A 57,671-nucleotide genomic window follows, 5' to 3' on the forward strand; every position below is an offset into this window, starting at 1 on the left:
CACCACTTTCTTCTATGCTTTTTGGCAAAGGAAAAAATCCAAAATAAGCATACTTCACAATCCATCCTATAATCACACTATAAAAAGAAACAATCAAAATAGCGCCTATTAAAGAAAAGCCGACTATAGACCAAGCTCTTTTGTGTTTTGGTGCTAAAGTATAATAAGCATTTACAGGATCTTTTTCACTAAGTTTTCCTATGCTAAGTTCTGCTAAAAATATCACAAAACCTACACCCAAAGTCAAAAATAAATACAAAAGTACAAAGGCTGAGCCTCCATTTTGCCCTACTAAAGTTGGAAATTTCCAAGCATTTCCAAGCCCAACGGCTGAACCTGCCACTGCTAATACAAAGCCTATTTTAGAAAATTTATCATTCATAAAAATAACCTTAAATTTTATAAACACATAAAAAACATTTAATGTAGCTAAAAAAAACTTTAATTTATTTTAAATTATGCTTATTAATTTAAATTTCAATAATTTTAAAGCTATATTAATATATAATTTCGCTTTTATAAATCACGAGTAGGGATACGCAAGCCGAAAGGATTTAAATTTTATATCGAGGGAATACTATGAAAAAAATCGTATTTTTAATGCTAGCTTTAAGTGGTTTTGCATTCGCGGCTGAAGGTTCTATGAATCAATGGTTAGCTTCTTTTTCTATCTTAGCAGCAGGTTTAGGACTTGGTGTTGCAGCTTTAGGTGGTGCTATTGGTATGGGTAATACTGCAGCAGCAACTATAGCAGGTACTGCTAGAAACCCTGGTCTTGGTGGTAAATTAATGACTACTATGTTTATTGCTTTAGCGATGATTGAAGCTCAGGTTATTTATGCACTTGTTATTGCTCTTATCGCTCTTTATGCTAATCCATTCCAAGCATTAGTAGCAGCTTAATTATAAAAGCCCTTTTAGGGCTTTATGCGGTTATGGTGGAACTGGTAGACACGCCATCTTGAGGGGGTGGTGCGCTCAGCGTGTGCGAGTTCAAATCTCGCTAACCGCACCATTTAAGGAATTTTAAAAAATGGTTTTTTATCTCTTAATTAGCGCAATAGCTTTTTTAATTCTTTTTTTTGCTATTAAAAAATATACACTAAAATTAGATGAGCAAGCCTTACTTGAACCCATTAAAAATGATATCTATCCTGAATTTTGTGATCTTATTAACGAAGAAATAAGAAATATCAAAAACAATCTTTTACAAAACACTTTTACACTTCAAAATGAAAATAATAAAGATGATTTTTTGGAAAATTTAAGCGATATGAGCAGAAAGCTTAACCATATTCAAACTATGAATTTAAGTAAAAAAAGCAATGCTTTGTGGGAAGAAGCTCTTTTTGACTTTTTAAAAGAGCTCGAAAAGCTTAATGAACAATACTTAAAGAATAGTGATGAGATTAATGATTCAATCAGAACTTCTTTGCAAGAAAAATTTTCTAATTTAACAAAAAACTAACACAAACAAATTATTTATTTCAAAAAACACTTTATAATTTTAAGCTATTTTTATAAAGGAAATTCATGTTTGTCAATAAGAAAAAAATCAATGAGCAAATTATTCAATTAGAACAATCTAATCAAGCTTTTCAAGATATACTTAATGCTGTTAGCAAAACTATGGCGATGATAGAATTTCAAACAGATGGGACCATCATTAGCGCTAATGAAAATTTTCTAAAAACTATGAATTACTCTCTAGATGAAATTAAAGGAAAACACCATAGTATGTTTTGCTTACCTGAAGTAGTAAAGTCTCAACGCTATGTTGATTTTTGGAGAGATTTAAAAGATGGTAAATCAAGAAATGGTCTTTTTAGACGCATCGCAAAAGGTGGAAAAGACATTTATCTTGAAGCTAATTATCTTCCTATTTTAGATCAAAATAACAGAGTATATAAGGTTATTAAATTCGCCAATGACATTACTCAAAGGCACTATGAAATGCTTGATTTAAAAAACACCATAGATGCAGCTAATCGTTCTATGGCTATTATTGAATTTAATCCTTATGGAGAGATTTTAAATGCTAATGAAAACTTCACTCAAACTATGGGTTATTCACTAAATGAAATCAAAGGAAAACACCATAGTATGTTTTGCGAAGAAAAGTTTAGAAACTCAAAAGAATATACAATTTTTTGGGAAGAATTAAGAAGTGGTAAATTCCAATCAGGAAAATTTATACGCTTTGGTAAAAACAATAAACTAATCCACCTAGAAGCAAGTTATAATCCTATCAAAAATGATGATGGAGAAATTTATAAAGTTATTAAATTTGCAACAGATATTACCGAGCAAGTTGTAAGAGATGAGGAAAAACTAAAGCTCATTAGCGAGCTAGCAGAACAGAATGATAATTTAACTCAAGAAGGCGATAGTGTTATAGAAAATACTGTTCAAAATATTCAAAATATTGCCGAGATGATGAATAATAGCAGTAATTTAGTTTCATCATTAAATGAACAATCAGAAGAAATCAAAAATATCATTCAAACTATTAGTGATATAGCAGATCAAACCAATCTTTTAGCGCTAAATGCTGCCATAGAAGCAGCGCGTGCTGGAGAACATGGACGTGGTTTTGCTGTGGTTGCTGATGAAGTTAGAAATCTAGCTGAAAGAACTGGACATTCAGTAAATGAAATTACTACCACCATTAATTCTATCAGAAATGTAACAGCTGAAGTTGTACAAAGCATTAAAGATGGTTTAAGTGGTGTAAATCAAAGTGTGGATTTAGCCAAAGAAGCTAGAGAATGTATGGAAAAAATTAGAAATAGCTCAGCTCAAGTAGCACAAGCTATGCAAAATAAATAAGAGTTTTTAGCTCAAAAGCTAAAAACTTTTCCTGCTATAAAGCTTTTTTCTACCTTACCTTGCAAGGTATCATTTGCATATAAACCCTCCCCTTTAAAAGAAAGATTTTCTTCAAATACAACTAAATCAGCATCAAAACCAAGTTCTATTTTACCTTTGTTTAATCCTAAAAATTGCGCTTGATTATAACTTGTAAAATCACATAATTCTTTCCAAGTTAAAATACCTTCTTTTACTAAATATGTAAAACATAAACTCATATACATAGCTATGGCATTAATTCCAAAGTCTGCTTCATCAAAAGCTAAATCTTTTTTAGTGCTAGGAGTATGCAAAGAGCTTAAGAAAGTAATTTTTTTATCTTGAAGTAATTTTTTAAGACCTGTTAATTCATTTTTTGCTCTTAGTGGAGGTAAAATTTTTGCTTGAGTATTGAAATTTTCACAAGCGTTTTCATCTTTGATTAAATGATGGATTGAAATTTCACTATATTGATCATGTAGCAATTCAAATGATCTTGTAATTGCTAAAGAGTTAAAACAAGCTTTGTTTTTATAAAACTCCACTAATTCTTTCATTTTTACTACTTCACTAGTCTCAGCTATATCGCTAATTCCTATAAGTCCTAATTCAAAACTTGTTTGTCCATCATTCATCACTCCATGATCATCAAAACTCTCATCAAAACACTTTAAAAACACCGGAGTTGATTTCATATTAGCATATTGCATACACTGTCTTAAATAATTTGCACCTAAAGTACTTGAAAGTTCCAAGCCTTTTGCACCCATATCAATTAAGGTGGCGATATTTTTTAATTTTTCTGTTTTATCTAATACATTAATAGTGGGTAAAACATTAATATCTAAAGATTTTAATTTATCAAAATAAAGTGCATAGCCTTGAGTGTTAGCTTCTAAACTATCTTTTAAAACAATAGTCCCTACCCCGCCTTTTAAGCATGCTTTTTCAAGATCATATAATTTATCTATACTAAATTCATTATCAAGCAAACTAACATTTAAATCAATAAACGAAGGAAGCAAAGTTTTGCCTTTTATATCAACAATATGCTCATCATCTTTTAAATCATTAGCAATTTGAGTGATTTTTCCATCTTCTATTTTAAGATCAAGTACTTGTTCACCATAAATTTTTGCATTTTTAATAATCATGATATTTCCTCCTTTGATGACATCAAATCTTTCAAAGATTCCCAAGCATTTTTACCCTCTAGCATTAAAACCACTTCATTGACAATCGGGGTATAAATTTGAAATTGCTTTGATAAGGCATGTATAGCATAAGCAGTTTGCACTCCTTCGGCTACCTCTCCAAGCTCCATTAAAATATCTTTTATATTTTTGCCACTAGCCAAACTCAAACCTACTCTATAATTTCTTGATAGATTGCTTGAAGCTGTTAAAAATAAATCTCCAGCTCCACTAAGTCCTAAAAATGTTTCTTCTTTAGCATTAAAAAACTGCCCAAAACGGTGCATTTCCACTAAACCTCTTGAGACTAAAGAAGCTCTTGCATTATTGCCTAAATTTAAGCCATCGCAAACTCCACTTGCAATTGCTAAAACATTCTTATAAGCACCACAAATTTCAGCACCTTTAACATCAGAACTTGTATAGGTTTTAATATAGTTTGGAAAAAAACTCGCAAATTGATTACAAAGTTCTTGATTTTTACCACTAATAACCAAAGCACAAGGTTTTTTCTCTAGCACTTCACTTGCAAAAGAAGGTCCACTTAAAAAACAAAGTCTATCACTACTTATGAACTCACCAAAAACCTCATCCATAAATTTTAAACTTTTGCAATCAATGCCCTTAGAAGCTACAAGAATTTTTTGATTTAAATCTTTAAAATTATTTACAAGCCACTCATGTATTCCTTGAGCATATAAAGCAAAAACCAAATATTCATACTCTAAAGCTTCTTTGGTGCTAACAAAATAAGAAAGATCTTTTTCATGAAAAGAAGTTATCACGCATTCATTTTTAACACTCAATGCATCATATAAAGCGCTTCCCCATTTTCCTGCACCAACAACTGCTATTTTCATATTTAACCAAGTTTTGCTTTTAAAATTTCATTCACTTTAGCAGGATTAAACGCGCCCTTGCCTGCTTTCATTGCTTGCCCAACAAAGAAACCAAAAAGTTTATCTTTACCACTTTTATATTCAGCTACTTTATCTTCATTGTTTGCTAAAATTTCATCAACAATCTTTTCAATAGCACCATCATCGCTTACTTGTTTTAAACCAAGTTTTTCAATAGCATCATCAATTTCAACTTCTGTATTTTCAAACACATAAGCTAAAATATCCTTACCTGCTTTAGCACTAATAACACCTTCTTCTATGCGTTTGATTAAAACAGCTAATTTTTCTTGTTTTATAGGTGAGTTTTCTATAGTTAATTCACCTTTTAAAAGTCCCATTAACTCAGTTGTAAGCCAAGTAACACAAAGTTTTGGATTTAATTTTTGATCAATTAAATACTCAAAATATCTACAAAGCTCTAATGAAGAAACAATCACTTCACTATCGCTTTCTTTAATACCTAACTCACTAACAAATCTAGCTTTTTTCTCATCAGGAAGTTCAGGTATATCTTGACTTAGCATTTCATCATCTAAAATTACAGGTAAAAGATCAGGATCAGGAAAATATCTATATTCAGCAGAATCTTCCTTGCCTCTCATACTTCTAGTAACTAAATTAACCGTATCAAATAATCTTGTTTCTTGCACAACTTCTTGATCGTATTTTCCATCTTCCCAAGCTTCACTTTGGCGTTTTACTTCATACTCAATCGCCTTTTGGATAAAACGGAATGAATTTAAATTTTTAATCTCCACTCTAGTATAAAGCTTATCATCACCCTTTGGACGAATACTAACATTGGCATCACATCTAAAACTACCTTCTTGCATATTTGCATCTGAAATATCTAAAAATCTTATAATAGAATGAAGCTTTTTCAAATAAGCCACTGCTTCATCAGAACTTCTAAGTTCAGGCTCGCTAACGATTTCAAGCAAAGGTGTACCTGCTCTATTTAAATCTACTTTTGAAAAATTACTTTCATGTATATTTTTCCCCGCATCTTCTTCTAAATGAGCTCTAGTAATACCTATGCGTTTATTTTCTCCATTTACATTAATAAACAACTCGCCATTTTCTACTATAGGAATGTCAAATTGCGAAATTTGATAAGCCTTTGGTAAATCGGGATAAAAATAATTTTTTCTATTAAAAATACTTTTTTTATTTATAGTTGCATTAACTGCTTTTCCAAATGCTATAGCTTTTTTCACTGCTTCTTGATTTAATACAGGCAAAGCACCTGGTAAAGCTAAACATGTTGGGCATACATTAGTATTTGATTTTTCTCCAAAAGAAGTCGCACATGAGCAAAAGATTTTTGTTTTGGCATTTAATTGCGCATGAACTTCAAGTCCTATAACAACTTCAAACATTAAAATTTTCCTTAGAATTTTTTGTTTATTCTAGCGTTTTTTATTTCAAAAAGAGTTTAAAAAAGAATAAAAGAGGAATATTAAAAAAGAAAAAAGCAAAAAATATTTTTTGCTTTTTAAAAATTAATGATGTTCATCAACTACAGTTGCACCTGCTAAATAAACATAAGTTAAAATCATAAAAATAAAAGATTGTAAAAATGCCATAAAAGTTAGAAGCATATAAGCAGGTAGTGGTGCAACCCAAGGCACAAGAGCTAAAATAACTGCTAAGAATAAATCATCTCCTTTGATATTACCAAATAAACGGAAAGATAAAGAAATAACTCTTGAAAAATGAGAAACCACTTCTATAGGAAACATTAAAGGTGCTAGAATTTTAACAGGTCCCATAAAATGTGCAAAATACTTAAAAAATCCTTGAGTTCTAATGCCTTCAAAATGATAATATACAAATACTATAATAGCTAAAGAAGCACTAAAATTTAAACTAGCACTTGGAGCTTCAAAACCTGGGATAATTCCTATGATATTACTAAAAAACACCATAAAACCTATAGTTGCAACCAAAGGTAAATATTTTCTAGCAGCTTCATCACTACCCATGGTATCTCTACCCATGCTTAAAATGCCTTCCATATAAGCCTCAGCTAAATTCTGACTACCTCTTGGGACAATTTGCATGGATCTTGTAGCAAGTTTTGCTAAAATCAAAGAAATCACAACCACTATACCCAAATGAAAAAAGTATGCAAAGGTGTGACTAGAATCTATAAAAGAACTAAATAAAAATAAATCTTTCATTAAAAATCCTTAGCAGAATAAATATTTCAAAGCTAATATTATAAAAAAAAATTGCTTATATTTTAATGAAAATTCATTTTATTAGCGCAAAAATATCCTCCTAAAATCGCACCTGTAAAACCACCGCCAGGAAATATAAAAGCATTAGCAAAATATAAATTTTCTATACTTTTACTTTTATAATGCAATCTATATTTAACCCCTTCTTGATCTTGAGAAAATCCATAAATTGCACCCTCATAAGCTTTAGTATATCTTTGTATAGTTTTTGGCGTAGCTAATTCTTGATGGATTAAGTGTGAGCTTAAATTTGGAAATATCTCATCTAGTCTTTGCACTATAGCTTTTAATACCTCTTCTTTTTTAGCTTTATAATCTTGTTTATTTAAATCCCATTCACTATAATTTGAACTAAAAGCTACAACACCTATGTATCTATCGCTAGCTAAACCACTATCAATTTTAGAATAATTCACAAAAGCCATAGGTCTTTTTTTGATATCTAGTTTTAAAATATTAGTATTTTCATATGAACTATTTAAAAAATCATCTTCAAATATAAAATTGCAATAATCCATATTTTCATAAATTTTAGAAATATCTTTATCATAAATAAAATAAGCACTTACCAAAGAACAAGCACGCTTTTTAGACTCTATTGCTTTGATTTCTTGGGTTAAATTTAAATCTTTAAGCAAGTCTTTATATACGATTAAAGGATCACAATTTGCAATGATATTTTGCGCATAGATGGTGTGTTTTTGATTATTTTGAATGTATTCTACTCCATAAGCTTTTTGATCTTTTGTGAGTATTTTAACAACTTCAGCCTTAGCTAAAACCTGTCCTTGATTTTCTTTTATAACCTCAGCCAAAGCATCACTTAAAGCTTGTGAACCACCTTTAATATATACCCCACCATCATAATAATGCTTTTGAGCAATGCCATGAAAACTAAAAATAAATTCCTTACTATCATGATGATAATAGCTCATATTTGCATTTAAAATCTTTTTTAACTTATCATTTTTAATATAAGCATTTAAAACATCATAAACTTTTTTATTAAACAATCTGTTTTTGATAAATATCCAAGAAGTGCTAAATGGAAATAACAATAATTCACTTAATTTTAAATCCCAAGGAAACCTTCGAATAGCATAAGCTTGTAATCTTATAGCTTTAAAATATTTATCAATGCCTTTGCATTCTTGTGGAAATTCTTTTTTCAAAACCTCTTTTACTTTTTCTATGCCATGAGGTAAAGTTAGATTATAATTTTTACTTTTAATACTCCATGCACTTGGTAAAGGTAAAATTTCAATTTTATTCTTTATACCAAGTTTTTCAAAAATCAAATGCTTCATGTCAGTTTTTGCTTCACCTAGATCCATTTCATGAAGCCCCGCATCAATCAAAGCACCTTTTCTTTTAAAACAAGTAGCACAACCACCGATTAAAGAATGCTGTTCTAAAACTAAAACTTTTTTACCATTTCTAGCTAAAAAAACACCCGCACTTAAGCCTCCAAGACCTGAACCTATAATGATTACATCAAATTTTACATCCATTCTAAAACCTCACGTAATTCTTTGGCTACAAAACATTTTAAACCAAGTTCTTCCATAGGTTTAACCGGCACTATGGCATTTTTAAATTTTTGCATTTTAGCTTCTTTTAAACGCACATCAAGAGAAAATACTTCTTTAATCTCACCATTTAAACTAAGCTCACCCACAAAAACACTATCTTTGCTTAAAGGGCGGTTTTTAAAACTTGAAATAATCGCTGCAACCACCGCTAAATCTGCCGCAGTTTCACTAATTTTCACCCCACCACTTACATTAATAAACACATCATAATGCCCCAAAGGAATTTCAAGCTTTCTCTCAAGTAAAGCTATGAGCATATCTAAACGATTTTTTTCATAGCCTGTTGCACTGCGTTTTGGGTATGCACTCTCACAAACTAGGGCTTGAATTTCTAGTACTAAAGCTCTGCTTCCTTCCATCACTACACTCAAAGCGCTACCACTTACTGCCTTGCCACGCGTAAAAAATCTATTAGCTATGTCTTTAGCACTAATTAAACCCTTAGAAGTCATTTCAAAAATACCAACTTCGGAAATATTTCCAAAACGATTTTTAAAACCTCTTAAAATCCTTATTTCTTTATTAGCATCACCTTCAAAATAAAGCACCACATCTACCATATGCTCTAAAATTCTAGGTCCAGCTATAGCTCCATCTTTAGTAATATGACCTATGATAAAAGTGCTAATATTATTAGCCTTAGAATAGCGCATTAACTCAAAAGTAATTTCTCTAACTTGAGTGATACTACCTGCCGCTGAAGTAATTTTATTAGAATATAAAGTTTGTATAGAATCAATAATTAAAATTTCATAATCTTTTTTAGAAAGCTCACTTAAAATATCTTCCAAGCAAAGTTCAGTAAGTAAAAATAAATTCTCGCAATTTGCATTCAAACGATCTGCACGCAGTTTGATTTGAGATTTACTCTCCTCTCCACTTACATAAAGTACTTTTTTACCACTTTTTGCCAAATTAGAAGCAATTTTTAATAAAAGTGTGGATTTTCCAACCCCAGGTGAACCCCCAATTAACACCAAAGAGCCCACAACAAGCCCGCCACCTAAAACCAAATCAAGCTCATTATCATCAGTGCTAATGCGAGTGAAATTTTCTGCTATAACATCATTTATACATACTGCAGAACTTGGAGTGTTTGAGAGCGAATTTAACTCTTTTAAAACCTTAATTTGCTCTTGCTTTAGCTCAATAAAACTATCCCAAGAACCACATTCAGGACATTTGCCTAGCCATTTACTTTGCTGATTTCCACAAGCTTGACATTCAAATAAAATATGTTTTTTAGCCATAAATTATGCAAAAATCTCTTCAGCTAAAGTTTTAACGTATTCATTAGGATTAAACTCATGAATTTGTCCTAGTTGCTCCCCTACTCCTACATATAAAATAGGAAGCTCAAGTTCTCTTGCTATACTAAACAAAGCCCCACCTTTAGCGGTTCCATCAAGTTTTGTAATAATCACTCCATCAAGTTTTACTAAATCATTAAAAGCTTTTGCTTGCAAAATTCCTGCCACACCTTGAGTGCCATCAAGTACAAGGATTTTTCTATGAGGAGCTCCCTGCATTGCTTTATCGCTTATGCGGACAATTTTTTCAAGCTCATTAGCAAGATTTTTTTGATTTTGCAAGCGTCCTGCTGTATCTAAAATAACCCTATCATAGTTTTTTGCTAAAGCTTTAGAAATAGCATCATAAGCAACTGCCGAAGGATCATGCCCTTGTGAAGTAGCTATGATATCTATATCTAATTTTTGCGCCCATAATTTTAACTGCTCTATAGCTCCTGCCCTAAAAGTATCACAAGCTCCAAGTATAACCTTTTCACCATTTTCTTTATACAAATGTGCCATTTTAGCAATGCTTGTGGTCTTACCCACTCCATTTACACCTAAAATCAAATCCACAAAAGGTTTGGCATTAGCAAGTTCTGGCTTATCATAAATAAAATAAGTTCCCATAACACGCTCTAAATCAGCCTTTTTAACCTCATCATTTGGAGGAAGATAGTAAATAATCTCTTCAACTATTTCATACGCCACATCAGCTTCTAAAAGCATTTCTTCAAGCAAATCTTTAGTAATGATTTTATTTGAAGCCTTAACTAAATGAATACTTTCTAAGGTTTTTTTCAAACCATTTTTTAAAAATCCAAACATCACATTATCGCTTTTTGTATATCTATATCTAACATTTCTTCAGGGATTACCCCTAAATACTCTTTAATCTTTTCACCTTTTGTATTAAATAACACCATTGTTGGTACAGAACTGACATTTAAAACTTTAGAAAAAACAAAATTATTCTCTCCTATAGCTACTGGAAATTTAATTTTTTCATCTTTTATAAAAGTTAATATTTCTTGCTCCTTATTCTCTTCCAAAAAAAGCGCTATTACTTCAAATCTATCTTGATATTTATTATTTAAATTATTTAAATGTGGAATTTGAGCCTTACAAGGTGCACACCAAGTCGTAAAAAAAACAAACAACTTAGCTTTAGCTGTATCATCAAAATTAAATGCTTGCTCATGATATTTCACATACATTTTTCTACCATCTAAAAATTTTAAAGTAAAATCAGTATTTTCACTTTGAGTTAAACTTGCATTGTCTATATTTTCAGTGCTAGAATTTTCTTTATCACTCGAACATGAAGTAAAAAATATCATAATAAAAATTACTAAAAAAATTTTAAATTTCAAGTCTTATCCTTATGATTTTTTAAGCTTAAAAGTATAACATAAAAAGTTAAAAACTTTAAGGAAAGCCTTGATAAAAAACAATTTTAGAATAAAACAAAAATCCAAAATGCATTTAAAATTAAAGTATCAATACAAAAGGGATTTTTTGGTCTTTCAAGAAATAAAGAAAATTCTAATTTTATGCAAAAATTGTAGAAATATCCTTATATATATCCCTTTAAAATATGAAATTAATCTTTATAAATTCAGGCATTTTCTAACAAAAAAATATCAAATTTTCGTCCCATTTATGCAAGATAAAAGTTTAAAGGTAGTAAAATTAAGATTAGCTCTTGAAAAAAAGAGCTTTGGGGTGTATGAGCCAAAAGATTCTTTTTTGCAAACTCGCATTGATGTTGCGATTATCCCTGTAATAGGCGTAGATGCAAAGTTAGGAAGAATCGGTCATGGTCAAGGTTTTTACGATAGGTTTTTTGAAAGCATTTCTTATAAAAAGCCTTTGGTTATTTTTACGCAAATGATCGATGCAAAATCTGATCAATTTTTTAGCCAAGATCATGATATAAAAGGAAATTTTTATATAAACCCTTATAAAAAATATTTTAGGAAAGTTAAAAACAATGATAGAAATATTAGTCGCATTAATAGCCGTTTTTATAGGCGGAGGGATTGGGTATATAGTCGCCAAAAAGATTAATGATGCAAATTTCAATATCTTTTTAGAGCAAGCAAAAGCAAAAGCAAAAGCCATTGAATATGAAGCTGAACTAACACTTAAAGATGCTAAAAATTCAGTTGCTGAAGCTGAATTTGCGGCAAAGAAAAAATTTGATGAAAAAATTCAAAAACTTCAAAAAGAACATTCTATTAAGCTAGAAGAGCTTAATAAAAAAGAACAAAATCTTCATTATCAAGAAAAACTTCATGAGGAAAATAAAAACAAGTTAGCAAAAGAACAGCAAGCTATAAAAGCTTTACATGAGGAAAATGAAAATTTAAAACAAAATTATGAAACAAAGCTTAGTGAAGTATTAAAAATTCTTGAACATTCAGCTGGTCTTACACAAGAAGAAGCAAAAAATATAGTTTTACAAAAAGTAGAAGAAAACTCAAGAGCTGAAATTGCTCATATTGTTAGAAAATACGAAGAAGAAGCTAGAAATGAAGCCAAAAGAAAAGCTAATTTTATCTTAGCGCAAGCTACTTCAAGATTTGCAGGGGAATTTGCTGCTGAAAGATTAATTAATGTGGTAAATATCAAAAATGATGAGCTAAAAGGTCGTATTATAGGTAAAGAAGGAAGAAATGTTAAAACCTTAGAAATGGTTTTGGGTGTTGATATTATCATCGATGATACACCTGGAGCAATTATAGTAAGTTGTTTTAATCTATATAGACGCGCCATTGCTACAAAGGTGATTGAACTTTTAGTTGAAGATGGCAGAATTCAACCTGCAAAAATAGAAGAAATTCATGAAAAAGTTTGCAAAGAATTTGAAGATAATATCTTAGAAGAAGGTCAAACTATAGTAATGGATTTAGGACTTAATAATATACATCCTGAAATTGTCAAATTAATAGGAAAATTAAGATATAGAGCAAGTTATGGCCAAAATGCTCTAGCACATTCTTTAGAAGTGGCACATTTAGCTGGAATCATAGCAGCTGAGTGTGGCGGGGATGAAAAATTAGCAAGAAGAGCTGGGATTTTACACGATATAGGCAAGGCTTTAACACATGAATTTGAAGGCTCTCATGTGGATTTAGGAGCTGAACTTTGCAAAAGATACAAAGAACATCCTATTGTGATTAATGCAATTTATGCTCATCATGGGCATGAAGAAGCTATTAGCATAGAATCAGCTGCAGTTTGTACAGCAGATACACTAAGTGCTGCACGCCCTGGAGCAAGACGTGAAGTTTTAGAAGCTTTTTTAAAAAGAGTGAGCGAACTTGAAGATATAGCAAAGAGCAAAGAAGGGGTTAAAAAAGCTTATGCTATTAATGCTGGTAGGGAAATTAGAGTTATTGTTAATGCAAAATTAGTCAATGATGATGAATCTGTGCTTTTAGCTAAAGAAATAGCTGAAGAGATTCAAGAAAAAGTTCAATACCCTGGCGAAATAAAAGTCAATGTCATCAGAGAGCTTAGAGCGATTGATTTTGCAAGATAAGGTTTTTCATGCAAGAAATGATAAATAATCTAAGTACTTATGGCTATTTGATTTTATTTTTTTATTCTTTTGGTGGAGGTATGGTTGCTATACTTGCTGCAGGAGTGCTTTGTGCAAGTTCTACTAAACTTGATTTGCATTTATGTATATTTTTAGCCTTTTTAGCTAATACCATAGGCTCAACCTTGTTGTTTATCTTGGGAAAATACTATAAAAAAGACATAATGCCTTATTTTAAAAATCATAGAAGAAAAATCGCTCTTGCTATGATGAAAATCAAAAAATACGGTGATTTGCTTTTAGTGGTGCAAAAATTTATCTATGGAGTAAAAACCATCATTCCTATAGCAGCAGGTCTTTGTAAATTTAGCTTTGTAAGATTTTTTATCATCAACACCTTAGCTAGTTTGATTTGGGCTGTTATTTTAGGTTATGCTGGTTTTATTTTTGGAAATACCCTAAAAGAAGCTTTTGAAGCATTTGCCAACTATCCTTACATAGCTCCTGTTTTTATAATCACTTTAATTTTTATTATATGGTTATATTTATCACGCTTTTCTAAGAAAAAATGAGTTTAAAATTCTCTATAAAAGAAACTTATAGAGAATTTTTTATTTTATTATTGTGTTTTTTAGCAATTTTTAGTTTAAATCTCATCTATGAGTATAAAAAATATCAAAATTTTAAACTTACTAAGCATTTATTACTTAAAGATAACATCGTTTTATCTTCTTATGAAAAAACTAATAAAAAAGGTAAAAAATATCAAGTTTTAAAACTCAAAAATTCTGATTTTATTTTTTACACCACTAGCTTTAAAGATCTCAATTTAAGTAAAAATGACATGATAAATCTTAGAATTATCACTAAAAATATTAACTTTAAAGATTATCTTAGTAAAAGTTTTTATGTGCCAAGTTATGATTTTAACAAAACCAAAACACAAAAAGAAAATACCTTAATAAAGTATTTTCTAAATCAACATCATAATGAAAAAATCAAAGAATTTTATGGGGCTTTATTTTTTGCCAAAAATGTATCAAGTGAGCTTAGAAATGATGTAAATTTTTACAATATCGCACATTTAATTGCTATTAGTGGATATCATTTGGGCTTGTTATTTAGTTTTTGCTTTTTGATTTTTGCTCCTTTATATGCTTTTTTTCATAAACGATACTTCCCTTATAGAAGTTTAAAACTTGATATTAGTATTTTTGCTTTCTTGCTTTTAATTTTTTATATATTTTTAATAGATTTTAGCCCTTCTTATACAAGAGCTTTACTGATGAGTCTTTTTGCTTTTTATTTATTTAGTAAAAATATTAAAATACTAAGTTTTAAATTTTTATTTTTAAGTATAGCATTTTGTATTAGCATTTTTCCAAAACTTCTTTTTAGTGTTGGGTTTTTATTTTCTATTTTGGGAGTTTTTTATATTTATTTATATCTTCATCATTTTAAAGATCAATTTTCAAATTTTACTCATGTTTTTTTGCTAAATATTTGGACCTTTTTAGCAATGATTATCCCTGTCTTATACTTTTTTCCTCTACTTAGCTTTCAGCAATTTTTAGCCATACCTTTAAGCTTAGCCTTTGTGGTATTTTATCCTTTGGTTTTAATCTTGCATATTTTTTCTTATGGAAATTTATTAGATTTATATTTAATGCATTTTTTTGAGTTTAAAATGCACGCGATTAATCTATCAATACCTTTTGTGTTTTATTGTATTTATTTAATTTTATCTTTAATCGCTATATTTAATAAATACTTAGCTCTTTTTGTAGTTTCTCTTGGGTTTACTCCCTTTATTTTCTTGATTTAAAAGCAAATAAGCCTTTAATCCCAAAAGATAAATAATCCAAGAAATGTAAATCCACAAAAAGAAAAATAATATTACAGAAAAAGAACCATATACATTTAAATAGGTTTTATTATATACAGCATAATACACAAAAATCATCTTGGAAATATACCAAATTACAGAAGCACCAAAAGAACTAATAAGTAAGGTTTTTAAATCACCTTTTTTGCTTACTGAACTTGAATAAGAGACAAAAAATAAAGCCCATATAATCACATAGGGTAAAATCTCAAAAAAATTTAAAGCAATATTAAAATCATCTAAGGTTTTTTGTATAAAACCTGAAATATAAAAACTCACACCAAGTCCAAGCGGAGTTAAAGTTGCTAAAGTCCAATAAGAACTTATACTGTGCCAAAGACTTTTAGAATCTTCCTCTAAAAGCTTATTAATCACATAATCATAACCTGAAAAAAAAGCCAAAGAAGTCAAAGCCATAGCCAAAAGCCCTATAAGACCTAAATTTACGCTGTTTTTTAAAAAGGTATTGATATATTGTATGATTAATTCTTGTTGAGTTGGGATTAAAAAAGTAAAAATTAAATTTTTAATTCTTTCTTGATACATTTCAAAACTTGGAATTTGGGTAAAAACCCAAAAACATAAAAACAAAAGTGGTATTAAAGATAAGATAGTATAAAAACTCAAAGCCGCAGCATAATTTAAAATTTCTTTATCTCTTAAAGCTAAAAGAATTTTAAATAAGTTTTTAAAACTCATCAAAGTCCCATTTTGAAAGGATTGAGTATATTATTCGGATCAAATGCTTTTTTGATATTTCTCATTAAGTCCATTTCAGCTTCACTAAAAGCAAGCTTCATAAAAGGAGCTTTTGAAATGCCTATGCCATGCTCTCCACTTAAAGTCCCACCTAAAGAGACCGTAAGCTTAAACACCTCTTCCACAGCTTCATAACCTTTTTTAACTAATTCAGGATTGTTTTTGTCACTTACCATTACATTAGTATGTACATTCCCATCGCCAGTATGACCAAAACAAGGGATTTTAAAACCATATTTTTTAGAAATTTCAGCTATGCCTTTTAAAAGATCAGGCAGTTTTGAACGCGGTACTGTAATATCTTCATTAAGTTTTAAATTTCCATACATTGCTATGCTTTGAGAACAATTTCTTCTAGCAAACCAAATATTAGCTGCTTCTTGATCATCTTTTGCTATTTTAAACTCTCTTACGCCAGATTCATAAAAACTTTCTTGCAAGATTTTTAAATCTGCTTCCAAAGCCTCTTCTACATTACCATCTACATCAGCGATTAAAATCGCACCTGCATCCATAGGCAAGCCTTTTTGAAATTTTTGCTCTAATGCTTGTATGCTTAGTTGATCTAAAAATTCCATAGATACAGGAGTTGCACCTTTAGCTAAAGTTTTATAAACTGCATTCATCGCTTCATCAATGCTATTAAAAATCCCCATAGCTGTCTTTTTAAACTTTGGCAAAGCTACTAGTTTTAAAGTAATCTCGCTAAGCACAGCCAAAGATCCCTCACTTGCTATTAAAATTCCAGCTAGATTATAACCCGCTACATCTTTTATGGTTTTTTTGCCTGCCCTAATGATTTCTCCATTAGGTAAAACAGCTCTTAAAGCCATTACATAATCTTTAGTTATACCATACTTAGCAGCCCTCATACCCCCTGCATTTTCGCTTACATTGCCCCCTAAAGAAGAATACTCCATACTAGCAGGATCAGGTGGATAAAATAAGCCATATTCTTTTACTTTTTCTTGCAAAGCCATATTTATCACACCAGGTTGTACCACTGCAACTAAATTTTCAAGATCAATTTCTAAAATCTTATTCATATGCTTTTCAAAGCTTAGCACCACTCCGCCATTAACAGCCAAGCTTCCACCGGTAAATCCGCTGCCTGAGCCCCTAGGAATGACGATGATTTTATTTTTATTGCAGTATTTTAGAATTTGACTAATATCATTTTCATCTCTTGGGAAAAGCACTCCATCGGGTAAGTAATGCTTTTTAGTGGCATCATAACTATACGCTCTTTTATGGATAGGATCAAAATGCGCATTTTCAACCCCTAAAAGATCTTGAAAGAATTTTTGATGAATTTCTTGCATTATTTTTCTCTAGTTAAGCTAATTAGTTTTTCATAATATACATAATAATTTCCAATAGCCTCATCATTTAAACTAAAAATATCACTTTTATAACCTGTAATTCTTGAATAAAATGGAATTTGCAAACTTTGAGCTTGTGGTATGGCAAATTCTTCTATCTTGCCAAAATCTTGACAATCAACTATTTCAGCTTTATTTTCTAAAGCTACTACTAAAAGCCCTGCAGCATTTTTTGAACAAAAAGATCTAAAATCTGATCTTCTTGGAGTTTGGCGGTATTCTTGTATCATATGTGCACCAAATAAATCAGGATGTAAAAAATAAATTCCATTTAATTTTTGAGCTATAAAATCATACACACTTTTATCAGGAGCTATAATCAAAGCTCTATCGTATAAATAATTTAAAACTATTTTATCGCCTACTTGTGGTAATACATTTGGCAAAGGCATAGCATCTTGAGCTAGCATATCAAAAACTTTAAATTGTAATTTAACCAAGCCATTTTCACGCCCTATCACACTAGCTCTTGCAATGATAGATTTTTGTGTATCAATTTCATGCACAACTATACCACTTGAGTGCAATAAAATTCTAGGATCATCTTTTATATAACCATAAATATCATCTACTTTTTCAAGTTTTGTTTGTATTAAATCAAAATTTTTAGCTTGCAAAAATGCTAAAAAACAGCAAAGCATTAAGATAATTCTTGACAATTTATACTCCTTAAAAAGTGTAAAAAATAAATTATATTGTTTTTTCCTTACAAAATTGTAAGAAAAATTAAGTAGAATACAAATTTATGTTTAAAATTTAGAAGGCTTTAGATTATCATGAAAAAAATTTTCATATCTTTACTTATATCTATAAAACTTTTTGCTATTTCAAGTATTGAAGAACTTTCTTGGGAAAATGGCAAAACTTTACTTGATTTTTTACAAGATCATTCTATACCACTTAATTTATATTATAATCTTGATACCGAAGATAAAGAACTAAGCGCAGAAATTGCAAGTGGCATTAAATACCAAATGCTAAAAGATGAGCAAGGTGAGCTCGAGCAAGTTTTAATCCCAATTAGTGATGATTTACAAATTCATATTTACAAAAATATAGAAAATAAATTCGTATTGAGTTTTACCCCTATTTCTTACACTAAAGAAAAAAGAACCATTCGCGTAGCTATTAACAACTCAGCTTATCAAGATGTTTATGATGAAAGTGGCAGTGTAACCTTAGCAAGAGCTATGGTGAGAGCTTTTAAAAATAGTGTTAATTTTAAAAATGTCAGAAAAGGCGATAGCGTAGTATTAATTTATGAGCAAAAAAGAAGACTAGGAAGACTTTTTGGCGATATTAATATCCAAGCAGCTTTAGCTAACATTAGAGGTAAAGAATATTCTGTGTTTTTATATAAAGATTCTTATTATAATGCTCAAGGAAAAGAGCTTGAAAATTTCTTTTTAACCAAACCTGTTAAATACACAAGAATTTCAGATCGCTTTACTAGGGCAAGATATCATCCTATCTTAAAACGCTATAGGGCGCATTTAGGTATTGACTATGCTGCTCCAACGGGTACTCCAGTTAAGAGCGCAGGAGATGGAACGATTAGTTTTGTTGGGACAAAAGGTGGCTATGGTAAGGTTGTACAAGTAAAACATGTATCAGGCTATATGACTTTATATGCTCACCTTAGCCGTTTTGCAAAAATCAAACGTGGTCAAAAAGTCAAACAAGGTCAAGTGATTGCCTATGTAGGCTCTACTGGTATGAGTACTGGGCCACATTTGCATTTTGGACTTTATCTAAATAACAAAGCAATTAATCCTGAAACCATAGTGAAAATTCCAAAATCAAGCCTAAGCGGTAAAAATAAAGAAGAATTTTTAAAAATGGCAAAAGAGTATGAAAATCGCTTGCAAAGCATTGATGAAAACTATAAAAATCCACCAAAAGAACAAAATATAGAAAATTCTATGGAGCTTTGAGATGATGAATGATTTTTTAGAAGCACAAGAACTTTTAAAAAATATTTCCAAAGATCAAAGCACCTATGAAACCAATGAAGCCCTAAAGACTATCAAAAGATATAACGAAGAGCTTTATTTGCAAACCCTTAAATCTTTTGATACTTACACACTTGCAAATGTAGCTACTATAACACCTGAACATATCTTAGAAGATATTTTAGAACACTTAAGCATTATAAAGATTGCAAAAGCAGTAGAAGAGCTTGAAAGTGATGATGCAACAGACTTAATTAAGCGTTTTGAAGAGCTAAATCCGCAAAAAACTTTAGCTATTTTAAACCGCTTAAGCTCTGAAGATAAAGAAGAAATTTTACGCCTTAAAAATTATGATGAAAATACTGCTGGTGCTTATATGCAAACAGAAATTTTCACAGCTTCTATTGATGAGAGTATAGAAAAAGCTATTAAAAGATATAGAATTTTAAAACATTCAGGACAAGTAGATCAAATTTTTCAAGTTTATATCATAGATAATCAAGGAAAGCTTTGCAATGCTATCAACCTAAGCGATCTTTTGCTTTGGGATTTTAAACTAAGTTTTGCAGATATTATTAAAAACAATAATGAAAGATATAAAAGCTATAGCGTAAAAGATCATGAGGATATACAAAAGGCTATTGATATAGTAGAAGATTATGATTTGAGTGTTTTAGCGGTTGTAAATGATGATGGAGTGCTTTTAGGTAGAATTACTTATGATGATATCCATGATTTAATCCAAGAAAACGCAACAGAACAAATTTATAACTTAGCTGGAGTCGATGCAGATGTTGAGGAAGAAAGTGCTTTTAAAGCGGCTAAAGCTAGAGCTTTTTGGCTTATGATTAATCTTACTACTTCATTAATCTCAGCTAATATCATCAGTCTTTTTTCAGGTGAAATAGAACAACTTGTAGCCCTAGCAGTACTTATGCCTATTGTGGCTTCCATGGGAGGCAATACAGGCTCACAAGCTTTAGCAGTAACAGTTAGAAAACTTTCACTCAATGAAGTAGAATTTAAAGATGCTAAAAAAGTTATATTAAGAGAGAGTGGAATTTCTTTACTCAATGGATTTATATTTGCTAGTATTATGAGCATTATAGCTTTCATATGGTTTAAAACAGCTCTTTTGGGACTTGTTATAGCCTTATCAATGCTAATTAATCTAGCCTTAGCCGGTTTTGTAGGTTCTTTTGTACCTCTAACTTTGAAAAAATTTAAAATCGATCCTGCGGTAGGATCAAGTGTAGTGATTACTGCGATTACTGATGGTTTGGGATTTTTTAGCTTCTTACTTTTAGCAAAAATGATTTTATTATAAAAAAGGGAAATTATGTCAAGCATTACATATAAAGGTCAAATTATAGAACTTGCAGGAATTGAACTAGAAGTTGGAGATAATGCTCCAAGGGTAGTTCTAAGAACCAAAAATCTTGCCCCAGTAGAAATAGCACCACCTGGGAAAACTCAAATTTTATTAACTCTGCCTAGCTTGGATACGCCAGTATGCTCAAAACAAGCCAAAGAAACCAATAAAAGACTAGCTTCTATGAAAAATATTGAAGTTATTATTGTTAGTATGGATTTACCTTTTGCTATGGATCGTTTTTGTGCTACCGAAGGAATTGATAATATTATAACCGCAAGTGATTTTGCCTTTAAAGATTTTGGCATAAACTATGGGGTATTAATAAATGATAGTATATTTGCAGGATTGCTAGCAAGAGCAGCTTTTGTAATTAAAGATGGAAAAATAGTATACAAACAGCTCGTAAAAGAGCTGATGGGAAAAATCGATTTTAAAGATTTAGAACTTTTTATGCATAGAAATTATGGTTACCCTTTGAATTAACCTTCAAAGTTTGTAACCACAAAATCTTCTTTTGGAGCTTCGATAAAGCACGATTTTTCTTTCAAAAAAAGCAAATCCACATGCCCTACAGGGCCATTTCTATTTTTACCTATAATGAGCTCAGCCTTTTCTTGCACAGGATTTGGCATAAATTTTCTCTCATAAGTCTTGCCTTCATTTTTGGCTTTATTTTCTCTTTCTTTTTCTTCTTGTTCTCTATAAACTTCATCTCTATATACAAATAAAATCGTATCTGCATCTTGTTCTATAGCACCACTTTCTCTTAAATCACTAAGCATAGGACGCTTGTTTGCTCTACTTTCTAATGAACGATTTAATTGCGAAAGTGCCACTACTGGCATATTTAATTCTCTTGCTAAAAGCTTTAAACCTCTTGAAATTTCACTCACTTGCAAATGCCTATCATTAAAAGCTGAATTACTCATCATAAGACCGATATAATCTACCACGCAAAGCTCGATACTCTCATCTTGAGCTTTAATTTTGCGTAAAATCGAACGAATATCAGCTATACTAGCATAACCGCTATCATAAATATAAAGATTTTTTTGTGCATATTCATTACAAGCATCACCCACCCTACTCCACTCATCATCATTTAAATCTGCGATTAGAATTTTTTGCAAAGGAATGGAAGTTTTTGCACTGATTAATCTTTGCATGATTTGTGTAGCAGGCATTTCTAGTGAAAACATTACAACGCCTTTATTTTGTCTTAGTGTTTTTTCTATAAAATTTAAACAAATTGTAGTTTTTCCCATACCTGGGCGTGCAGCGATAATTACAAGATCGCCGGGTTTAAAGCCTTTTGTCATTTTATTAAGCTCGCTAAAACCTGTATCAAGTCCCAAAATATCTTTATTTTCAGCTTCTTTTTGCTTTTTAAACTCATCCATAAGTTCAGACATAACCATAGTCATATCTTTAATACTATTACTATTTACACGGTTGGTAAGATTAAAAATCTCTTTGCCTATTTCATCTGAAATTTGAGAAATGCTTTTATCTTCATTAACCCTTGTAGGTATAGTATAAGCAAAATTTAAAAGTTGGCGTCTGATGGATTTTTCTCTTAATTCATATGCGTATTTGCTCACATCTGCTATGGAAGTAGTGGCTAAAACTTCAGCTAAAATTTGCTCATCTATTTTTTTATGTTTTCTTATAAAACTTGCACTTATAGGCTCGCCTGCATTCACACAAGCTAAAATCGCTTTGTAAATATCTTGATGAGCTTTGAGTGAAAAATCATTAATCTCAATATCTGAAGAAATACTAAAAAAAGAATCCTCGCTATATATACAAGAACTTAAAATCGCCCTTTCAAGATCTAAATCAAAATGCTCATTATTTTGACTCATACATACTCCAAATTATAAATTTGCAAATAAATCAGTTGATAAATATCGCTCTGCTGTATCATTTAACATAGTTAAGACTTTTTTATTTGGATTTTCTAAAGCGATTTTTCTAGCCATATATACATTTGCTCCGCTTGAAATTCCTGCCATTATGCCGTTTTTACCAAGCTCTAAGGCTGTATTTATAGCATCTTCATTGCTTACACAAACTATCTCATCTATAATTTTTTGATTTAAAATTTTCGGGATAAAATTTGCACCTATACCTTGAATTTTATGGCTTGCAGCGGTATTTTGGCTCAAAAGTGGCGAAGCTGCAGGCTCTAAAGCTATGATTTTGACATTAGGATTGTGTTCTTTTAAAATTTCTCCTACCCCACTAATAGTCCCACCTGTGCCAAAACCTGCTAAAAAAATATCAAGATCAGGTAAAGCTTTTAAAATTTCTAAGGCAGTATTTTTTCTATGTGCGTTTTTGTTGTTGATATTTTCAAATTGACTTACCATAAACGAATTTGGAATTTCACTCAAAAGCTCATTAGCTCTATTAAGCGCTCCTTGCATACCCTTGCTTGCTTGAGTAAGCTCTAGCTCTGCACCAAAAAAACTCATCATTTTTCTACGCTCAATACTCATAGACTCAGGCATAGCTATGATAAGTTTAAGCTTTAAGCTTGCGCAAATCATTGCTAAAGCTATACCGGTATTTCCACTTGTAGCTTCTATAATGGTTGTTTCTTGATTGATTTTACCTTCATTTAAAGCTTGTTTTATCATCTCCACAGCCGCTCTATCTTTTATAGAATGACTTGGATTAAAATACTCACATTTAGCATAAAGATTTGGAGCAAATTCTTTTAAAGAAATAATCGGGGTATTACCTATACAATCTAAAATATTATTATAAACTGACATTGTTTTCCTTGTAATTTTTTAAAAACAATATCAAAAGAAAATTAATACTTAACTATGAAGAAAAACGCAAAAGTTTTTAACTTTTGCGCAAAGAATTATTTTTTAGCTTTTTTAGCAGTTTTAGCAGCAGCAACTGCGTCTTTAAGGTTTTTGCCTACTTTAAATTTAGCAACTTTAGTAGCAGGTACTTTGATAGTAGCACCAGTGCTTGGTACTCTAGCTTCTCTAGCAGCTCTTTCAGCTACAGAAAATGTACCAAAACCAATAAAGCTAATGCTATCACCTTTAGCTAATACATCAGTAATAGTAGCAATTACTGCATCAGTAGCTGCAGTTGCATCTTTTTTAGTTAGCCCAGCAGTTTGAGCAACTTGAGAAATAAAATCTGCTTTAGTCATAAAAAGCTCCTTGATTAAAAATGATTGTTAAGTTTAACACATTTATCAAGCTTTTGCAAGAGGTTTAAACCCAAATTACAAAGAAAAATATGCTAAAAAAATGTTTTTGCTAAATTTATTACTACTTCAGGCTTTAAATCTTTCATACATTTATGATGTTTTAAAGGGCAGACCTTTTGCATACAAGGCATACAAGCTAGATCAAGATGAGCTATTTTAGCATTTTCTTGCCAAGGCGAGGTTTGACTAAATTTAGTCGAGCCAAAAACAGCCACCGTTTTTACCCCATAAGCTGCGCCTATATGCATAGGACCACTATCGTTTGTGATGAGCAAGTCAAGCATAGAAATATTTTTACATAAAGTATAAATACTAGTTTTACCACAAAGATTTTTTGCTTTTATGCCTTCTTTTAAAAGAAAACGCTCAATTTCATCACAAATTTCTCTCTCACTTTCTACCCCAAAGATTAAAATTTGATGCGTGGAGCTAAATTCTTTTGCTACCCTTGCAAAATAGATTGCTTCCCATCTTTTGGCACTTCCAAAATGTGCACCTGGATTTATACCTAAAATTTTTTGAGTTGGTTTTGCTTTTATAAGGAGTTTTAAAGCATTTGAAGTGGCTTTAAAATTTAAAGCTTTTTCTGTGAAATTTAAGTATTTTAAGACTTGATGTTCTTCTTTTAGAATATTTTTATCAAAATAAAATCTTTTTTTTGCTTTAATTAGATTTAAAATGATCTTACTTGAAAATGCCGAGCGAAACGAAAAAGCTAGATCAAATTTACCAAGGTTTTTTCTAGCTTGTAAAATTTGCTTATATCTTTGTTTTGTATTTTCTACTAAAATTTGAGCATTTTCAAAGCGTTTAAAAAGCTCTGTGCTCACAAAAGAACCATAAAAAGTAAATTTAGCTTGGGGGTGTTTTTCTTTTATAGCATAAATAGCCGCACTAGCCATCACTGCATCGCCAAGCCAAGTAGGAAGGTTGATAAAAATATTCATGATTTTCCTTAAAAATAAAAGCTATAATTATACCAAAAAATAAAGAGCTAAAATGGGTCAAATTTCCATCATACTACCAACCTATAATGTAGAAAAATATACAGCTAGAGCATTAGAAAGTTGTATAAATCAAAGTTTTAAAGATATAGAAATCATTGTTATAGATGATTGTGGAGATGATAAAAGTATAGATATAGCTAAAGAATATGCTAGTAAAGATGATAGAATAAAAATCATACATAATAAAGAGAATTTAGGAACTTTTGCTAGTAGAAATATAGGTGTATTAAATTCAAGCTCACCCTATATAATGTTTTTAGATCCTGATGATTATTTAGAACTTAATGCTTGTGAGCTTGGGCTTGAAAAAATTAAAAATGTAGATATGGTAGTGTTTGATGCGTATGTGCATAGGGTGAAATTTAAGAAATTTTATAGATTTAAACAAGATGAGCTTTTTAATAAAGATGATTTTTTGGAATTTTTACTTAAGCAAAAACATTTTTGCTGGAGTGTTTGGGCAAAAGTATATAGGAAAAATTTGATTTTAAAAAGTTTTGAATATGTTGATTTTAAAGAAAGGCTTTGTTATGGAGAGGATGTGCTTTTTAATTATATAAATTTTATGATTAGTGAAAGTTTTTTTATATCGCAAGAATGTATATACCGCTATGAATTTAATGAAAATGGTAGGTATGAAAACAAAAATAAAGAAATTTTATGGCAAAATTACGAGCATAAAAAGCAAAGTTTAAAATGCATTAAAAAATTAGCTAATATTTTTTCACATAAACATTTTAATGAAAAAATATTAGAAGTTTTAGAGAAAGAAATTTTAGGGTTAGAGGGTAGAGTTTGAAAAAAGTAAAAGTTTTTATCATCAATCTAGAACGCTCAGAAGATAGAAAAAATTTTATGCAAGAACAAATTCAAAAACTCTTCACATATAATCCGAATTTAAAAAATCAACTAGAATTTGAATTTTTTAAAGCCATCGATGGTTCTAAAAATGAGCATTTGCAGTTTAAAAGTCACTTCCCATGGTGGTGTCAATTTGTACTTGGGCGTGAACTTAGCGATAGTGAAAAATCATGCTTTGTATCTCATTATAGTTTATGGAAAAAATGTCAAGAACTTAATAGTCCTATCATCATTTTAGAAGATGATGTCATCTTTAGTGATGAGTTTTTAAACAACTCAAATATCATTGAAAAATTACTAAATAGTAACTATGAATACATAAGATTTTATTACCTTTTTGATAAAAGAATACACCATTTAAATAACAATTTTTACATAAGTTACGAGAATACTGGTGGCACGCAAGGATATTTTATACACCCAAATGCTGCAAAAAAGTTTATTAAAAAAGCGAAATATTGGTTTAAGCCCGTAGATGATTATATGGATATGTATTATTATAATAAAATGCAAAACATCATCTATAAGCCATTCTTACTTGACTTAAATCATGTAGAAACTACCATAACACAAAGAAAAAAGAAACTTAACATACTTTCTAAAATTATAAGAGAAATTATAAGATTTTATTTTTATATTTTAAAAATTACATATAATAAAAAAATATTTCAAGGATAAAAAATTGAAAATAGCTGTAGTTGGTATAGGTTATGTAGGTTTATCTAATGCTGTTTTATTGTCCCAAAATCACGAAGTTTTTATGTTAGACATAGACCATAAAAAAGTTGAAAAAATCAACAATAAAGAAAATGTTATACAAGATGATCTTATAGAAGAATACTTAAAATATAAGCCTTTAAACATCCAAGCTCATACCAATCAAGAAATAGTTTACAAAAATACAGACTATATTATAATAGCTACACCAACAAATTATAATGAAGATTTAAACCACTTTGATACTTCAAGCATAGAAGAAGTTATAAGTAGTGCATTAAAAATAAATCCTTCTGCAACAATCATCATAAAAAGCACTATTCCTATAGGATATACGGAAAAGATCAAAAAACAATTTAATTATGAAAATATTATATTTTGCCCAGAATTTTTAAGAGAAGGTAAGGCTCTATATGATAATTTACATCCTAGTAGGATTATAGTAGGAGAGAAATCATCAAAGGGGTTGAAAATTGCCAAATTATTTCAAGAGAATGCTTTAAAAAAAGATATCTCAGTGTACTTAACAAATTCAACAGAAGCTGAGAGTATAAAACTTTTTTCAAATACATATTTAGCTATGCGTATAGGATTTTTTAACGAAATTGATACATATGCTAGAAAACATGGTTTAGACACAAAAGATATTATTATGGGCGTTAGTGCCGATCCTAGAATAGGAAATTACTATAATAATCCTAGTTTTGGATATGGTGGTTACTGCTTACCAAAAGATACCAAGCAATTATTACAAAATTTTAAAGATACTCCCAACAATCTAATTAAAGCTATTGTAAAAACCAATGAAACTAGAAAAATATTTATAAAAGATACTATACTATCACTCAAGCAAAAAAGAATTGGAATTTATAGACTTATTATGAAAAAAGATTCAGATAATTTTAGAAATTCAGTTATGCTTGATATTATAAAATATCTCAAAAATCACAATGCTGATATGATTATATACGAACCATTATTAAATGATGAAACAGATGAATTTTCTATAGAAAATAATTTCGAACATTTTATAGAATCTTGTGATATTATCATAGCAAATAGGATAGACGATAAAATCCGCAACTATAAATATAAAATTTTTACAGCAGACGTGTTTGAATGCGATTTTTAATTTATTTTAAAATAGCGAAATAATAATATTAAATATTCTTCAGTTAATATCATAGGATCTATAAAATGATTTATTTTATTCTCTTTTAAATAAACTCTTAAATTAATCCATTTAATTGTCTTTGCCATATTGCTTCTAGATATTTTAATGTATGGCAAATGATAGTTATTTAATTCAACATGATATATATTTTTTTCTTGTATTTTTAACATCTCTATAGATCTATTTTTATTGTTCAATATATACCTAAATTCTTCAAAAAAAATATTACTATTTTGAATCAACCAATGATCATTGGGATTGTATAAAAATGAATTAAATTCTCTTTTTTTTGAAACATATATTTGACTATTTATAATACAAAAATCAATCCTAGGATAGCTAACAACATCTTTGTTACTCTTTGGAATATAAAAACTTTTATACAACTTCTTAGCATCATAAATATGATCAACATCGATTTTAACCATCCATTCATCTTTAGGAATATGGCTTAATATATAATTATAATAGCTATAAAGTTTATTATATTCACTTTTTGGATTTTCTGTATCAATCTTATAAGGATATTTAATAGGAATAAAAGAAGGATATTTTTTGCAAAACTCTAAGATAACCTCCTCGCTTCCATCCTCACAATCATTATAGCCAATAACACCTCTTTGTATAGCAGGTAAAATACTTTCCAAAGAAGACTTTATTGTTATTATTTCATTGGAAACTCTTATAAAAGCCCAAGGATTTAATGGCGATTTTACATTTTTTGAGCGAATATCAAGTTCAAAAAAACCACTGTGCTTTACCCCCCCCCTCTCTCTTCTTATCTCTTGTATTGATTTTGTTATTTATTTTAATATTATCAACGATTTGTAATTTTTTATTTTTTTCTAGATAATAAAGATTACTTTTATTATTAATTTTATCTCTAACAACTTTAGGGATGAAAATATCAGCATAACCATATATAATATTATTAATTTTTTTACGAATTTTTTTACGAATTTTTTTTATAGGAAAAAATTTTGAACAAAACTTAAAGAAAGCATTGCGCATTAAAAAACATATTTTAATCTGCAATATTTTTATATCGTTCATAGCACTCCTTAACCTGACTAACATCTATATTATCTTTAACTTTAAAAACAGCTAAAGTATCAATACTATCAATACAATCTAAAAAATCTAATATTACCCCATATTTTTCTTTTCTATTAAAAAAATCATGAACTATATAAATACTTTTTGGACAATTTAGAATAGAATTTAATACACAAGCAACTCTAAATCTTCCATCAATAAAAATCAAATCAATCAAAGATGGGTTTATAACCGAAAAAACATACTGTGAATATAAAATAAACTTATCTTTGCAATTTAATGATTTTGGATATCCCCATTCCTTTGTCTCTCCAATATCCACATGGAAAAATTTTAATCTAGAATTTTGCAATGAAGCCGAAATTACCTCATTTTTAGATAGAAAATTTATAAAATTTAAATCTGACTCAACAGAATATATACAAGCCGAAGTAGAATACGCTACTACAAAAGTACTACCACCGCATCCAAATTCTAAATAATATTTTGACCTGATTGCATAAGATAAAAATAAATTAATTTCATTTTTAGTTGCACACATAGGGAAAAAATATCTATATTTTTGATTTTCTATATTTAGTCTAGTATTTTTTACAATATTTTCTTTTAAATTAAAAAAACCAATAAACATTCTAAATATTTTCTTGGATTTTATATATGGTTTTATGTAAGGAATTTGTTTTTTTAAATTTAAAGGATCTTTATTGAAATTTTTTATTTTTATAGCTTCTTTACTATAAGTTGGTAAAAATTTATATTTCAACAATGCTCGAAAATACTTATTATTTGTAGAATCTAAAAATTTAACCAACTCTAAAGTTTGCTTCATCCAGCTACTTGCTTTATGGTACATTTTAGCTTGTATAGGATCGCATGAGAATTCTTTATAAATATCATTCAAATAAGAAGGAATATTTGCTTTTGTTATAGTTTTATCATGATTAACACTACTATTAGCTCTAATTCTATAAAAAAGTAGTTTTTTTGGTAGTATATAAATTTTACTGCTTTGCATAAACAAAAGAATACCAAAATGATGATCTTGATGAATAACATGTGACAAGAACTGCAAGTTAATTGTACATAAAAACTCAAATTTAATCAGACCTTGCCATACAAAAGCAAAATCTTTAATCTTTTTTATTTTTAAACATTTTTTCGCCCATTCTCCAGAAGTAATACATTGTTCTTGCGTATAATCGTGATTTTCTAATCTTGTAAAATTTTCTATAAAACCTTCAACTTCATTCACATTATAATTATTAAACCATACAATATCAATATCTGAATCTATACAAGGTCTAATTGCCTCTTCAATGCAATTTAAAGTCAAATAATCATCAGAATCTAAAAACATAACATAATCAATCTTACCAATAGCATGATTTGGATGTGTATGTATTTTATTTATTCTATACTCTTTTAACAAATCCTCATTTTCTTTAAATTTTTCTGCATTTTTTAAATAATCAATACCTATATTTCTTGCAACACTTTGTCCATCATTTTGCTTATCAATGAGTGTAATTCTCAAATCATTTTTAAAATAATTTAAAGCTATTTCTAAACTATCATCTGTACTTCCATCATTTATTAAAATAATTTCTAAATTAGAGTAAGATTGATCGACAACACTATCCAAACATTCTTTTAGATATGAGGATACATTATAAATTGGTATAATTATTCCAACTCTCTTACTCATAAGCTTATTTCCTTAGTTGTATTTTGTTATAATTATAAAATTATACTATAAATAATTAATCATTGAGGATTAGCATGAGTCAAATTTCTATCATACTGCCAACTTATAATGTAGAAAAATATATTGCTAGAGCATTAGAAAGTTGTATTAACCAAACTTTTAAAGATATAGAAATCATTGTAGTAGATGATTGTGGAAGCGATAAAAGTATAGATATAGCCAAAGAATATGCTAGCAAAGATAATAGGATAAAAATCATACACAATGAAGAAAATTTAAAACTTTTAAGAGCAAGATATGAAGGTGTTAAAGTGGCAACTTCACCTTATATAATGTTTTTAGATCCTGATGATTATTTAGAGCTTAATGCTTGTGAAGAATGTGTTAAAATTTTAGATAAACAAAAAGTTGATTTGATATGTTTTAATTATTATGAATGCGATGACTATAAAAAAGAATGGAATTTTTTTGAAAGTGCATTTTATAATAATGAAAATTTTTGCTATTTTTTATTTTCAAAGTATCCTAAATTTAGTTGGAGTATTTTCAATAAAATACTAAAAAAAGAGTTATATCTCAAAGCTTTTAATACAATTAATCTTCAACCAAATGAAAAAAATACTATGGCTGAAGATTTTTTATTGGTTTTACATAGTCTAAAATTTATAAATGCAATTGGCGCCACAAAACAATATTTATATAATTATAATATTTCAAATGAAAATTCATCAACTAGAGAAAAAAAAGATCTTAATAAAATTAAATCCTATATTCAAGACTTATCTTTTGTTTCAGAAAAAATTTCAAATCTTACTCAAAATCAAACAAATAAACTTCATTCGCTGATTTTTAAAATCGCTATATATGATCTAAACATCCATAAAATAGATTTAACATATAAATACACAAATAAAAATTTTTTTGAAAAATTTTTTTTGAAAATACAAAGAAAAAAAATTAAAATTAAAAAAAATATCCAAATAAAAAATACTAAAAATATCTTAAAGGAAGCAAATGTATCACATTGTTTTTAGTGCAGATGAAAACTATATTAAATACACAGCTGTTTTGATTACAAGTATTATTAAAAATACAGATAAAAATAAATTTTATCAGGAAAACGAAATATGTTATTTTCATATTTTAAGTAATGCTATTAGTAATCATACTAAAAACAAACTTCAAAAATTAGAACAAGAACTTAATTTAACCTTCCCATGCAAAATACAAATTCACATTCAAAATGATGAAGATTTTAAACATTATCCCATCAGTGGAGCTGCTCATAGCTCAAAACTTCCTTATTATAGATTAAAATTAAATTCTATATTAGATGATGAAATAAATACTTGTTTATATTTAGATTCGGATATGTTATGTTTGTGTGATATAAGAGAAATTTTTACTATTGATTTAGAAGGAAAAATAGCCGGTGTTATAGGCGACCCTGGTTCCAAACGTGCAAAAATAAAATTTAAAGAAAATAATCAAAAACACACTTTGCATTTTGATGAAAATTATTTTAATTCAGGTTTTTTACTTATCAATCTAAAAGAGTGGAAAAAACATAATATAGAACAAAAATGCGAGGATTTAGCTAGCAAATGCTACTACATAAAAGCCGCAGATCAAGATTTACTTAACGCCACCATAAAACCACAATATCAGCTAAAACTTGATTTTTCGTATAATTTCAATATCATTACTCTTTTTTATGCTATATGTAAAGATGAGCAAGCAAATAGACTTAATTACACAAGAGATGAATTTACCAAAAGTGCAAAAACGCCTAAAATTTTACATTATGGAGAAAAACCTTGGAAATTTTTAAAATCATACACAGATTTGCAAGGTAAAAATATAAATGATTATTGGTGGCAAATAGCAGAAAAAACACCTATTTTTAATGAAGAATTGCTCGAACAAAAAGCAAACATTAAAGATCATTTGCTTTATAGTGCTTTGGGATTTGAGCTTTTAAAAGCTATAAAAAGTTTTAATTTTGCAAAAATATCATCTTTGATTCATAATACTAAAAAAGATGAATATTTATTAGAAAAACAGCAAAAAATTAATGATGATATTTTTGGACTTTGTTGCATGCTTGGAGAAAGTATTTTATATGCAAGAAAAAATCAAAAAAACACCTTCAGTGTTTTTTTAAAAGCTATCAAAATGCTCAAAAATTTTAAAAAATACGCAAACAAATCAAGAGTTTAATAACTCTTGCCATTTTTGCATAACTTTTTCTTTAGAGAAGTTATGAGAAATATTTTCTTTTGCGCTTTGTCCCATTTGTTTTCTCAAATTCTCATCATCCATAAGCAAACAAAGCTTATTTGCAAATTCTTGCAAATTACCATCCTCGATTAAATATCCACTTTTACCATTTTCTATAATATCGCTAGGACCTGTATCAACATTAAAGGCGATACTTGGAATAGCATAATTTGCACTCTCAACTAAAACCATACCAAAACCTTCCCAATAACTACACATTATATAAATACTAGATTGTAAATATTCTTTTTCTATATCTTTTGTAAAAGATTTTAATATGATTGAATTTTCAAGCTTATATTCTTTTATTTTATTTTCTATAGTATTTTTAAACTCACCTTCTCCAACTATAGTTAAAGTCCATTCTTTGTATTTTATATCTTCTTGCACAAACTTCCAGATTTCAATAAGTCTTAAAAAACCTTTTTCATCATTTGCTGTCATACGACCTATACTTAAAATATTTTTTTGACTTAAAGTAGAATTTATATCAGACAAATAAGGCAAAAAATTTGGTATAACCCAAACATTTTTATGATATTTTCTCCACTGATCAATTTGCTTAGCTGATAGCACCACTAAAGCATCAAAATAATTATTTTTAACTCGATATTTTTTAAAATGATTATGAATAAAATTAATATATTTTGTATTTTTATTTTTAAAGAAAGGAAAATGAGGGCAATTATTAAAAATCATCACATCAACATCTTTATATCTTTGTTTTAGTAAAAAACACTCATAATGCTTGTAATATAACTTATAAAATAATCTTTCTTTTTTTACATCAGCTCTTGATTTACTATGCAAGTAATCTATTTTAATATTGTCATTTAATTCATAAGCTACATCAACTCCTTGTTTATAAAAACTAAAAATTTTTACATCATATCCAAGCTCAAAAAGTGCATTTGCTAAATTTACGACAACCCTTTCAGCACCGCCCCCTATAGTAATATCCCCAATAAGTAATAAAATTTTCATTTCCAAGTCACTTTTTTATTTTTTATAGTTTCAAGATAAATTTGATGATTAATTTCAAGCATATTTTTGCTATTTTCTTCATGGTAAATATGATAAGCTAGAGCATTAAATTTAAGCCTTTTAAATGCTCCGCCATTAAATAAAAATCTAGCTACAAACTCGCTATCTTCCCTACCCCAGCCTATAAATTTTTCATTAAATCCCTCAATGGCTTCAAAATCACTTTTATAAAAACTCATATTGCAAGTTTTACTACCTTTGACAAGTTGTGATTTTTTAAAAAATTTCTTAGTTAATTTTGAAAATTTATATACACATTTAGCTAAAAAAATATTTCTTTGATTTTTAAAACCCTTTTTGTTAAATGCCAAACTAAAATCATTTTTGCTTAAAAGTTCTTTGCTTTCTTTTTCATTTAAAATAGTTCTTGAGCCTTGCAAAATAGTCTTTAAACTAGCAAATTTTAAGTGATCATTAATGAAGTTTTTCTCTAAAATCATATCCCCGTCAATTAAGATAATATATTCGCTATTAGAAGCATTAATTGCCTTATTGCGACTTGCCGCAGCACGAAACCCCTCATCTTCTTGCCAAATATGCTCTAACTTACAAGGAAAATCCTTTTGATAAGCTTGTATAAGCTTGGCTGTATCTTCCCTGCTTCCATCATCAGCTATTAAAACCTCATCGGGTAAAGGCTCTAAATTTTTAACGCTATCAAGCACTAAAGTAAGCCTTTCTTTTTGATTATAGGTTGTGATGATTAAAGCACAAGTTTTTGGCTTTTGCTTTTTTAACTCATATAATTTCATATATTTAAAAAAAGCTCCAAGTCCATTGCAAGTACTTATGATAAAACCTTTATAACCATAAAAAATCCCTTTTTTCAAAACATAATTTCTAAAAAAAGTCCAAATTCCTCTTAGCAATGCCTTGCAAATACTACTGTCCTTATGTAAATTTTGCAAAGCCCAAAGCTTAGAGTATTTTTGAAGCTTATCTAACAAACTATCGATATCCTCAAAAGCAAAATGCCTCAAACCATTTTGCAACTTAATCTTTTTGCTATCTTCATGTAAAATCAAACTCTCATGTACCAAATTTTCATTAAAACTAGTATGGGTTTTATTAAACACTCGCATTACATGATCAGGCCACCACCCACAAGCTTTAATCCACTCTCCATTGTATAAATTTTCTCTTGGCAAAGCTATGATGTCTTCTTTATTAGGCTCAATTTGCCCTAATTCTTGTAAAAATTCTTTCTTAGCAAGCTCATCTGCATCAATATTAAAAATCCAATCATTACTAGCATAACTTATGGCTAAATTTTTCAAAGGCCCAAAACCTATAAATTCATGCTGATAAATCTTGATATTTTTATAACTTTTACTAAACTCATAAGCGATTTTTAAAGTATCATCATTGCTATCATTTTCTATTAAAACTATCTCGCCAAATTCTTGCAAAGACTCCAAACAAGCCTTTAAAGTTTTTTGAGCATTTTTAACAATCATTATCACACTAATTTGCTTTAAATCCATTTTATATCCTATAAATATAATTCATGATTGTATCTTTTAAATCTCTTATGAAAGAAAAAATACTCATCAGGTTTAAATTTAATCATCTCTTCACAACACTTTGCTTGATACTTAGTAAGCTCTTCTACACTTGCCTTACTTGCGTCTAAAGCCTTAAAAGTTTTTACAAAAAATTTCTCATCTTTTTGATACACAAAACAAGGTAAAATCATAGCATTTGTTTTTTTCGCAAGTACACTTGCACCTGCTATAAAATTTACTTCTTGGTTAAAATATTGTATTTTTATACTTTCACCATCTACCGCATCTTGATCGGTTAAAATTCCAAGCGATCTACCTTCTTTTAAGGCTTTTAGCATTTTTTTAAGACCACCCTTTTTTTCTATGAGCTCTATGTTAAATTGCGTGCGATTTTTACTTAAAATTTTATCCATTATCACACTATCAAGCGCTCTTCCAACTATGGAAATTCCTTGAAATTTAGCTCCGAAAGATAAAGCCAAAAGTTCCCAGTTACCATAATGAGCCGTAGTTACGATCAAGGGTCTTTTACTTTGCATTATATTTAAAATTTGCTCCTCATCATCAAAGCAAATTTTATTGATGATTTCTTCTTTACTTGCATTTTGATTTTTGATAAAATCAATCCCAAATTTAGCAAAATTTTTATAGATATTAAGACTAGTTTCATTACGCCATTTTTGATCTTTTTCAGGAAAGCAAATTTTTAAGTTTGTGTCAATGATTTTGCGGTGTTTGTGATTAAGCCTATAAGTGATTAAAGCAACCAAATTTGCAAAAGAGTTCAAAAGCTTTGAAGGTAAAATCTTCACAAGAACTTTTAACATGTAAAAAAGGCTTAGATATACATAATTTATCATTTTTCTAAAAGCTCACAAGCAAGTTTAAAAATATCTTTTTCATCGATATTTTGTATGCAAAAATCACTCTTATCTATATGTTTTGAATGCAGTATTTTTTTACCTGCATTGATTGTTTTGTTGATATTTGTTTCATAAGCATTTCTTTGACTAGGAGTAGCACCAAAAATCGTTATAGAAGGCTTGTTTAGTGCAAAGGCTAAATGAGTGGGCCCGCTATCATTTCCGATAATCAAATCGCTTGCCTTAGTTAAAGTACAAAGCTCACTTAAACTTAATTTTGGTGCAAGTTCTATTTTCAAATGCTTTAAATTTAAAACTATATCTTTAGCAAAATTAAACTCATTAACATTACCCCAACCAAGCATGATTTTTGCACTAGTAAAATACTCCAAAAGCATTCTACAAAGTAGTATCAAACGCTCTTTTGGATAAATTTTATTAGGCATAGATGAGCCTACATGTATGAGTATATTTGGCGCACTTTCACTTAAAGAAAGCCTTTGTTCTAAGCTTTCTTTTAACTCATCATCTACGCTAAAACAACTTTGTTTTAACTCTATATCGCTATGATCAAAATGCTCATTTAACACATAAGCTACCAAAGAAAGATTACGTACGATAATATTTTCTTCATAATTACACGCAAATTTATGTGTATAAAAATTGCTCGCAAAGCTCTCTTTGATACTTTCTTGATCAAAACCAAAAGTATTAGCACATAAAAATTTACTTACCAAAGCAGATTTAATCAAACCTTGCAAGTCAATCACAACATCATATTTGTTTTGTCTTGCTTCAAAAAGCATAGCAAAAACTTCTTTGAATTTTCTATCTTTTAAAGGCAGGGCATATACTTCATTGATCATTGGATGATCTTGCAATAATCCTGCAAATCTCGCATCTACAAACCAATCAATACTCGCCTTAGGATAATGCTTTTTAATAAATTGCAAAACAATTACAGCATGGATGATATCTCCAAGTGCGGATAACTTAACCAAACCTATTTTCATATGCTACTTTATTTTTAAATTTTCTGTTATGATTTTAACAAAGATTTTTTTAAAAAAAGGTTTATCATGCAAGAATATATTTGCATTTTTGATTGTGAGAGCATTCCTGATGTAGAATTGATAAAACATCTTTATGATTTTAATGGCGATGATTTAAGCATTAGCAAGCAAGCTTTAGAAAGACAAAAAGAAGAAATCGGAAGTGAATTTTTACCCCTGCCTTTTCATAAAGTTGTAAGCATTTGTGCAGTGATTGCAGATAAATTTGGAAATTTCATCAAAGTCAATAAAATCAAAGGCGACAACGAAAAACAAATGCTAGAAGAATTTTTTAACTTCATAGACAAACACCAACCCCGCCTTGTAAGTTTTAATGGCAAAAGCTATGATATGCCTTTGCTTGTTATAAGAGCATTAAAATACAATATCAACGCAAGTGCTTATTTAGATGCAAGTGATAAATGGAATAATTATAAAAGTAAATTTGTAGAAAATAAACATTGTGATTTATTAGAATCTTTAGGAAGTTTTGGCCAAAAAGGCTTAAGACTTGACACACTTTGTGCTATGGTAGGACTTCCTGGAAAGTATGATGTACATGGAAATGAAGTATTAGAACTTTTTTATCAAAACAAATTAGAAAAAATTCACGAGTATTGCGAGAGTGATGTATTAAACACCTATATGTTATTTTTAAAATACGAACTCATCAAAGCTAATTTAACCCAAGAAGATTATCTTAATATTTTAGAAAATTTCAAAGAAGAGCTTTTGCAAAAACATAGTGATAAAAGCTATCAAAAGCCATTTTTAGAAGCCATAGAAAAAGAAAAGAGCAAGTTTTAAATTAATTAAGAAAAGTATATTAAAATAACTATTATTAAATATCACAAAAAGGATAAAAATGAAAATTTTAATCACCGGTGGCGCAGGATACATAGGCTCTCATACTTTAAAACAATTTTTAGAAACAAATCATGAAATTTGTGTATTAGATAATCTTTCAAAAGGCAGTAAAAAAAGCTTAGATGAACTTTCTAAAATCAGACCTTTTAAGTTTTTTGAGCAAGATTTAAGCGATTATGCTGGGATTAAAAAACTTTTCAAAGAAGAAAAATTTGATGCGATTGTGCATTTTGCAGCTAGTATTGAAGTTCCTGAAAGTATGGAAAATCCTTTAAAATACTATATGAACAATACCGCAAATACAAGTAATTTAATCCAAACTTGTTTAGAAACAGGTGTGAAAAAATTCATTTTTTCTTCAACCGCAGCGACTTATGGAGAGCCACAAACTCCTATCGTAGATGAGCAAAGTCCATTAGCACCGATTAATCCTTATGGACAAAGCAAGCTTATGAGTGAAAAAGTCCTACAAGATGCTAATATGGCTAATCCTGAATTTAAATACTGCATTTTAAGATACTTCAATGTAGCAGGTGCTTGCATGAGTTATCCTATAGGTCAACGCTATCCAAAAGCTACTTTGCTTATCAAGGTTGCTGCTGAAGTAGCCACAGGAAAAAGAGAAAAGCTTTATATTTTTGGCGATGATTATAATACTAAAGATGGCACTTGTATTAGAGATTTTATCCATGTTGATGATATTTCAAGTGCACATTTAGCTGCTTTAGACTACTTAGAAAACAATGAAAGTAATATTTTCAATGTAGGCTATGGACATGGCTTTAGCGTAAAAGAAGTTATTGAAACTATGAAAAAAGTAAGTGGAGTAGATTTCACAGTAGAACTTGCACCAAAAAGAGCTGGAGATCCTTCTGTGCTTATTTCAAATGCGGATAAAATCAAAACTCTAACTAATTGGAAACCAAAATATGATGATTTAGAATTAATCTGCAAAAGTGCTTATGAGTGGGAAAAACAGTGTTAAAAAAACTTTTTTTCATACTCAATGCTCATGATAAGAAATTTTTATTTGCTTTGCTAATTTTTTCTATTTTCATAGGATTTATAGAAAGCTTTGCTATTTCTTTAATCATGCCTTTTGTATCGGTAGCGAGTAATTTTGAGCTTTTAGAAAAAAGCTCTTATTTTCAACCTATATATAAGTATTTAAATTTACCAAGTTATAAGATTATTGCTTATTTTGGCTGTATATTAATCGCCTTTTATATTTTTAGAGCCTTTTTAAATGCCTTTTATTTTCATTTGCTTGCGCGTTTTTCTAAAGGGCGTTATCACAGCCTTGCTTGTCGTATTTTTGATAAATACTTACATCTTGAATATGAAAATTTTACTAATAAAAATCAATCAGAACTTTTAAAAACTATCACTCAAGAAGTATTTCATTTAAGTACTTTAATTAGTGCATTTTTACTTATGCTAAGCGAAAGCTTTGTGGTGTTTTTACTTTATACTTTATTGCTAATTATCAACTATAAAATCACCCTAGCTTTAAGTGTTTTTTTACTTTTAAATGCTTTTATTTTGATCAAAATTCTTTCACCCTTGGTAAAAAAAGCTTCCATAGCTAGAGAAGAGGCGATGAAAAATTATTTTGAAATTTTAAATGCAAATTTAAACAACCTTAAAATCATCAAACTCAAAACCAAAGAACAAAGCACACAAAAACTTTATGAAATCCAAAGTGGGCTTTTTGCCAAAGCAAATATTAGCAATGAAAGCATATCAAGCATTCCTAGAATTTACCTTGAAGGTATAGGTTTTTGTATGCTTTGTTTTATTGTAGTATATTTAGTTTTAAGATATGAAAGTGATATTTCATCTATCTTAGCAACCATTACTATTTTTGTGGTGGCTCTTTATAGGCTTATGCCAAGTGCTAATCGTATCATCACAAGTTATAATGAAATCACATATTATAAAAACTCTTTAGATATTATTTATAACATGCTCAATGAAAAAGAAGAAAAACTAGGCGATGAAAACATTGAATTTAAAGAAAAAATTGTTTTGAAAAATCTTTTCTTTGCTTATAAGGGTAAGAAAAATTTATTTAAAAATTTAAATTTTGAGCTTAAGAAAAACGAAAAAATCGCTTTTATAGGTAAAAGTGGAAGTGGTAAAAGTACTTTAGTCGATCTTATTATAGGGCTTTTAAAACCAAGCGATGGAGCTATATTTGTAGATGGAATTAAGCTTGATGAGAACAATATAAAAAGTTTTAGAAGTAAAATTGGCTACATACCTCAACAAATTTATCTTTTTAATGATTCTATTGCTAAAAATATTAGCTTTGGAGAAGAAGTAGATGAAGCACTTTTGCATAAGGTAATCAAACAAGCTAATCTTGAAAGCTTTGTAAATTCACTTGAAGATGGAGTGTATACTAAGGTGGGTGATTCAGGTTCGTTTTTAAGTGGGGGTCAAAGACAAAGAATAGCCATAGCAAGAGCACTTTACCAACAGCCTGAAATTTTAGTTTTAGATGAAGCAACTAGCGCTCTTGATCAAGAAAGTGAAGCAAAAATCATGGAAGAAATCTATAAAATTTCAAAAGATAAAACCCTCATCATCATAGCCCATAGACTTTCAACCATACAAGGTTGCGATAGAGTATTTGAAGTAAATCATGGGCATTTAAAGGAACAAGTATGAAAATCACTTTCATCATAGCTACTTTAAATTCAGGCGGTGCTGAAAGAGTATTAGTCACTTTAGCTAATGAGCTTTGCAAAAATCATGAAATAAATATTATTAAATTTCACAAAGAAGACTCTTTTTACAAGCTTGATCCAAAAATCAAACTTTTTACCCTAGAGCAGTTTGACTTTTCCACTCTTTATAATAAAATAGCCTCACGTATTAAAAAATTCAAAGCCTTAAAACAAGCACTTAAAGACCACAAAAGCGATGTTTTTATCTCATTTTTAGATACCACTAATATTGCTTGCATTTGGGCAAACAAAGGTTCTAATACACCTTTAATCATTAGTGAGCATAGCTCTTATACTTATTTAAAATCTAAAATTTGGAAATTTCTACGCCGTATAAGTTTTCCTCACGCAAATGCTCTAACTGTGCTAAGCAATGATGATAAAAATTACTATGAAAATTTTGTTAAAAAAGTTATCAATATGCCAAATCCTTGTCATTTTAGCCCCGTTAAAGAAAATTTAGAAAAAGAAAATAATGTCATTTTCGTAGGCAGACTTGATCATAATAAAAATGCTTCTATGTTTTTAAAAGCTATAGCAAGATTAGATTCAAATTTACAAAATCAATACAATTTTTTCATAGCAGGCGATGGAGAATTAAGACAAGATTTAGAACAAGAAGCTAAGAATTTAAATATTAAAGTTAATTTTTTAGGTAAAGTTGAAAATATGCAAGAACTTTATGAAAAAGCAAAAATAATCTGCCTTTGCTCTTTCATAGAAGGCTTACCAACAGTTTTACTTGAAAGTTTATATTATCAAGTAGCGCGCATTAGCACTAAATATACAAGTGGCCATAAAGATTTAATTAATGATGGAAAAGATGGATTTTTAGTAGATTTAGATGATGAAAAGGCTTTAAGCGAAAAACTCGCCCTTTTAATGCAAGATGAAAATTTAAGAAAAACACTAGCGCTTAATGCACAGCAGCGATGTAAAGATTATGAAGTGGCCAATGTAGCACAAAAATGGCTTGATTTGATCAAAGAAGTAAGGGTTTAATATGAAAAAACTAGCAATTTTTATTTATTCTTTAGGAAGTGGTGGTGCTGAAAGGGTTGTATCTACTCTATTGCCTGTGTTAAATTTAAAATATGAAGTACATTTGATTTTAATGAATGATAAAATATCATATGATATTCCTGAGGTCAATATCCACTACCTTGAAAAATCAAATCCAAGCGAAAGTAACTTAGCTAAATTTTTAAAACTACCCTTGCTAGCTATGAAATACAAAAAGCTTTGTGAAGATTTAAAAATCAATTTGCAATTTGTATTACTAAATAGACCTAATTATATTGCGTTAATGGCAAAATCTCTAGGACTTAAATCAACCCTTATTATCAATGAATGCACTACTCCAAGTGTGATTTACAAGCATAATAATCTAAATTCTTTTATCAATAAATTTCTTATTAAAAAACTTTACAATAAAGCAGATTTAATCTTAGCAAATTCTATAGGAAACAAAGAAGATTTAATACAAAATTTCAATATAGAAGCAAAAAAATGTGATATTTTATACAATGCCATAGACTTAGAAAACATTATAGAAAAATCTAAAGAAAAAATAAACTTTAAAGATCCTTTTATACTAAGCGTTGGCAGGCTTGATCATGGTAAAAATCATGCTATGCTTATAAGAGCTTATGCAAAAGTTAAAACTGATTTAAAATTAGTCATTTTAGGCGAGGGTATTTTAAAAGATGAGCTTTTAGCTTTAATAGAAACTTTAAATTTAAAAGACAAAGTCTTTTTACTAGGTTTTGATAAAAATCCTTATAAATACATGAGTAAATGTGACTTTTTTGCTTTTGCTTCAAGTTTTGAAGGCTTTTCCAATGTTTTAATCGAATGCCTAGCTTGCAATACTGCCGTGCTTTGCACTGATCATAAAAGCGGTGCAAGGGAATTATTTTTAGATGATGAGTTTGGACTTTTAGTAAAAGTAGATGATGAAAAAGCCATGCAAGAAGGCTTAGAAAAAATGTGCAATGATGAAGCATTAAAAGCTTCATATAGACAAAAGGCTTTTATGCGTGCAAAAGAATTTGATAAAATTAGCATAGCAAAGCAATTATTTGAATTTTTCAACAAGGCATAAAATGAAACTACGACAAAATTTCACTGATAATAATTCTATAAAATATACCTGTATTTTAATCCTTATAGCTTTTGCTTTTAGTGTTTTGTGTAGGTTATACTGGGTGGCTTGGGCAAGCGAGTTTTATGAGTTTTTCTTTAACGATCAACTCATGATTACTACTAATGATGGCTATGCTTTTGCAGAAGGTGCAAGAGATATGATAGCAGGTTTTCATCAACCTAATGACTTATCTTATTTTGGAAGCTCACTTTCTACTTTGACTTACTGGCTTTATAATATTTTACCTTTTAGCTTTGAAAGTATTATCTTATATATGAGTACTTTTTTTGCTTCTTTAATTGTTGTGCCTATTATATTAATCGCAAGAGAGTATAAACTCACTACTTATGGCTTTATAGCAGCCTTACTTGGAAGCATTGCAAATAGTTATTACAACCGCACTATGAGTGGATATTATGATACAGATATGCTAGTGTTAGTTTTACCAATGCTTATTTTGCTTACCTTTATACGCTTAACTATTAATAAAGACATTTTCACCCTACTTTTAAGTCCGGTTTTTATTATGATTTATTTGTGGTGGTATCCATCAAGTTATTCTTTAAATTTTGCCATGATAGGACTTTTTGGACTTTATACTTTAGTATTTCATAGAAAAGAAAAGATTTTTTATCTAGCTATTGCTTTGATGATCATAGCTTTAAGTATGCTAGCATGGCAATATAAACTTGCTTTGATTGTATTATTATTTGCTATTTTTGCTTTTAAAGAAGAAAAAATTAATTTTTATATGATTTGGGCTTTGATTTTTATTAGCATTTTGATATTACATTTAAGTGGTGGTTTAGATCCTGTTTTATATCAACTTAAATTTTATGTTTTTAAAGCTTCTGATGTGCAAAATTTAAAAGATGCTGCCTTTATGTATTTTAATGTCAATGAAACCATTATGGAAGTAAATACTATCGATCCTGAAGTATTTACGCAAAGGATTAGCTCTAGTGTTTTAGTATTTATCCTTTCTTTTATAGGTTTTATCTTACTTTGTAAAGATCATAAAAGCATGCTTTTAGCTCTACCTATGCTTGCACTAGGTTTTATGGCTTTAAGAGCTGGACTTAGATTTACCATTTATGCAGTTCCTGTGATGGCTTTGGGTTTTGGGTATTTTTTATATGCATTTTTTAATTTTTTAGAAAAAAAACAAATCAAACTGAGTCTAAGAAATAAAAATATCTTACTCATACTCATTGCATTTTTTAGTATAAGCCCTGCTTTGATGCATATTTATTATTATAAATCCTCTACTGTTTTTACTTCTTATGAAGCTAGCATTTTAAATGATTTAAAAAATAAAGCTCAAAGAGAAGATTATGTCGTTGCTTGGTGGGATTATGGTTACCCAATACGCTATTATAGCGATGTAAAAACCCTAATCGATGGTGGAAAACACCTAGGAAAAGATAATTTTTTCTCATCTTTTGTCTTAAGTAAAGAACAAATTCCAGCAGCTAACATGGCAAGACTTAGCGTAGAATACACTGAAAAATCTTTCAAAGAAAACTATCCTGATGTTTTAAAAGCTATGGTTAAAGATTATAACCAAACAAGTGCTAAAGATTTTTTAGAAAGTTTAAATGATAAAAATTTTAAATTTGATACCAATAAAACTAGAGATGTATATATTTATATGCCTTATAGAATGTTGCGTATCATGCCTGTGGTGGCACAATTTGCAAATACAAATCCTGACAATGGAGAGCAAGAAAAAAGTTTATTTTTCTCTCAAGCTAATGCCATAGCTCAAGATAAAACTACAGGTTCTGTTATGCTTGATAATGGAGTAGAAATTATTAATGATTTTAGGGCCTTAAAAGTAGAAGGTGCAAGCATACCTTTAAAAGCTTTTGTGGATATAGAATCCATCACTAATGGCAAATTTTATTACAATGAAATTGATTCAAAAGCTCAAATTTATTTGCTCTTTTTAAGAGAATATAAAAGTTTTGTAATTTTAGATGAAAGTCTTTATAATAGTGCTTATATACAAATGTTTTTATTAAATCAATATGATCAAGATTTATTTGAGCAAGTCACTAATGATGCAAGAGCAAAAATTTATAGGCTAAAAAGATGAAAATAGGAATTTTAACCCACAGTGCAATGAGTGTGTATTATTTTCGTCTTGCACTCATTAGGGCTTTAGAAAAAAATAATCATGAAGTTATAATCATCACTCCAAAAGATGATTTTGCTATTAAATTACAAGAGCTAGGCTATAAGGTTTGCTTTTATGATTTAGCCAGATCAAGCGTTAATCCTTTAGTCGTTTTTAAAAATCTACTTAGTTTAAAAAATACACTCAAAAGTTTAAATTTAGAGCTTTTACAAACAAGCGCCCACAAAAGCAATACAACAGGTATCATAGCAGCTAAAATGGCGGGCATTAAATATACTTTTGGTTTGGTTGAGGGCTTAGGAAGTTTTTATATAGATGATGATTTTAAAAGCAAATTAGTAAGAATGAGCATTAATTTACTTTATAAAATTTCTTTTAAACTTGCTAATGGTTTTATTTTTGTCAATGAAAGCAATGCTTTATTTATGAAAAATTTAGGCTTAAAAGAAGAAAAAATCAAAATCATCAAATCCGTAGGACTAAATTTAAAACAATTTTTACCTTTAAAAATTAGCACAGAAGAAAAACAAGCCTTTTTAAAAGAGCATAATATGCCCAATAAACCTATCGTTTTAATGATCTCAAGAGCGCTTTGGCATAAAGGTATTAAAGAATTTTATGAGGCAAGTCAAATTTTAAAAGATAAGGCAAATTTTGTTTTGGTAGGTGGAAGGGATGATAATAAATCTTGCGCACCATTAGAATTTTTAAACTCAAGTGATGTTTTTTATCTTGGTGCAAGAAGTGATATTGCACATTTATTAAATTTATGCGATATTTTTGTTTTACCAAGTTATAAAGAAGGCTATCCAAGAACGGTTTTAGAAGCACAAGCTTGTAAAACAGCATGTGTGGTAAGTGATGCTGAAGGTTGCATTGAAGCAGTGGATAATGCCATAGATGGTTTAATTTGTAAATGCAAAGATAGTAAAGATTTAGCTGAAAAAATCGCAGTTTTATTAGAAGATGAAAAACTAAAAAATACTTTAGCGCAAAATGCTTTTCTTAGAGCGCAAAATTATGATGAAAATATCATAGCTTTGAAATATCTTGACTTTTATAGGGGTTTTACAAATGTATAAAAATGGTTTAAAGCGTGTTTTTGACTTTTTTTTGGCTTTGATTTTGTTGATTGTTTTTTCACCCTTTATAGTGCTTATTGGCATTGTTTTAAAAATCGTTCAAGGAAGTGTGCTTTTTAAACAAGCAAGACCAGGATTAAATGAAAAAATTTTTTATATTTATAAATTTAAAACTATGAGTGATGAAACCAATGAAAATGGAGAATTACTTCCTGATGAATTACGCCTAAAGCCTTTTGGTAAGCTAGTTAGAAGCTTGAGCTTGGATGAATTACCACAACTTTTTAATGTATTAAAAGGCGACATGAGCTTCATAGGCCCAAGACCTTTACTTGTAGAATACTTGCCCTTATACAATCAAGAGCAAAAAAAACGCCACGATGTAAGACCAGGCATTACAGGTTGGGCTCAGATTAATGGACGCAATGCTATTTCTTGGGAGCAAAAATTTAAATATGATGTAGAATATGTGCAAAATTGCTCTTTTTTATTTGATCTTAAAATCTTTTTTATGACCATTGTTAAAGTTTTAAAAAGAAGTGGGGTTAATAAAGAAGGAGTAGCTACAACGGATAAATTCAATGGGCACAACTAAAAGTATTTATATATATGGCTCTAGTGGGCATGGTTTAGTCTGTGCTGATGTAGCTAGAAATTTAGGGTATGAAAAAATTATCTTTTTGGATGATAATAAAGGCTTAAAATATCACTCCAACTTAGAAAAACACGATATGTTTATTGCTATTGGTGCAAACTCTATTAGAGAAAAACTTTTCAAAAAAGCAAAAGAAGATGGATTTAGATTAGTAAATTTGATACACAAAAGTGCTATTATTAGCTCAAGTGCTTTTTTAGATGATGAGGGTATTTTGATCATGCCAAATGTCGTAGTTAATGCTAAAGCTAGCATTGCAAAAGGTGTGATTTTAAATACTGCTTGTGTGATTGAGCATGAGTGTTTTGTAGATGAGTTTAGCCATATTAGCGTTGGAGCTAAGCTAACAGGAAATGTAAAAATAGGAAAGCGTTGTTTTTTGGGAGTTAATTCAAGCGTTATTCCTTGTATGAGTTTAAATGATGATATAACTTTAGGTGCAGGAGCAGTTGTGGTTAAAAACTTAACTTCTAAAGGTATTTATACTGGAGTTCCTGCTAAGAAAATAAAGGAGGTAAAATGAGATTTTTTCTATCAGCACCACATATGAGTGGAAAAGAATTAGAATACATACATAAAGCTTTTGAAAGTAATTATATAGCACCTTTGGGCGAGTTTGTTAATGCCTTAGAACAAAGTATTAAAGATTATACAAAAAGCTCTAATGCACTTGCTCTAAATGCAGCCACTGCAGCCATTCATCTAGCTTTAAGAGTTTTGGGTATCAAAGAAGGTGATGTAGTTTTAGCTTCAAGTTTTACTTTTATTGCTTCAGTAGCGCCTATTTCTTACATGAATGCTACGCCTGTGTTTATTGATTGTGATGAAACTTATAATTTAGATGTAAATTTATTAAAAAAAGCTATCAAAGAAAGTCCTAAAAAACCAAAAGCTCTCATTTTAACACACCTTTATGGTAATGCTTCTAAAATGGATGAGATTGTCCAAATTTGTAAAGAAAATGAAATTTTTTTAATCGAAGATGCTGCTGAAGCTTTGGGAAGTTTTTACAAAAATAAAGCTTTAGGTACTTTTGGGGATTTTGGAGTATATTCTTTTAATGGTAATAAAATCATCACAACAGGTGGTGGCGGTATGCTTGTAAGTGAAAATCATGCTAATCTTGAAAAAGCAAGATTTTATAGTACCCAAGCTAGAGAAAATTGCCTTCATTATGAGCATAAAGAATATGGCTATAATTATAGAATGAGCAATATCTTAGGTGCAATCGGTACTGCTCAAATGGAAGTTTTAGAAGAAAGAGTGAGTAAAAAGCGTGAAATTTATAGCTGGTATAAAGAATTTTTAAGTGAAACTTTTACTTTTTTAGATGAACTTGAAAATACCAAGTCAAATCGCTGGCTAAGTACTGCCTTACTTGATTTTGATTTAAATAAACTTAATACTTATGAAAAACATTGTATATGTGAAAATAAAAATGTTCAAATTCAAGATAAAATTTTAAAAATCATACAAGTTTTAAAAGATAACAAAATCGAAAGTCGTCCGCTTTGGAAGCCTATGCATTTACAAGAACTTTACAAAGGCTGCGATGCTTACTTAAATGGCAATAGTGAGTTTTTCTTTAGCAATGGAATTTGCCTTCCAAGCGCAACTACTATGAGTAAAGCTGATGTAAAGGAAGTTTCTACTTTAATCTTAAACACCTTAAAGGACTAAGATGGATTATAAAAGCAAACGCTTAGGTTTTTTCCTAGGCGCTGATATTTTACTTTTTGTTATAAGTATTTATTTGTCTTTTTCTTTACGCTTTAGTGCAGACATCCCAAGTGAATTTTATGAAGGTATGTTTAAAAGTGCTGTGATTTTGATTTTACTTAAAATCATTTTTCTAGCTTTTTTTAGAATTTATCAAGTTGCTTGGAGATTTTTCTCACTTAATGAAGCACGTAAATTATTCATTGCTTTAGCTTTAGCTGAACTTGTATTTTTAGCAATTTATTATTTTTATGATGATTTTTTTAACCCTTTTCCAAGAAGCGTTATAGGAATAGACTTTGTTTTATCTTGCATGTTAATTGGAAGTTTGCGTATAAGCAAAAGAATGATAGTTGATTTTAGAAAACCAAAATATAATGAAGAACATCCTTGTATAGTAGTTGGTGCCACTTCAAAGGCTTTACATTTATTAAAAGGAGCCAAAGAAGGAAGCTTAGGACTTTTCCCCGTAGCTGTGGTAGATGAGCGTAAAAATTTAATAGGTACTTATTGTGATAAATTTATAGTTGAAGAAAAAGAAGCTATTAGAAAATATACTGCCGAAGGTATTCATACTGCTATCATTGCTTTAAAACTTGAGCAAGAAGAACTCAAAAAGCTTTTTGATGAGCTTATTGCTTATGGGATTAATGATATAAAACTTTTTTCTTTTACACAAAATGAAGCAAGAGATATAAGCATTGAAGATTTATTAGCGCGTAAGCCAAAAGATTTAGATAATGCTTGCGTGATTGATTTTATCAAAGATAAGGTAGTTTTAGTTAGTGGGGCTGGTGGGACTATAGGAAGCGAGCTTTGCAAACAATGCATTAAATTTGGCGCAAAACACTTAATCATGCTTGATCATAGCGAGTATAATTTATATAAAATCAATGAAGAATTAAGCTTGCATAAAGAAAAAATTGAACCTATTATGATGAGTATATTAGACAAAGAAGCGTTAGAAAAACTTTTACAAGAAAAAAACATAGATTTGATTTTGCATGCAGCAGCTTATAAACACGTACCTTTGTGTGAGCAAAATCCACATTCAGCTATTTTAAATAATATCATAGGTACTAAAAATTTAATCGATCTTGCAAAAACTTACAAGGTTGCTAAATTTGTTATGATAAGCACTGATAAAGCTGTAAGACCAACTAATATCATGGGTTGTACAAAAAGAATTTGTGAACTTTATGCGCTAAGTTCAAGTTGTGAAAATTTTGAAGTAGCTTCTGTGCGTTTTGGTAATGTTTTAGGCTCAAGTGGAAGTGTTATACCTAAATTTAAAGCTCAAATTGCAGCTAATGAACCACTTACTCTTACTCATCCTGATATAGTGCGTTATTTTATGCTTGTGGATGAAGCTGTGCAACTTGTTTTACAAGCTGCGGCTATTGCCAAAGGTGGAGAATTATTTGTACTTGATATGGGCGAGCCTGTTAAAATTATGGATTTAGCTAAAAAAATGCTTTTACTTTCTAATAAAAAGTTAGAAATTAAAATCACTGGACTTAGAAAAGGTGAAAAACTTTACGAAGAGCTTTTAATCCATGAAGATGATTTGAAAACTCAATATGAAAGTATATTTGTTACCACTAGTGAAATTAAAGATTTAAAAATTTTAAATCAAGAAATAGAAAGATTACTCCAAAGCACAGATCCTGCAAAAGTTTTAAAGGAAATTGTGCCTGAGTTTAATCATAACAAAAATGGAGAGTGATTAAATTCTAATTTTATTTTTAAATGGTATAATATAAACTTTTAATTGATTAATAAAAATAAAAACGATACAATTACACTTTTATGTAATTACATCAAGATAAAGGAAAAAAAGTGAAGTTATTAGTAGTTGATGATAGTTCTACCATGAGAAGAATAATCAAAAACACTCTTGTAAGATTAGGTCATAAAGATGTTTTAGAAGCTGAACATGGAGTTGAAGCTTGGGATTTGCTTTCACAAAATGATGATATTAAAATTTTAATTACTGACTGGAATATGCCCGAAATGAACGGCTTAGAATTAGTAAAAAAAGTAAGAGCGGAAGAAAAATATGCTGATATGCCTATTATCATGGTAACTACAGAAGGTGGTAAGGCAGAAGTTATCACAGCTTTAAAAGCAGGTGTAAATAACTATATTGTAAAACCTTTTACACCTCAAGTATTAAAAGAAAAACTTGAAGATGTTTTAGGAACAAACGAAGGCTGATTATAAGTTTTTATGCAAACACATTATTACGAACTTTTTTTTCAAACAGACAAGGAATATTTAGATTTATTCCTTGATCTTGTTTTTTCTCTAGATATAGATGCCATAGAAGAAAAGAATGATGGCGTTTATATACGATCAGAAGAAGATATGAAACTCATTCAAATAGCCTTGCAAAGCTTTCATCAAAAATTATGTGAAAAATTTAATACTAAGATTTATTTTCATTCTACTTTAGAAAAAAAAGAAAATAAAAACTGGATAGAAGAGTATAAAAAAGGCATAAAAGCTTTAACCATTGACAATATCCACATTCACACCACTTGGCAAGAAGCTATACAAGATAAAATCAATATCATTATAGACCCTGCCCTAGCTTTTGGCTCAGGACATCATGAAAGCACTTACACTTGTATAGAATTTTTACAAAAATACACAGATGATTCTAAATTTTGCTTAGATGTAGGCTGCGGAAGTGGGATTTTAAGTATCATCATGGCAAAGCTTGGAGCTAAAGTGCAAGCTTGTGATACAGATGAGCTAGCCATAGTTGCAAGCAAAGAAAATGCAAAATTAAATCAAGTTAGCTTTGATGATATTTGGGTAGGTTCTATTAATAAAAGCTTACATAAATATGATATAGTTGTGGCAAATATCATTGCTGATATTTTAATCATACTAGAAAAAGATCTTAAAGAAAAAACCAAAGAAGGTGGAATTTTAATCTTATCTGGTATATTAAATAAATATGAAGAAAGAATTAAAGATAAATTCAAAGATTTGACTTTGTTAGAATGTAAACACAAAGGAGAGTGGTTGAGTTTAGCTTACAAAAAGGAAACAAAATAATGAATAAAAAACCAAACGAACCAAAAGATAATCCAAACAATAATAGCTTTTTCAATAAAAACCCTATTTTTATTTTCGCTATTTTTGCCATTGTGATGATTCTTTTATTTAAAGGATTTTCAGATGATGGTAGCATGGGTATTATGGGCGGAGAAAATACCAAAAAAGTTACTTATTCTGAATTAAAAACTTTAATTGAAAACAATCAAATTGCCCAAGTTAACATAGGTCAAACTACCATAAAAGCAGTGTCTAAAGCAGGAAATATGGTATATATTACCAAAAAAGTTCCAAATGATGCTACTTTTGTGCCTTTGCTTGATTCAAAAGGCGTTTCTTATGGAGCTTTTAACGAGAGTAATTGGTTTATAGATATCTTACTTTCTTGGGTTTTACCGGTATTTATTTTCTTTGGTATATGGATGTTTTTAGCTTCTCGTATGCAAAAAAATATGGGCGGATCTATACTTGGTATAGGAAGCTCTAAAAAGCTTGTAAATTCAGAAAAACCAAAAGTTAAATTCAATGATGTTGCAGGTGTTGAGGAAGCAAAAGAAGAAGTTAAAGAAATAGTTGATTTTCTAAAATATCCTGAAAGATATATCAATCTTGGAGCAAAAATTCCAAAAGGACTTTTGCTTGTAGGTCCTCCAGGTACAGGTAAAACTTTACTTGCAAAAGCAGTAGCAGGCGAAGCCGATGTACCATTTTTTAGCGTATCAGGTTCATCTTTTATAGAAATGTTTGTGGGTGTTGGTGCTAGTAGGGTTAGAGATTTATTTGAAAATGCTAAAAAAGAAGCTCCAGCTATTGTATTTATAGATGAAATTGATGCTATAGGCAAATCACGTGCAGCAAGTGGTATGATGGGTGGAAATGATGAAAGAGAGCAAACTTTAAATCAACTTCTAGCAGAAATGGATGGCTTTGGTACTGAAAGCTCGCCAGTAATCGTACTAGCAGCGACAAACCGTCCTGAAGTCTTAGATGCAGCATTACTTAGACCGGGACGTTTTGATAGACAAGTTTTGGTAGACAAGCCTGATTTTAAAGGCAGATGTGATATTTTAAAAGTTCATATGAAAGATGTTAAAATTTCACCTGAAGTAAAAGTAGAAGATATCGCAAGATTAACAGCAGGTCTTGCGGGTGCTGATTTAGCAAATATCATTAACGAAGCAGCTTTACTTGCAGGTAGGGATTCTAAAAAACATGTAGAACAAAAAGACTTAGTTGAAGCAGTAGAAAGAGCTATAGCAGGACTTGAGAAAAAATCACGTAGAATTAATGATAAAGAGAAAAAAATCGTAACTTATCATGAATGTGGCCATGCTTTAATCGCTGAAACCACAAAAGGTGCTAAAAAAGTAAGTAAAGTTTCTGTTATACCGCGTGGTTTAGCAGCTTTAGGATATACGCTCAATACTCCTGAAGAAAATAAATTTTTAATGCAAAAACATGAGCTTTTGGCTGAAGTTGATGTGCTTTTAGGTGGGCGTGCAGCTGAAGAAATTTTCATTAAAGAAATTTCAACTGGTGCAAGCAATGACCTTGAGCGTGCAACTGATATCATAAAAGCTATGATTTCTATGTATGGTATGAGTGAAATTGCAGGTTTAATGGTGCTTGAAAAACAAAGAAATACTTTCTTAAGTGGCGGACAAACTATCAAAGATTATTCTGATAAAATGGCTCAAGATTTAGATGAGTATGTGAAGAAAACCTTAGATGAACGCTATGCGGGTGTAAAAGAAATTTTAAAAACTTATAGTGGTGCTATAGAAGTAATGGTACAAGCACTTTATGAAGAAGAAACTATTGATGGTGCTAAAGTAAGAGAGATTATTAAAAACTATGAAGAAGAAAACAATCTTCTAACGCGCTTAGAAGAAAAAGAGCAAGAAGTTACTAAGGATAACTAATGAAAACAAATTTTATTGCAAAGGCTGGCTGGAATTTACTTATAATTCTAGCTATAGTTTTTGCAATAGCTCAATTTATATGGGGATTTTCTTGGCTTTTATGGTGTATTTTTATACTTTTTGCTTGCCTTTTTAGAGCTAGTAAAATCGATTATATAGCAGATCCAAATACTATCATAGCTCCCATAGAAGGAAAAATAAAATGCATTAAAACAAGCTCGTATAAAGAGCTTGGCGAATGCATAGAAGTGCAAATTATAAACAATATCATCCATCAAGGCAGCATCATAGCTCCACTTAATATGGATATAGAAGAAACTAGACCAAGACACGGGCTTTTTTTATGTCCATTTATGAAAAATACAAATTTAATGGGCGAAAGAATGCTATTTTTAGTACACTCTAAAGGCAAACAATGGGCATTACGCATCATTTTTGGCGCCTTAAATAGAAAAGTTCATATTGATGATTTTGGTCATCATTTAAACCATGGACAAAATATAGGTTTTATGTTTGATGGCAGTGTGAGTTTATTGCTTCCAAAAGATACTAGAATTTGCGTAAATGAAAACGATAAAGTACGCATTGGTGCATTGATAGGGTATTTAAATCCATGAATTTTAAACTAATTTATATTTTACCTAATCTTTTTACAGCTGCTTCCATATTTTTAGGCATTATTTCAGTGATTGCTTCTATTAATCAAAATTTTGATAAAGCATTAATTTATATCATTTTATCATTAATTTGTGATGGCTTGGATGGACGCGTTGCAAGAGCTACTAATTCTACTTCTAAATTTGGAGTTGAGTTTGACTCACTAGCAGATCTAATAGCCTTTGGTGTTGCACCTGCTATGCTTTTTTATATGAGTATAGGTTATGAATATGATCGTTTTGGCTCCTTAATAGCTGGTTTATTTGTAGTTTTTGGCGCTATACGCTTAGCAAGATTTAATGTCACCACAGGTACTTATGAACCTTCAGTTTTTATAGGACTTCCTATACCAACAGCTGCAGTTGTAAGTGCTTTATGGGTAAGCGCTTATTTATATTATGATTTTTTACGTGATTTTTCTTTGGTGATAGTATGTATTCAAATGCTTTTAGCTTTTTTAATGGTAAGCAATATAAGATATCCAAGTTTTAAAAAAATTGATTTAAAACGGGCAAATGTTTTAAAAGTATTAATCCTTTTAGTAATCTTATTTTCCATGCTTTATTTGTATTTTTTAGAAAGTGCGTTAATCGTCGCAAGCTTATATGTACTTTATGGAATCATTCGAAGCTTTTTTACTCTAGCTCGTAAATTTAAAAAAGATTAAAATTTTATTTTCACTTCACTTTTTAATAATATACTTCTCATTATTTTCAAAAAGGAGTAAAAATGAATAAAAACAAATTATTCAGACAAATTCACATTTACATTAGCTTATTTTTCTTACCACTAGCATTTTTATATGCTGTTACTGGTTTTGCTTATATAGCTGGTTTTGATGGGGAAAGTGGAGCTAAAATTCAAACTCAAAAAGTTCAAGCTATTATCCAAGAAGGCGCTGAAGCTGAATTTTTAATTGATTTTTTAAAGAAAAATAACTTAAAACTTCCTTCATCTTTGGAACCAAAACTTAACAAAAAAGGCGATGGAATAGAGCTTGGCACTATAAACTATACTGCAAGTATTGTCAAAATAGATGAAAATAATTATGAAATTATCACAAAAGAAAGAAGTTTACTTGGAAATATGATTTTACTTCACAAAGATAAAGGTATGTGGTATTTTTCTGTTCTTGGGCTAGCTTTTGCACTTGCTATGATAATCCTTTATATTTCAGGACTTTTAATCACTATCATAGCTATACGCAAAGACAGAGGCAAACAAATCGCGGTTTTAGGTGCTGGTTTTGTTATAACTTTAATCATAGCTTATCTTAGTGTATAAATTTAAGGTATATCTTATAATCAATAAGATATACTTTCCCTTTTAATACGGACAGATGGGTGAGTGGCTGAAACCACACCCCTGCTAAGGGTGCAGATCTTAACGGGTCTCGAGGGTTCAAATCCCTCTCTGTCCGCCACCTTATAAAATTCATTTCCTTTCATCTATTTTAATAATTTTTACTGTTATAATTATAATAAATTTAAAGGCAAGCTTCACATACTATGCAAATTTATGCTTCTATTGATTTGAAATCTTTTTACGCTTCAGCTGAATGTGTTTTAAGAAATTTAGATCCTTTAACAACTAATCTCATTGTAGCAGATGAATCAAGAACAGATAAAACCATCATACTAGCAGTTTCACCTGCACTAAAAACTTACAATATACCTGGTAGATTAAGACTTTTTGAGTTTAAACAAAAAATCCACTCAATCAACCAAGAAAGATTAAAACAAACTCAAAAACACTGCTTTAAAGCTAAAAGTTTTGATACATTAGAACTTAAAAATGATTTAAATTTAGAACTAGATTACATCATCGCCAAGCCCAGAATGGCTACTTATATAGAATTTAGCACAAAAATATACAGTATTTATTTGAAGTATTTTGATGCAAAAGATATCCATATATACTCTATTGATGAAGTTTTTATTGATCTTAGTTCTTATCTTGAAAAATACAAACTTTCAGCTTATGAGTTACTTACTAAGGTTTTACTTGATATTTTACACACAAGTAAAATCACTGCAACAGCAGGTATAGGCACAAATTTATACTTAGCTAAAATTGCTATGGATATACTTGCTAAAAGACAGCAAGTAGATGAAAATGGCTTACTTATAGCCTTTTTAGATGAAAAATTATATAGATATAAATTATGGCAACACAAACCTTTAAAAGATTTTTGGCGTATAGGCAAAGGCATTGCCTTAAAACTTGCAAATTTAAACATTTATACTATGGGAGATCTTGCAAGATTTTCTTTAAAACACGAAGCTTTGCTTTATAAACACTTTGGTGTTAATGCTGAATTATTAATTGATCATGCATGGGGTATTGAAACTTGCACGATGAAAGATATTAAAAATTACAAATCACAAAATCACTCTAAAGTCATGGCTAAAGTTTTGCCTTTTGCATATGATAATAATCAAACAATAAAAGTTTTAAAAGAACTTGTCGATCATTTAGTGCTTGAACTTATACAAAATAACCTTAAAACAAACCATATCACGCTAGATATACAATATGATAAAAGCAATTTAGAAAATTCAAGCTTTTTGGGTTCTTACAAAGGAGCTACTACTAAAGATAATTATGGAAGAACTATACCTAAAAATGCTCATGGAAGTATAAATTTAGAAAATTTTACCCATTCTTTAAAAATCATCAATAAAAAAGCCTTGGAACTTTTTTACAAAATCAGCGATAAAAACTTAAGCATTAGAAAAATCAGCCTAAGTTTAAATAATATCACAGATAAAGCACAAGAAAATTTCCAAGAATTAAATTTATTTAGTGATTTTAATGCAATTTTGCAAGAAAAAAATCAACTTGAAAAAGAAGAAAAGCTCCAAAAAGCAAGACTTCAAATCATGCAAAAATTTGGTAAAAAAGCTATTTTAAAAGCTTCAAGCTTGGATGATGAGACTAAAGAAATTACTTCTTTAATAGGAGGTCATAATGCATGATGATTATAAAGATATAATAAATAAAAAATATCAAAAATCAAAACAATTTCCACCAATGCCAAGAGAAAAAAGAGCGGCGCAATTTGCTCCATTTTCAGTGCTAAATGGTTTTAACAAAGCTATTTTAAAAACGCAAAAAGATATGGAAAAAGCATTAGAAAATAGCAAATATCAAGAAGAAAGCTAAGTTCTTCTTGATAAAATTTTATTTTGCATTAGAGTATTTTTCAAAC

The 57,671-nt window shown here is 29.5% G+C and carries 56 protein-coding genes, 2 tRNA genes and 3 pseudogenes (1 of these 61 running past the window's edge); 37 read left to right on the forward strand and 24 right to left on the reverse strand.

The window, feature by feature from the left end:
- Positions 1-382: pseudogene (locus tag CAMP5121_RS05615) on the reverse strand (sodium-dependent transporter); the annotation flags it as partial.
- A gap of 197 nt (positions 383-579) precedes the next feature.
- Between CAMP5121_RS05615 and CAMP5121_RS05620 the strand changes: the two are divergent.
- The 5 genes and pseudogenes from CAMP5121_RS05620 to cetZ form a co-directional block, all read left to right on the forward strand.
- Positions 580-903, forward strand: coding sequence for a F0F1 ATP synthase subunit C (locus tag CAMP5121_RS05620; RefSeq protein ID WP_012661906.1), 324 nt, complete (start codon positions 580-582; stop codon positions 901-903).
- 26 nt (positions 904-929) lie between these two features.
- Positions 930-1,015, forward strand: a tRNA-Leu gene (locus tag CAMP5121_RS05625).
- Positions 1,016-1,033: 18 nt separating this feature from the next.
- Positions 1,034-1,468, forward strand: coding sequence for a hypothetical protein (locus tag CAMP5121_RS05630; RefSeq protein ID WP_337215020.1), 435 nt, complete (start codon positions 1,034-1,036; stop codon positions 1,466-1,468).
- A gap of 65 nt (positions 1,469-1,533) precedes the next feature.
- Positions 1,534-2,301, forward strand: a pseudogene (locus CAMP5121_RS08130) (PAS domain-containing protein); the annotation flags it as partial.
- A 102-nt stretch (positions 2,302-2,403) separates the two neighbouring features.
- Positions 2,404-2,829: pseudogene (cetZ, locus tag CAMP5121_RS08135) on the forward strand (energy taxis response protein CetZ); the annotation flags it as partial.
- Positions 2,830-2,840: 11 nt separating this feature from the next.
- Here cetZ and CAMP5121_RS05640 read toward each other — a convergent pair.
- From CAMP5121_RS05640 to CAMP5121_RS05675, 8 genes are all read right to left on the reverse strand, one after another.
- Entirely contained in the window at positions 2,841-4,004 is a 1,164-nt protein-coding gene (locus CAMP5121_RS05640) for a metal-dependent hydrolase (RefSeq protein WP_337215022.1), read from the reverse strand.
- Positions 4,001-4,903: an NAD(P)H-dependent glycerol-3-phosphate dehydrogenase gene (locus CAMP5121_RS05645; protein ID WP_337215023.1), complete on the reverse strand. Its 903-nt coding sequence runs from the start codon at positions 4,901-4,903 to the stop codon at positions 4,001-4,003. Before CAMP5121_RS05645 ends, CAMP5121_RS05640 begins: the two co-directional genes overlap by 4 nt.
- A gap of 2 nt (positions 4,904-4,905) precedes the next feature.
- Positions 4,906-6,324, reverse strand: a complete 1,419-nt coding sequence (gatB, locus tag CAMP5121_RS05650; RefSeq protein ID WP_337215024.1) for an Asp-tRNA(Asn)/Glu-tRNA(Gln) amidotransferase subunit GatB — start codon at positions 6,322-6,324, stop codon at positions 4,906-4,908.
- A gap of 123 nt (positions 6,325-6,447) precedes the next feature.
- Entirely contained in the window at positions 6,448-7,128 is a 681-nt protein-coding gene (locus CAMP5121_RS05655) for a F0F1 ATP synthase subunit A (protein ID WP_039668715.1), read from the reverse strand.
- A 62-nt stretch (positions 7,129-7,190) separates the two neighbouring features.
- Positions 7,191-8,699, reverse strand: a complete 1,509-nt coding sequence (locus CAMP5121_RS05660; protein WP_337215025.1) for a phytoene desaturase family protein — start codon at positions 8,697-8,699, stop codon at positions 7,191-7,193.
- On the reverse strand, positions 8,690-10,030 hold the full coding sequence (gene radA, locus CAMP5121_RS05665; protein ID WP_263682356.1) for a DNA repair protein RadA: 1,341 nt from the start codon (positions 10,028-10,030) through the stop codon (positions 8,690-8,692). Before radA ends, CAMP5121_RS05660 begins: the two co-directional genes overlap by 10 nt.
- Before the next feature lie 3 nt (positions 10,031-10,033).
- Positions 10,034-10,900, reverse strand: a complete 867-nt coding sequence (gene ftsY, locus CAMP5121_RS05670; RefSeq protein WP_337215026.1) for a signal recognition particle-docking protein FtsY — start codon at positions 10,898-10,900, stop codon at positions 10,034-10,036.
- Positions 10,900-11,445, reverse strand: coding sequence for a TlpA family protein disulfide reductase (locus CAMP5121_RS05675; protein ID WP_337215027.1), 546 nt, complete (start codon positions 11,443-11,445; stop codon positions 10,900-10,902). Before CAMP5121_RS05675 ends, ftsY begins: the two co-directional genes overlap by 1 nt.
- Before the next feature lie 67 nt (positions 11,446-11,512).
- On the opposite strand from CAMP5121_RS05675, the gene CAMP5121_RS05680 reads away from it, so the two are divergent.
- The 4 genes from CAMP5121_RS05680 to CAMP5121_RS05695 are packed head-to-tail and all read left to right on the forward strand — an operon-like array spanning position 11,513 to position 15,444.
- Positions 11,513-12,142: a 5-formyltetrahydrofolate cyclo-ligase gene (locus CAMP5121_RS05680; RefSeq protein ID WP_337215028.1), complete on the forward strand. Its 630-nt coding sequence runs from the start codon at positions 11,513-11,515 to the stop codon at positions 12,140-12,142.
- Positions 12,066-13,619 (forward strand): ribonuclease Y, encoded by a 1,554-nt coding sequence (gene rny / locus CAMP5121_RS05685; protein WP_337215029.1) that lies wholly within the window; start codon positions 12,066-12,068, stop codon positions 13,617-13,619. Before CAMP5121_RS05680 ends, rny begins: the two co-directional genes overlap by 77 nt.
- Before the next feature lie 8 nt (positions 13,620-13,627).
- Positions 13,628-14,191 (forward strand): DedA family protein, encoded by a 564-nt coding sequence (locus CAMP5121_RS05690; RefSeq protein ID WP_337215030.1) that lies wholly within the window; start codon positions 13,628-13,630, stop codon positions 14,189-14,191.
- Positions 14,188-15,444: a ComEC/Rec2 family competence protein gene (locus tag CAMP5121_RS05695; protein WP_337215031.1), complete on the forward strand. Its 1,257-nt coding sequence runs from the start codon at positions 14,188-14,190 to the stop codon at positions 15,442-15,444. Before CAMP5121_RS05690 ends, CAMP5121_RS05695 begins: the two co-directional genes overlap by 4 nt.
- Here the strand turns inward: CAMP5121_RS05695 and CAMP5121_RS05700 are convergent.
- Genes CAMP5121_RS05700 through CAMP5121_RS05710 form a run of 3 tightly spaced genes read right to left on the reverse strand, consistent with a single transcriptional unit; the run spans position 15,391 to position 18,295 of the window.
- On the reverse strand, positions 15,391-16,203 hold the full coding sequence (locus CAMP5121_RS05700; RefSeq protein ID WP_337215032.1) for a YihY/virulence factor BrkB family protein: 813 nt from the start codon (positions 16,201-16,203) through the stop codon (positions 15,391-15,393). The two genes, CAMP5121_RS05695 and CAMP5121_RS05700, sit on opposite strands and share 54 nt — an antisense overlap.
- Complete coding sequence (locus tag CAMP5121_RS05705; RefSeq protein WP_337215033.1) at positions 16,203-17,585, reverse strand: FAD-linked oxidase C-terminal domain-containing protein; 1,383 nt, start codon at positions 17,583-17,585, stop codon at positions 16,203-16,205. Before CAMP5121_RS05705 ends, CAMP5121_RS05700 begins: the two co-directional genes overlap by 1 nt.
- Entirely contained in the window at positions 17,585-18,295 is a 711-nt protein-coding gene (locus tag CAMP5121_RS05710) for a plasminogen-binding N-terminal domain-containing protein (protein WP_442863288.1), read from the reverse strand. The genes CAMP5121_RS05705 and CAMP5121_RS05710 overlap by 1 nt, the downstream gene beginning before the upstream one ends.
- Before the next feature lie 126 nt (positions 18,296-18,421).
- Here CAMP5121_RS05710 and CAMP5121_RS05715 point away from each other — a divergent pair, with 126 nt between their 5' ends.
- From CAMP5121_RS05715 to tpx, 3 genes are read left to right on the forward strand one after another with little or no spacing between them, the layout of a single operon-like run.
- Entirely contained in the window at positions 18,422-19,579 is a 1,158-nt protein-coding gene (locus CAMP5121_RS05715) for a peptidoglycan DD-metalloendopeptidase family protein (protein WP_214099192.1), read from the forward strand.
- Position 19,580: 1 nt separating this feature from the next.
- Positions 19,581-20,924: a magnesium transporter gene (mgtE, locus tag CAMP5121_RS05720; RefSeq protein ID WP_337215034.1), complete on the forward strand. Its 1,344-nt coding sequence runs from the start codon at positions 19,581-19,583 to the stop codon at positions 20,922-20,924.
- A gap of 12 nt (positions 20,925-20,936) precedes the next feature.
- Positions 20,937-21,455 carry a thiol peroxidase gene (tpx, locus tag CAMP5121_RS05725; protein ID WP_263663449.1) on the forward strand — a complete coding sequence of 173 codons (519 nt, stop codon included), beginning with the start codon at positions 20,937-20,939 and terminating at the stop codon, positions 21,453-21,455.
- Here the strand turns inward: tpx and CAMP5121_RS05730 are convergent.
- The 4 genes from CAMP5121_RS05730 to waaF form a co-directional block, all read right to left on the reverse strand.
- Entirely contained in the window at positions 21,452-22,837 is a 1,386-nt protein-coding gene (locus CAMP5121_RS05730; RefSeq protein ID WP_039618998.1) for a replicative DNA helicase, read from the reverse strand. The two genes, tpx and CAMP5121_RS05730, sit on opposite strands and share 4 nt — an antisense overlap.
- Positions 22,838-22,849: 12 nt before the next feature.
- Positions 22,850-23,752, reverse strand: coding sequence for a cysteine synthase A (gene cysK / locus CAMP5121_RS05735; RefSeq protein WP_337215035.1), 903 nt, complete (start codon positions 23,750-23,752; stop codon positions 22,850-22,852).
- Positions 23,753-23,847: 95 nt separating this feature from the next.
- Positions 23,848-24,150 carry an HU family DNA-binding protein gene (locus CAMP5121_RS05740; protein WP_039619003.1) on the reverse strand — a complete coding sequence of 101 codons (303 nt, stop codon included), beginning with the start codon at positions 24,148-24,150 and terminating at the stop codon, positions 23,848-23,850.
- 92 nt (positions 24,151-24,242) lie between these two features.
- Positions 24,243-25,157, reverse strand: a complete 915-nt coding sequence (gene waaF / locus CAMP5121_RS05745) for a lipopolysaccharide heptosyltransferase II (protein ID WP_337215036.1) — start codon at positions 25,155-25,157, stop codon at positions 24,243-24,245.
- 52 nt (positions 25,158-25,209) lie between these two features.
- Here waaF and CAMP5121_RS05750 point away from each other — a divergent pair, with 52 nt between their 5' ends.
- Genes CAMP5121_RS05750 through CAMP5121_RS05760 form a run of 3 tightly spaced genes read left to right on the forward strand, consistent with a single transcriptional unit; the run spans position 25,210 to position 27,927 of the window.
- Positions 25,210-26,016, forward strand: coding sequence for a glycosyltransferase family 2 protein (locus CAMP5121_RS05750; RefSeq protein ID WP_337215037.1), 807 nt, complete (start codon positions 25,210-25,212; stop codon positions 26,014-26,016).
- Entirely contained in the window at positions 26,013-26,756 is a 744-nt protein-coding gene (locus CAMP5121_RS05755) for a glycosyltransferase family 25 protein (protein WP_337215038.1), read from the forward strand. The genes CAMP5121_RS05750 and CAMP5121_RS05755 overlap by 4 nt, the downstream gene beginning before the upstream one ends.
- 4 nt (positions 26,757-26,760) lie before the next feature.
- A complete protein-coding gene (locus CAMP5121_RS05760) occupies positions 26,761-27,927 on the forward strand; it encodes a nucleotide sugar dehydrogenase (protein ID WP_337215039.1) in 1,167 nt (388 codons plus the stop codon).
- Here CAMP5121_RS05760 and CAMP5121_RS05765 read toward each other — a convergent pair.
- Genes CAMP5121_RS05765 through CAMP5121_RS05775 form a run of 3 tightly spaced genes read right to left on the reverse strand, consistent with a single transcriptional unit; the run spans position 27,924 to position 30,730 of the window.
- On the reverse strand, positions 27,924-28,772 hold the full coding sequence (locus tag CAMP5121_RS05765) for a beta-1,4-N-acetylgalactosaminyltransferase (RefSeq protein WP_337215072.1): 849 nt from the start codon (positions 28,770-28,772) through the stop codon (positions 27,924-27,926). The genes CAMP5121_RS05760 and CAMP5121_RS05765 overlap by 4 nt on opposite strands.
- On the reverse strand, positions 28,708-29,022 hold the full coding sequence (locus tag CAMP5121_RS05770) for a hypothetical protein (protein ID WP_337215040.1): 315 nt from the start codon (positions 29,020-29,022) through the stop codon (positions 28,708-28,710). The genes CAMP5121_RS05765 and CAMP5121_RS05770 overlap by 65 nt, the downstream gene beginning before the upstream one ends.
- Complete coding sequence (locus tag CAMP5121_RS05775; RefSeq protein ID WP_337215041.1) at positions 28,994-30,730, reverse strand: glycosyltransferase; 1,737 nt, start codon at positions 30,728-30,730, stop codon at positions 28,994-28,996. The genes CAMP5121_RS05770 and CAMP5121_RS05775 overlap by 29 nt, the downstream gene beginning before the upstream one ends.
- Positions 30,731-30,804: 74 nt before the next feature.
- Here CAMP5121_RS05775 and CAMP5121_RS05780 point away from each other — a divergent pair, with 74 nt between their 5' ends.
- Complete coding sequence (locus CAMP5121_RS05780) at positions 30,805-31,764, forward strand: glycosyltransferase family 2 protein (RefSeq protein WP_337215042.1); 960 nt, start codon at positions 30,805-30,807, stop codon at positions 31,762-31,764.
- Complete coding sequence (locus tag CAMP5121_RS05785) at positions 31,745-32,950, forward strand: glycosyltransferase family 8 protein (protein ID WP_337215043.1); 1,206 nt, start codon at positions 31,745-31,747, stop codon at positions 32,948-32,950. The genes CAMP5121_RS05780 and CAMP5121_RS05785 overlap by 20 nt, the downstream gene beginning before the upstream one ends.
- On the opposite strand, the gene CAMP5121_RS05790 is transcribed toward CAMP5121_RS05785, so the two are convergent.
- The 4 genes from CAMP5121_RS05790 to waaC are packed head-to-tail and all read right to left on the reverse strand — an operon-like array spanning position 32,939 to position 37,435.
- Positions 32,939-33,994, reverse strand: coding sequence for a glycosyltransferase family 4 protein (locus CAMP5121_RS05790; protein ID WP_337215044.1), 1,056 nt, complete (start codon positions 33,992-33,994; stop codon positions 32,939-32,941). The two genes, CAMP5121_RS05785 and CAMP5121_RS05790, sit on opposite strands and share 12 nt — an antisense overlap.
- Positions 33,991-35,538 carry a glycosyltransferase family 2 protein gene (locus CAMP5121_RS05795; protein WP_337215045.1) on the reverse strand — a complete coding sequence of 516 codons (1,548 nt, stop codon included), beginning with the start codon at positions 35,536-35,538 and terminating at the stop codon, positions 33,991-33,993. Before CAMP5121_RS05795 ends, CAMP5121_RS05790 begins: the two co-directional genes overlap by 4 nt.
- An 8-nt stretch (positions 35,539-35,546) precedes the next feature.
- A complete protein-coding gene (locus tag CAMP5121_RS05800) occupies positions 35,547-36,419 on the reverse strand; it encodes a lipid A biosynthesis lauroyl acyltransferase (protein WP_337215046.1) in 873 nt (290 codons plus the stop codon).
- Complete coding sequence (gene waaC / locus CAMP5121_RS05805; RefSeq protein ID WP_337215047.1) at positions 36,416-37,435, reverse strand: lipopolysaccharide heptosyltransferase I; 1,020 nt, start codon at positions 37,433-37,435, stop codon at positions 36,416-36,418. Before waaC ends, CAMP5121_RS05800 begins: the two co-directional genes overlap by 4 nt.
- Positions 37,436-37,501: 66 nt before the next feature.
- Between waaC and CAMP5121_RS05810 the strand changes: the two genes are divergently transcribed.
- From CAMP5121_RS05810 to CAMP5121_RS05905, 20 genes are all read left to right on the forward strand, one after another.
- Complete coding sequence (locus CAMP5121_RS05810; RefSeq protein WP_337215048.1) at positions 37,502-38,281, forward strand: 3'-5' exonuclease; 780 nt, start codon at positions 37,502-37,504, stop codon at positions 38,279-38,281.
- Between the two features lie 58 nt (positions 38,282-38,339).
- Positions 38,340-39,326, forward strand: coding sequence for a UDP-glucose 4-epimerase GalE (galE, locus tag CAMP5121_RS05815; RefSeq protein WP_039628846.1), 987 nt, complete (start codon positions 38,340-38,342; stop codon positions 39,324-39,326).
- Positions 39,320-41,014: a BC-type lipopolysaccharide transporter PglK gene (gene pglK / locus CAMP5121_RS05820; protein WP_337215049.1), complete on the forward strand. Its 1,695-nt coding sequence runs from the start codon at positions 39,320-39,322 to the stop codon at positions 41,012-41,014. Before galE ends, pglK begins: the two co-directional genes overlap by 7 nt.
- Entirely contained in the window at positions 41,011-42,075 is a 1,065-nt protein-coding gene (gene pglH / locus CAMP5121_RS05825) for a GalNAc-alpha-(1->4)-GalNAc-alpha-(1->3)-diNAcBac-PP-undecaprenol alpha-1,4-N-acetyl-D-galactosaminyltransferase (RefSeq protein WP_337215050.1), read from the forward strand. The genes pglK and pglH overlap by 4 nt, the downstream gene beginning before the upstream one ends.
- A 1-nt stretch (position 42,076) precedes the next feature.
- A complete protein-coding gene (gene pglJ, locus CAMP5121_RS05830) occupies positions 42,077-43,177 on the forward strand; it encodes an N-acetylgalactosamine-N,N'-diacetylbacillosaminyl-diphospho-undecaprenol 4-alpha-N-acetylgalactosaminyltransferase (protein WP_337215051.1) in 1,101 nt (366 codons plus the stop codon).
- Position 43,178: 1 nt separating this feature from the next.
- The gene (gene pglB / locus CAMP5121_RS05835; RefSeq protein ID WP_337215052.1) at positions 43,179-45,317 is read left to right on the forward strand and encodes an undecaprenyl-diphosphooligosaccharide--protein glycotransferase; all 2,139 of its coding nucleotides are present in this window, start codon (positions 43,179-43,181) and stop codon (positions 45,315-45,317) included.
- On the forward strand, positions 45,314-46,441 hold the full coding sequence (pglA, locus tag CAMP5121_RS05840; protein ID WP_337215053.1) for a N,N'-diacetylbacillosaminyl-diphospho-undecaprenol alpha-1,3-N-acetylgalactosaminyltransferase: 1,128 nt from the start codon (positions 45,314-45,316) through the stop codon (positions 46,439-46,441). The genes pglB and pglA overlap by 4 nt, the downstream gene beginning before the upstream one ends.
- Positions 46,434-47,036, forward strand: a complete 603-nt coding sequence (gene pglC, locus CAMP5121_RS05845) for an undecaprenyl phosphate N,N'-diacetylbacillosamine 1-phosphate transferase (RefSeq protein ID WP_039619057.1) — start codon at positions 46,434-46,436, stop codon at positions 47,034-47,036. The genes pglA and pglC overlap by 8 nt, the downstream gene beginning before the upstream one ends.
- Entirely contained in the window at positions 47,023-47,619 is a 597-nt protein-coding gene (pglD, locus tag CAMP5121_RS05850) for a UDP-N-acetylbacillosamine N-acetyltransferase (RefSeq protein WP_337215054.1), read from the forward strand. The genes pglC and pglD overlap by 14 nt, the downstream gene beginning before the upstream one ends.
- Positions 47,616-48,776: a UDP-N-acetylbacillosamine transaminase gene (pglE, locus tag CAMP5121_RS05855; protein ID WP_337215055.1), complete on the forward strand. Its 1,161-nt coding sequence runs from the start codon at positions 47,616-47,618 to the stop codon at positions 48,774-48,776. Before pglD ends, pglE begins: the two co-directional genes overlap by 4 nt.
- A gap of 1 nt (position 48,777) precedes the next feature.
- Positions 48,778-50,541, forward strand: a complete 1,764-nt coding sequence (gene pglF / locus CAMP5121_RS05860; RefSeq protein WP_337215056.1) for a UDP-N-acetylglucosamine 4,6-dehydratase (configuration-retaining) — start codon at positions 48,778-48,780, stop codon at positions 50,539-50,541.
- A gap of 113 nt (positions 50,542-50,654) precedes the next feature.
- A complete protein-coding gene (locus tag CAMP5121_RS05865) occupies positions 50,655-51,032 on the forward strand; it encodes a chemotaxis response regulator CheY (RefSeq protein WP_039619063.1) in 378 nt (125 codons plus the stop codon).
- A 12-nt stretch (positions 51,033-51,044) separates the two neighbouring features.
- Positions 51,045-51,881 (forward strand): 50S ribosomal protein L11 methyltransferase, encoded by an 837-nt coding sequence (locus CAMP5121_RS05870; protein ID WP_337215057.1) that lies wholly within the window; start codon positions 51,045-51,047, stop codon positions 51,879-51,881.
- Positions 51,881-53,803 (forward strand): ATP-dependent zinc metalloprotease FtsH, encoded by a 1,923-nt coding sequence (gene ftsH / locus CAMP5121_RS05875; protein WP_337215058.1) that lies wholly within the window; start codon positions 51,881-51,883, stop codon positions 53,801-53,803. The genes CAMP5121_RS05870 and ftsH overlap by 1 nt, the downstream gene beginning before the upstream one ends.
- Positions 53,803-54,420, forward strand: a complete 618-nt coding sequence (locus tag CAMP5121_RS05880) for a phosphatidylserine decarboxylase (RefSeq protein WP_337215059.1) — start codon at positions 53,803-53,805, stop codon at positions 54,418-54,420. The genes ftsH and CAMP5121_RS05880 overlap by 1 nt, the downstream gene beginning before the upstream one ends.
- Positions 54,417-55,127, forward strand: a complete 711-nt coding sequence (gene pssA / locus CAMP5121_RS05885; RefSeq protein WP_263724916.1) for a CDP-diacylglycerol--serine O-phosphatidyltransferase — start codon at positions 54,417-54,419, stop codon at positions 55,125-55,127. The genes CAMP5121_RS05880 and pssA overlap by 4 nt, the downstream gene beginning before the upstream one ends.
- A 62-nt stretch (positions 55,128-55,189) precedes the next feature.
- Positions 55,190-55,744 (forward strand): PepSY-associated TM helix domain-containing protein, encoded by a 555-nt coding sequence (locus CAMP5121_RS05890; protein ID WP_263682382.1) that lies wholly within the window; start codon positions 55,190-55,192, stop codon positions 55,742-55,744.
- Between the two features lie 49 nt (positions 55,745-55,793).
- Positions 55,794-55,883: transfer RNA gene (locus CAMP5121_RS05895), tRNA-Ser, on the forward strand.
- 85 nt (positions 55,884-55,968) lie between these two features.
- Entirely contained in the window at positions 55,969-57,438 is a 1,470-nt protein-coding gene (locus CAMP5121_RS05900; RefSeq protein ID WP_337215060.1) for a Y-family DNA polymerase, read from the forward strand.
- Entirely contained in the window at positions 57,431-57,625 is a 195-nt protein-coding gene (locus CAMP5121_RS05905) for a hypothetical protein (RefSeq protein WP_263724914.1), read from the forward strand. Before CAMP5121_RS05900 ends, CAMP5121_RS05905 begins: the two co-directional genes overlap by 8 nt.
- 18 nt (positions 57,626-57,643) lie before the next feature.
- Here the strand turns inward: CAMP5121_RS05905 and ciaB are convergent, their stop codons facing one another.
- Positions 57,644-57,671, reverse strand: the 3' portion of a protein-coding gene (gene ciaB, locus CAMP5121_RS05910; protein WP_263736690.1) for an invasion protein CiaB. It continues 1,808 nt past the right edge of the window; 28 of the gene's 1,836 nt are visible here — the last part of the coding sequence; the start codon falls outside the window, past its right edge — the gene reads right to left on this strand; the stop codon is at positions 57,644-57,646.

Origin of the sequence: Campylobacter sp. 2352 PW (assembly GCF_024723575.1) — a bacterium.
Taxonomy (GTDB): Bacteria; Campylobacterota; Campylobacteria; order Campylobacterales; family Campylobacteraceae; genus Campylobacter_D.

Excerpts from the sequence above, each read along its gene's own strand:
- CAMP5121_RS05620 (WP_012661906.1), top strand. The coding sequence starts at position 580 with ATGAAAAAAATCGTATTTTTAATGCTAGCTTTAAGTGGTTTTGCATTC.
- CAMP5121_RS05630 (WP_337215020.1), top strand. The coding sequence starts at position 1,034 with ATGGTTTTTTATCTCTTAATTAGCGCAATAGCTTTTTTAATTCTTTTT.
- CAMP5121_RS05640 (WP_337215022.1), bottom strand. The coding sequence starts at position 4,004 with ATGATTATTAAAAATGCAAAAATTTATGGTGAACAAGTACTTGATCTT.
- CAMP5121_RS05645 (WP_337215023.1), bottom strand. The coding sequence starts at position 4,903 with ATGAAAATAGCAGTTGTTGGTGCAGGAAAATGGGGAAGCGCTTTATAT.
- gatB (WP_337215024.1), bottom strand. The coding sequence starts at position 6,324 with ATGTTTGAAGTTGTTATAGGACTTGAAGTTCATGCGCAATTAAATGCC.
- CAMP5121_RS05655 (WP_039668715.1), bottom strand. The coding sequence starts at position 7,128 with ATGAAAGATTTATTTTTATTTAGTTCTTTTATAGATTCTAGTCACACC.
- CAMP5121_RS05660 (WP_337215025.1), bottom strand. The coding sequence starts at position 8,699 with ATGGATGTAAAATTTGATGTAATCATTATAGGTTCAGGTCTTGGAGGC.
- radA (WP_263682356.1), bottom strand. The coding sequence starts at position 10,030 with ATGGCTAAAAAACATATTTTATTTGAATGTCAAGCTTGTGGAAATCAG.
- ftsY (WP_337215026.1), bottom strand. The coding sequence starts at position 10,900 with ATGTTTGGATTTTTAAAAAATGGTTTGAAAAAAACCTTAGAAAGTATT.
- rny (WP_337215029.1), top strand. The coding sequence starts at position 12,066 with ATGATAGAAATATTAGTCGCATTAATAGCCGTTTTTATAGGCGGAGGG.
- CAMP5121_RS05690 (WP_337215030.1), top strand. The coding sequence starts at position 13,628 with ATGCAAGAAATGATAAATAATCTAAGTACTTATGGCTATTTGATTTTA.
- CAMP5121_RS05695 (WP_337215031.1), top strand. The coding sequence starts at position 14,188 with ATGAGTTTAAAATTCTCTATAAAAGAAACTTATAGAGAATTTTTTATT.
- CAMP5121_RS05700 (WP_337215032.1), bottom strand. The coding sequence starts at position 16,203 with ATGAGTTTTAAAAACTTATTTAAAATTCTTTTAGCTTTAAGAGATAAA.
- CAMP5121_RS05705 (WP_337215033.1), bottom strand. The coding sequence starts at position 17,585 with ATGCAAGAAATTCATCAAAAATTCTTTCAAGATCTTTTAGGGGTTGAA.
- CAMP5121_RS05715 (WP_214099192.1), top strand. The coding sequence starts at position 18,422 with ATGAAAAAAATTTTCATATCTTTACTTATATCTATAAAACTTTTTGCT.
- mgtE (WP_337215034.1), top strand. The coding sequence starts at position 19,581 with ATGATGAATGATTTTTTAGAAGCACAAGAACTTTTAAAAAATATTTCC.
- tpx (WP_263663449.1), top strand. The coding sequence starts at position 20,937 with ATGTCAAGCATTACATATAAAGGTCAAATTATAGAACTTGCAGGAATT.
- CAMP5121_RS05730 (WP_039618998.1), bottom strand. The coding sequence starts at position 22,837 with ATGAGTCAAAATAATGAGCATTTTGATTTAGATCTTGAAAGGGCGATT.
- cysK (WP_337215035.1), bottom strand. The coding sequence starts at position 23,752 with ATGTCAGTTTATAATAATATTTTAGATTGTATAGGTAATACCCCGATT.
- CAMP5121_RS05740 (WP_039619003.1), bottom strand. The coding sequence starts at position 24,150 with ATGACTAAAGCAGATTTTATTTCTCAAGTTGCTCAAACTGCTGGGCTA.
- waaF (WP_337215036.1), bottom strand. The coding sequence starts at position 25,157 with ATGAATATTTTTATCAACCTTCCTACTTGGCTTGGCGATGCAGTGATG.
- CAMP5121_RS05750 (WP_337215037.1), top strand. The coding sequence starts at position 25,210 with ATGGGTCAAATTTCCATCATACTACCAACCTATAATGTAGAAAAATAT.
- CAMP5121_RS05770 (WP_337215040.1), bottom strand. The coding sequence starts at position 29,022 with ATGAACGATATAAAAATATTGCAGATTAAAATATGTTTTTTAATGCGC.
- CAMP5121_RS05775 (WP_337215041.1), bottom strand. The coding sequence starts at position 30,730 with ATGAGTAAGAGAGTTGGAATAATTATACCAATTTATAATGTATCCTCA.
- CAMP5121_RS05780 (WP_337215042.1), top strand. The coding sequence starts at position 30,805 with ATGAGTCAAATTTCTATCATACTGCCAACTTATAATGTAGAAAAATAT.
- CAMP5121_RS05785 (WP_337215043.1), top strand. The coding sequence starts at position 31,745 with ATGTATCACATTGTTTTTAGTGCAGATGAAAACTATATTAAATACACA.
- CAMP5121_RS05790 (WP_337215044.1), bottom strand. The coding sequence starts at position 33,994 with ATGAAAATTTTATTACTTATTGGGGATATTACTATAGGGGGCGGTGCT.
- CAMP5121_RS05795 (WP_337215045.1), bottom strand. The coding sequence starts at position 35,538 with ATGGATTTAAAGCAAATTAGTGTGATAATGATTGTTAAAAATGCTCAA.
- CAMP5121_RS05800 (WP_337215046.1), bottom strand. The coding sequence starts at position 36,419 with ATGATAAATTATGTATATCTAAGCCTTTTTTACATGTTAAAAGTTCTT.
- waaC (WP_337215047.1), bottom strand. The coding sequence starts at position 37,435 with ATGAAAATAGGTTTGGTTAAGTTATCCGCACTTGGAGATATCATCCAT.
- CAMP5121_RS05810 (WP_337215048.1), top strand. The coding sequence starts at position 37,502 with ATGCAAGAATATATTTGCATTTTTGATTGTGAGAGCATTCCTGATGTA.
- galE (WP_039628846.1), top strand. The coding sequence starts at position 38,340 with ATGAAAATTTTAATCACCGGTGGCGCAGGATACATAGGCTCTCATACT.
- pglH (WP_337215050.1), top strand. The coding sequence starts at position 41,011 with ATGAAAATCACTTTCATCATAGCTACTTTAAATTCAGGCGGTGCTGAA.
- pglJ (WP_337215051.1), top strand. The coding sequence starts at position 42,077 with ATGAAAAAACTAGCAATTTTTATTTATTCTTTAGGAAGTGGTGGTGCT.
- pglB (WP_337215052.1), top strand. The coding sequence starts at position 43,179 with ATGAAACTACGACAAAATTTCACTGATAATAATTCTATAAAATATACC.
- pglA (WP_337215053.1), top strand. The coding sequence starts at position 45,314 with ATGAAAATAGGAATTTTAACCCACAGTGCAATGAGTGTGTATTATTTT.
- pglC (WP_039619057.1), top strand. The coding sequence starts at position 46,434 with ATGTATAAAAATGGTTTAAAGCGTGTTTTTGACTTTTTTTTGGCTTTG.
- pglD (WP_337215054.1), top strand. The coding sequence starts at position 47,023 with ATGGGCACAACTAAAAGTATTTATATATATGGCTCTAGTGGGCATGGT.
- pglE (WP_337215055.1), top strand. The coding sequence starts at position 47,616 with ATGAGATTTTTTCTATCAGCACCACATATGAGTGGAAAAGAATTAGAA.
- pglF (WP_337215056.1), top strand. The coding sequence starts at position 48,778 with ATGGATTATAAAAGCAAACGCTTAGGTTTTTTCCTAGGCGCTGATATT.
- CAMP5121_RS05870 (WP_337215057.1), top strand. The coding sequence starts at position 51,045 with ATGCAAACACATTATTACGAACTTTTTTTTCAAACAGACAAGGAATAT.
- ftsH (WP_337215058.1), top strand. The coding sequence starts at position 51,881 with ATGAATAAAAAACCAAACGAACCAAAAGATAATCCAAACAATAATAGC.
- CAMP5121_RS05880 (WP_337215059.1), top strand. The coding sequence starts at position 53,803 with ATGAAAACAAATTTTATTGCAAAGGCTGGCTGGAATTTACTTATAATT.
- pssA (WP_263724916.1), top strand. The coding sequence starts at position 54,417 with ATGAATTTTAAACTAATTTATATTTTACCTAATCTTTTTACAGCTGCT.
- CAMP5121_RS05890 (WP_263682382.1), top strand. The coding sequence starts at position 55,190 with ATGAATAAAAACAAATTATTCAGACAAATTCACATTTACATTAGCTTA.
- CAMP5121_RS05900 (WP_337215060.1), top strand. The coding sequence starts at position 55,969 with ATGCAAATTTATGCTTCTATTGATTTGAAATCTTTTTACGCTTCAGCT.
- CAMP5121_RS05905 (WP_263724914.1), top strand. The coding sequence starts at position 57,431 with ATGCATGATGATTATAAAGATATAATAAATAAAAAATATCAAAAATCA.